At 60.0% G+C, this 57,671-nt stretch carries 47 protein-coding genes and 2 pseudogenes (2 of these 49 cut by a window edge); 20 read left to right on the forward strand and 29 right to left on the reverse strand.

The window, feature by feature from the left end; translation table 11 throughout:
- The 3 genes from JQ597_RS04925 to JQ597_RS04935 form a co-directional block, all read left to right on the forward strand.
- On the forward strand, positions 1-345 hold the 3' portion of the coding sequence (locus JQ597_RS04925; RefSeq protein ID WP_212263248.1) for a formylglycine-generating enzyme family protein. 579 nt of this gene lie to the left of the window's left edge; only the last 345 of its 924 coding nucleotides appear in the window; its start codon lies beyond the left edge, outside the window; it ends in the stop codon at positions 343-345.
- Positions 342-2,057: an arylsulfatase gene (locus JQ597_RS04930; protein WP_249133630.1), complete on the forward strand. Its 1,716-nt coding sequence runs from the start codon at positions 342-344 to the stop codon at positions 2,055-2,057. Before JQ597_RS04925 ends, JQ597_RS04930 begins: the two co-directional genes overlap by 4 nt.
- 93 nt (positions 2,058-2,150) lie before the next feature.
- Positions 2,151-3,194 (forward strand): HAD family hydrolase, encoded by a 1,044-nt coding sequence (locus tag JQ597_RS04935; protein ID WP_212263120.1) that lies wholly within the window; start codon positions 2,151-2,153, stop codon positions 3,192-3,194.
- A 78-nt stretch (positions 3,195-3,272) separates the two neighbouring features.
- Here the strand turns inward: JQ597_RS04935 and JQ597_RS04940 are convergent, their stop codons facing one another.
- Positions 3,273-3,575: a hypothetical protein gene (locus JQ597_RS04940; RefSeq protein WP_212263121.1), complete on the reverse strand. Its 303-nt coding sequence runs from the start codon at positions 3,573-3,575 to the stop codon at positions 3,273-3,275.
- A gap of 278 nt (positions 3,576-3,853) precedes the next feature.
- Between JQ597_RS04940 and JQ597_RS04945 the strand changes: the two genes are divergently transcribed.
- Positions 3,854-4,951: a mandelate racemase/muconate lactonizing enzyme family protein gene (locus JQ597_RS04945; protein WP_212263122.1), complete on the forward strand. Its 1,098-nt coding sequence runs from the start codon at positions 3,854-3,856 to the stop codon at positions 4,949-4,951.
- A gap of 361 nt (positions 4,952-5,312) precedes the next feature.
- On the opposite strand, the gene JQ597_RS04950 is transcribed toward JQ597_RS04945, so the two are convergent.
- Positions 5,313-5,954, reverse strand: coding sequence for a tyrosine-type recombinase/integrase (locus tag JQ597_RS04950; RefSeq protein ID WP_502754249.1), 642 nt, complete (start codon positions 5,952-5,954; stop codon positions 5,313-5,315).
- 392 nt (positions 5,955-6,346) lie between these two features.
- On the opposite strand from JQ597_RS04950, the gene JQ597_RS04955 reads away from it, so the two are divergent.
- The 8 genes from JQ597_RS04955 to JQ597_RS04990 all read left to right on the forward strand — a co-directional run bounded on the left by JQ597_RS04955 (position 6,347) and on the right by JQ597_RS04990 (position 17,761).
- Positions 6,347-8,317, forward strand: a complete 1,971-nt coding sequence (locus JQ597_RS04955) for an AMP-binding protein (protein ID WP_212263124.1) — start codon at positions 6,347-6,349, stop codon at positions 8,315-8,317.
- The gene (locus tag JQ597_RS04960; RefSeq protein ID WP_212263125.1) at positions 8,314-9,099 is read left to right on the forward strand and encodes an ABC transporter ATP-binding protein; all 786 of its coding nucleotides are present in this window, start codon (positions 8,314-8,316) and stop codon (positions 9,097-9,099) included. The genes JQ597_RS04955 and JQ597_RS04960 overlap by 4 nt, the downstream gene beginning before the upstream one ends.
- Before the next feature lie 10 nt (positions 9,100-9,109).
- Complete coding sequence (locus tag JQ597_RS04965; RefSeq protein ID WP_349628784.1) at positions 9,110-10,039, forward strand: branched-chain amino acid ABC transporter permease; 930 nt, start codon at positions 9,110-9,112, stop codon at positions 10,037-10,039.
- Positions 10,040-10,054: 15 nt separating this feature from the next.
- Positions 10,055-11,182: a branched-chain amino acid ABC transporter permease gene (locus tag JQ597_RS04970; RefSeq protein WP_212263127.1), complete on the forward strand. Its 1,128-nt coding sequence runs from the start codon at positions 10,055-10,057 to the stop codon at positions 11,180-11,182.
- Positions 11,183-11,310: 128 nt separating this feature from the next.
- On the forward strand, positions 11,311-12,630 hold the full coding sequence (locus tag JQ597_RS04975; RefSeq protein WP_212263128.1) for an ABC transporter substrate-binding protein: 1,320 nt from the start codon (positions 11,311-11,313) through the stop codon (positions 12,628-12,630).
- A gap of 77 nt (positions 12,631-12,707) precedes the next feature.
- A complete protein-coding gene (locus tag JQ597_RS04980; protein ID WP_212263129.1) occupies positions 12,708-13,547 on the forward strand; it encodes an ABC transporter ATP-binding protein in 840 nt (279 codons plus the stop codon).
- A gap of 370 nt (positions 13,548-13,917) precedes the next feature.
- Positions 13,918-15,705 carry an adenylate/guanylate cyclase domain-containing protein gene (locus JQ597_RS04985; RefSeq protein ID WP_249147382.1) on the forward strand — a complete coding sequence of 596 codons (1,788 nt, stop codon included), beginning with the start codon at positions 13,918-13,920 and terminating at the stop codon, positions 15,703-15,705.
- Positions 15,706-15,949: 244 nt separating this feature from the next.
- On the forward strand, positions 15,950-17,761 hold the full coding sequence (locus tag JQ597_RS04990) for an adenylate/guanylate cyclase domain-containing protein (RefSeq protein ID WP_212263130.1): 1,812 nt from the start codon (positions 15,950-15,952) through the stop codon (positions 17,759-17,761).
- A gap of 106 nt (positions 17,762-17,867) precedes the next feature.
- Here JQ597_RS04990 and JQ597_RS04995 read toward each other — a convergent pair.
- The 8 genes and pseudogenes from JQ597_RS04995 to JQ597_RS05025 form a co-directional block, all read right to left on the reverse strand.
- Positions 17,868-19,021: pseudogene (locus tag JQ597_RS04995) on the reverse strand (IS30 family transposase).
- 165 nt (positions 19,022-19,186) lie between these two features.
- On the reverse strand, positions 19,187-19,492 hold the full coding sequence (locus JQ597_RS38040) for an SDR family oxidoreductase (protein WP_283813392.1): 306 nt from the start codon (positions 19,490-19,492) through the stop codon (positions 19,187-19,189).
- Positions 19,489-19,974: an SDR family NAD(P)-dependent oxidoreductase gene (locus JQ597_RS38045; RefSeq protein ID WP_283813393.1), complete on the reverse strand. Its 486-nt coding sequence runs from the start codon at positions 19,972-19,974 to the stop codon at positions 19,489-19,491. The genes JQ597_RS38040 and JQ597_RS38045 overlap by 4 nt, the downstream gene beginning before the upstream one ends.
- A gap of 60 nt (positions 19,975-20,034) precedes the next feature.
- Positions 20,035-20,826: a crotonase/enoyl-CoA hydratase family protein gene (locus JQ597_RS05005; RefSeq protein ID WP_212263131.1), complete on the reverse strand. Its 792-nt coding sequence runs from the start codon at positions 20,824-20,826 to the stop codon at positions 20,035-20,037.
- Positions 20,827-21,012: 186 nt separating this feature from the next.
- Complete coding sequence (locus tag JQ597_RS05010; RefSeq protein ID WP_212263132.1) at positions 21,013-22,113, reverse strand: NADH:flavin oxidoreductase; 1,101 nt, start codon at positions 22,111-22,113, stop codon at positions 21,013-21,015.
- A 70-nt stretch (positions 22,114-22,183) separates the two neighbouring features.
- Entirely contained in the window at positions 22,184-23,383 is a 1,200-nt protein-coding gene (locus JQ597_RS05015) for an ABC transporter substrate-binding protein (RefSeq protein ID WP_212263250.1), read from the reverse strand.
- Positions 23,384-23,497: 114 nt separating this feature from the next.
- Positions 23,498-25,093: a class I adenylate-forming enzyme family protein gene (locus JQ597_RS05020; protein ID WP_212263133.1), complete on the reverse strand. Its 1,596-nt coding sequence runs from the start codon at positions 25,091-25,093 to the stop codon at positions 23,498-23,500.
- A gap of 520 nt (positions 25,094-25,613) precedes the next feature.
- Positions 25,614-25,958 (reverse strand): winged helix-turn-helix transcriptional regulator, encoded by a 345-nt coding sequence (locus JQ597_RS05025; RefSeq protein WP_349628785.1) that lies wholly within the window; start codon positions 25,956-25,958, stop codon positions 25,614-25,616.
- A 513-nt stretch (positions 25,959-26,471) separates the two neighbouring features.
- Between JQ597_RS05025 and acuI the strand changes: the two genes are divergently transcribed.
- Together acuI and JQ597_RS05035 are read left to right on the forward strand one after the other, a co-directional pair.
- Positions 26,472-27,458, forward strand: a complete 987-nt coding sequence (gene acuI, locus JQ597_RS05030; protein WP_212263251.1) for an acrylyl-CoA reductase (NADPH) — start codon at positions 26,472-26,474, stop codon at positions 27,456-27,458.
- Positions 27,459-27,546: 88 nt separating this feature from the next.
- Entirely contained in the window at positions 27,547-28,005 is a 459-nt protein-coding gene (locus JQ597_RS05035; protein ID WP_212263135.1) for a DUF2147 domain-containing protein, read from the forward strand.
- Between the two features lie 189 nt (positions 28,006-28,194).
- Here the strand turns inward: JQ597_RS05035 and JQ597_RS05040 are convergent, their stop codons facing one another.
- From JQ597_RS05040 to JQ597_RS05050, 3 genes are all read right to left on the reverse strand, one after another.
- Positions 28,195-28,974 (reverse strand): SDR family oxidoreductase, encoded by a 780-nt coding sequence (locus JQ597_RS05040; protein ID WP_212263136.1) that lies wholly within the window; start codon positions 28,972-28,974, stop codon positions 28,195-28,197.
- A 73-nt stretch (positions 28,975-29,047) separates the two neighbouring features.
- On the reverse strand, positions 29,048-30,052 hold the full coding sequence (locus tag JQ597_RS05045; RefSeq protein ID WP_212263137.1) for an NADP-dependent oxidoreductase: 1,005 nt from the start codon (positions 30,050-30,052) through the stop codon (positions 29,048-29,050).
- Positions 30,053-30,086: 34 nt separating this feature from the next.
- Positions 30,087-30,950, reverse strand: coding sequence for an alpha/beta fold hydrolase (locus JQ597_RS05050; RefSeq protein ID WP_212263138.1), 864 nt, complete (start codon positions 30,948-30,950; stop codon positions 30,087-30,089).
- Positions 30,951-31,403: 453 nt separating this feature from the next.
- Here JQ597_RS05050 and JQ597_RS05055 point away from each other — a divergent pair, with 453 nt between their 5' ends.
- Positions 31,404-32,003, forward strand: a complete 600-nt coding sequence (locus JQ597_RS05055) for a TetR/AcrR family transcriptional regulator (protein ID WP_212263139.1) — start codon at positions 31,404-31,406, stop codon at positions 32,001-32,003.
- Positions 32,004-32,018: 15 nt separating this feature from the next.
- Here JQ597_RS05055 and JQ597_RS05060 read toward each other — a convergent pair whose 3' ends face one another.
- The 4 genes from JQ597_RS05060 to JQ597_RS05075 form a co-directional block, all read right to left on the reverse strand.
- Positions 32,019-32,840 (reverse strand): enoyl-CoA hydratase-related protein, encoded by an 822-nt coding sequence (locus tag JQ597_RS05060; RefSeq protein WP_212263140.1) that lies wholly within the window; start codon positions 32,838-32,840, stop codon positions 32,019-32,021.
- Positions 32,841-32,930: 90 nt separating this feature from the next.
- On the reverse strand, positions 32,931-33,635 hold the full coding sequence (locus JQ597_RS05065; RefSeq protein ID WP_212263141.1) for an SDR family NAD(P)-dependent oxidoreductase: 705 nt from the start codon (positions 33,633-33,635) through the stop codon (positions 32,931-32,933).
- A gap of 18 nt (positions 33,636-33,653) precedes the next feature.
- Positions 33,654-35,975: a molybdopterin-dependent oxidoreductase gene (locus tag JQ597_RS05070; RefSeq protein ID WP_212263142.1), complete on the reverse strand. Its 2,322-nt coding sequence runs from the start codon at positions 35,973-35,975 to the stop codon at positions 33,654-33,656.
- Positions 35,976-35,997: 22 nt separating this feature from the next.
- The gene (locus tag JQ597_RS05075) at positions 35,998-36,615 is read right to left on the reverse strand and encodes a TetR/AcrR family transcriptional regulator (RefSeq protein ID WP_212263143.1); all 618 of its coding nucleotides are present in this window, start codon (positions 36,613-36,615) and stop codon (positions 35,998-36,000) included.
- A 170-nt stretch (positions 36,616-36,785) separates the two neighbouring features.
- On the opposite strand from JQ597_RS05075, the gene JQ597_RS05080 reads away from it, so the two are divergent.
- Positions 36,786-37,985 (forward strand): acetyl-CoA C-acyltransferase, encoded by a 1,200-nt coding sequence (locus JQ597_RS05080; protein WP_212263144.1) that lies wholly within the window; start codon positions 36,786-36,788, stop codon positions 37,983-37,985.
- Positions 37,986-38,081: 96 nt separating this feature from the next.
- On the forward strand, positions 38,082-39,305 hold the full coding sequence (locus JQ597_RS05085; protein ID WP_212263145.1) for a multidrug effflux MFS transporter: 1,224 nt from the start codon (positions 38,082-38,084) through the stop codon (positions 39,303-39,305).
- On the opposite strand, the gene JQ597_RS05090 is transcribed toward JQ597_RS05085, so the two are convergent.
- From JQ597_RS05090 to JQ597_RS05120, 7 genes are read right to left on the reverse strand one after another with little or no spacing between them, the layout of a single operon-like run.
- Positions 39,302-39,955, reverse strand: a complete 654-nt coding sequence (locus tag JQ597_RS05090) for a flavin reductase family protein (protein WP_212263146.1) — start codon at positions 39,953-39,955, stop codon at positions 39,302-39,304. The genes JQ597_RS05085 and JQ597_RS05090 overlap by 4 nt on opposite strands.
- A gap of 35 nt (positions 39,956-39,990) precedes the next feature.
- The gene (locus tag JQ597_RS05095) at positions 39,991-41,004 is read right to left on the reverse strand and encodes an NAD(P)H-dependent flavin oxidoreductase (RefSeq protein ID WP_212263147.1); all 1,014 of its coding nucleotides are present in this window, start codon (positions 41,002-41,004) and stop codon (positions 39,991-39,993) included.
- A 32-nt stretch (positions 41,005-41,036) separates the two neighbouring features.
- On the reverse strand, positions 41,037-42,224 hold the full coding sequence (locus JQ597_RS05100) for an acetyl-CoA C-acyltransferase (RefSeq protein ID WP_212263148.1): 1,188 nt from the start codon (positions 42,222-42,224) through the stop codon (positions 41,037-41,039).
- 53 nt (positions 42,225-42,277) lie between these two features.
- A complete protein-coding gene (locus JQ597_RS05105) occupies positions 42,278-43,408 on the reverse strand; it encodes an acyl-CoA dehydrogenase family protein (RefSeq protein ID WP_212263149.1) in 1,131 nt (376 codons plus the stop codon).
- 21 nt (positions 43,409-43,429) lie between these two features.
- Positions 43,430-44,611: an acyl-CoA dehydrogenase family protein gene (locus tag JQ597_RS05110; RefSeq protein WP_212263150.1), complete on the reverse strand. Its 1,182-nt coding sequence runs from the start codon at positions 44,609-44,611 to the stop codon at positions 43,430-43,432.
- A 15-nt stretch (positions 44,612-44,626) separates the two neighbouring features.
- Positions 44,627-45,364 (reverse strand): SDR family oxidoreductase, encoded by a 738-nt coding sequence (locus tag JQ597_RS05115; RefSeq protein WP_212263252.1) that lies wholly within the window; start codon positions 45,362-45,364, stop codon positions 44,627-44,629.
- Positions 45,365-45,383: 19 nt separating this feature from the next.
- The gene (locus tag JQ597_RS05120) at positions 45,384-46,991 is read right to left on the reverse strand and encodes a class I adenylate-forming enzyme family protein (RefSeq protein WP_349628786.1); all 1,608 of its coding nucleotides are present in this window, start codon (positions 46,989-46,991) and stop codon (positions 45,384-45,386) included.
- Positions 46,992-47,227: 236 nt separating this feature from the next.
- On the opposite strand from JQ597_RS05120, the gene JQ597_RS05125 reads away from it, so the two are divergent.
- The gene (locus tag JQ597_RS05125) at positions 47,228-47,971 is read left to right on the forward strand and encodes an SDR family NAD(P)-dependent oxidoreductase (RefSeq protein WP_212263152.1); all 744 of its coding nucleotides are present in this window, start codon (positions 47,228-47,230) and stop codon (positions 47,969-47,971) included.
- 1 nt (position 47,972) lies between these two features.
- Positions 47,973-48,650, forward strand: coding sequence for a glutathione S-transferase family protein (locus tag JQ597_RS05130; protein ID WP_212263153.1), 678 nt, complete (start codon positions 47,973-47,975; stop codon positions 48,648-48,650).
- 33 nt (positions 48,651-48,683) lie between these two features.
- Here JQ597_RS05130 and JQ597_RS05135 read toward each other — a convergent pair whose 3' ends face one another.
- Both JQ597_RS05135 and JQ597_RS05140 read right to left on the reverse strand, forming a co-directional pair.
- Entirely contained in the window at positions 48,684-49,883 is a 1,200-nt protein-coding gene (locus JQ597_RS05135; RefSeq protein ID WP_212263154.1) for a CaiB/BaiF CoA transferase family protein, read from the reverse strand.
- A 99-nt stretch (positions 49,884-49,982) separates the two neighbouring features.
- Complete coding sequence (locus tag JQ597_RS05140) at positions 49,983-50,615, reverse strand: 2-hydroxychromene-2-carboxylate isomerase (protein WP_212209037.1); 633 nt, start codon at positions 50,613-50,615, stop codon at positions 49,983-49,985.
- Between the two features lie 239 nt (positions 50,616-50,854).
- On the opposite strand from JQ597_RS05140, the gene JQ597_RS05145 reads away from it, so the two are divergent.
- Positions 50,855-51,370, forward strand: coding sequence for a winged helix-turn-helix transcriptional regulator (locus JQ597_RS05145; protein WP_212263253.1), 516 nt, complete (start codon positions 50,855-50,857; stop codon positions 51,368-51,370).
- A gap of 22 nt (positions 51,371-51,392) precedes the next feature.
- Here JQ597_RS05145 and JQ597_RS05150 read toward each other — a convergent pair whose 3' ends face one another.
- The 3 genes and pseudogenes from JQ597_RS05150 to JQ597_RS05160 form a co-directional block, all read right to left on the reverse strand.
- Complete coding sequence (locus JQ597_RS05150; protein WP_212263155.1) at positions 51,393-53,267, reverse strand: AMP-binding protein; 1,875 nt, start codon at positions 53,265-53,267, stop codon at positions 51,393-51,395.
- A gap of 118 nt (positions 53,268-53,385) precedes the next feature.
- Positions 53,386-54,585, reverse strand: coding sequence for an ABC transporter substrate-binding protein (locus JQ597_RS05155; protein ID WP_212263156.1), 1,200 nt, complete (start codon positions 54,583-54,585; stop codon positions 53,386-53,388).
- 432 nt (positions 54,586-55,017) lie between these two features.
- A pseudogene (locus JQ597_RS05160) lies at positions 55,018-57,671 on the reverse strand (efflux RND transporter permease subunit) (it continues 456 nt past the right edge of the window).

A 57,671-nucleotide genomic window follows, 5' to 3' on the forward strand; every position in this document is an offset into this window, starting at 1 on the left:
ACATCGCCAGTCACGGCCTTTCCGCCGAACGGCTACGGCATTCACGACATGATCGGGAATGTCTGGGAATGGACGTCCGACTGGTATTCGCAAAAGCACGAAGCAGATGCGCCAAAGGCGTGCTGCATTCCCCATAATCCGCGAGGCGGATCAGAGGCTGCGAGCCACGACTCTCGTCAGCCGAATATCAGAATTCCACGCAAGGTGCTTAAAGGCGGCTCGCACCTGTGCGCCCCGAACTATTGCCGCCGCTATCGTCCTGCCGCGCGTCATGCCGAGCCTATCGACACCTCGACTAGCCACGTCGGCTTCAGGTGCATCATCAGGAAAAGGAGTGCGTCATGAGTAAGGACAAGATTCCGGGAACGTCCGAACCCGGCACAAAGCCGATCGGCGGAGGATTGAAACGCCGCGATCTCTTGTTGAGCGGCAGTTCTCTCATCGCCGCTTCGGCGCTCTCGGCCGTCGGCCTAACAAGCGCTGCGCAAGCGCAGCAACAACCAGCGGCGCCCCCACCTGTTGCGGCCGGGCAGCGGCCCAACATTGTCGTCATCATGGGCGACGACATCGGCATCTGGAATATCGGCGCCTACCACCGCGGCATGATGGCTGGGCGGACGCCGAACCTCGACAAAATAGCCGCCGAAGGCATGCTGTTCACCGATTATTACGCAGAGGCGAGCTGTACGGCGGGTCGTGCCAACTTCATCACCGGCGAGCTGCCGATCCGCACCGGCATGACCACTGTCGGCCAGGCTGGCGCCCCCACCGGCTTGCCGGCGGAGGCCGTGACCATTGCCGCCGCGCTGAAAGGTATGGGCTACGCCACCGGCCAGTTCGGCAAGAATCACCTTGGCGACAAGAACGAGTTTCTGCCGACCGTGCATGGCTTCGACGAATTCTTCGGCTACCTGTACCACCTCGACGCGATGGAAGACCCGGCGCACCCCGCCTACCCGCAGGAGCTGTTGAACACAGTTGGCCCACGCAACATGGTCCACTCGTGGGCGACCAACGTGGACAATGCCACCGTGGATCCGCGCTGGGGCAAGGTCGGCAAGCAGAGGATCGAGGACGCCGGGACGCTTTATCCGAAGCGAATGGAAACCGTGGACGACGAAATCCGCGATCTTGCCTTGAAGTTCATCGAAAAGGCCAAGGCCGACAACAAGCCGTTCTTCCTGTGGCTCAACCCGACCCGCATGCACATCGTCACGCACCTGTCGCCCAAGTACCAGGCGTTACGCAACTCCAAGAACGGCTGGACCATCCATGAGGCCGGCATGGCACAGCTCGACGACGACGTCGGCATCGTGATGCAGAAGCTCAAGGACATGGGTGTCGATGACAACACCATCGTCGTCTTTACCACCGACAACGGCACCGAGGTATTCACCTGGCCCGATGGCGGACAGACGCCATTCGCCCAGAGCAAAGGCACGGTCATGGAAGGTGGCTTTCGCGCGCCGGCGATGATCCGCTGGCCCGGCAAGGTGCCGGCAGGCAAGGTCGAGAACGGCATTATCTCCGGGCTCGATTGGTTTCCAACCTTCGTGGCCGCCGCCGGTAATCCGAACATTGTCGAGGAATTGAAGAAGGGCAAGCACATCGGTGACAGGACCTACAAATGTCATCTGGACGGCTACAACCAGATGGACATGATCACCGGCAAGGGACCGTCAAATCGGAACGAAATATGGTACTTCGGCGAAAGCGAACTGGGTGCCGTACGCATCGGCGACTACAAGTATCGTTTCATCGACCAGCCCGGCGGCTGGCTAGGTGAAAAGACCAAGCCTGACATACCCTATCTGACCAACCTTCGTCTTGATCCGTTCGAGCGCACGGGCTGGCCCGGTAGCGGGTCCAAATACGGAGCGCAACAATACTTCGACTGGTTCAAGTACGAATTCTGGCGCTTCGTGTTTGTCCAGCAGCAGGTCGAGAAGCTGGCCATGACTGCGATCGAGTTTCCGCCGATGCAGAGGGGTGCGAGCTTTAACCTCGATGCCGTGAAAGCGAAGATCGAGGCCGCCAGAACGGCAGTGGGCAAATAAGGATTTGATGATCGTAATGGCGGACGGCCTGCGTATGGGCCGCCCGCCAAACTCTCTTGATCGTTGCGTTCTTTACTGTGAAAGGAACCAACTATGTCAATGCCGCAAGTTTCCTTCGGCGTCAGCCGCCGCATCCTGCTCTTGGCCTTGGCTTTGCTCGCGGCGCTGATCGGACCGCTGCCTCCCATATCCGTGATGGCGCAAACTCCCGCGATCGATCCGCTGCCGTCATGGAATGATACGGCGACCAAAACGTCCATCGTCACGTTCGTCGAGCGCGTGACGAAGCAAGGCTCGCCAGACCTCGTGCCGCCTGCCGAGAGAATTGCCACCTTCGACAATGACGGCACCCTGTGGGCGGAGCAGCCGATCTATTTCCAGTTTGCCTTCGCACTCGACCGCGTCAAGGCGCTCGCCCCGCTGCATCCGGAGTGGAAGGACAAGGAGCCGTTTGCCTCGCTGCTCAAGGGCGACCTTAAAGGCGCGCTCGCCGGCGGCGAGGCTGCTATTTTCGAAATCCTCACCGTCACGCATTCCGGAATGACCACGGATGAATTCGAGAAGATCGTGAGCGACTGGATCACTACGGCGAAGCATCCAGTCACCAAGCGGCTCTACACCGAGATGGTCTATCAGCCGATGCTGGAACTGCTCGCCTATCTGCGCGGCAACGGCTTCAAGACGTTCATCGTCTCCGGCGGCGGCATCGACTTCATGCGCGTCTTTGCCGACAGGGTCTATGGCGTTCCGCCCGAGCAAGTGGTGGGCAGCAGCGGCAAGCTGAGCTTCGAGCTACGCGACGGCAAGCCGGTCCTCGTAAAACTGCCGGAGCTTAATTTCAACGACGACAAGACTGGCAAGCCCATCGGCATCCAGATGCATATCGGCCGGCAACCGATCGCGGCATTCGGCAATTCCGACGGCGACCTGCAAATGCTCGAATGGGCCAAGGGAGGCGGCGGCGTCCGCTTCGCCCTCCTCGTGCACCATACCGACGCCGAGCGGGAATGGGCCTACGACCGCAATTCTTCCATTGGCCGCCTCGACAAGGCGCTCGACGCTGCACAGGCGATGGGCTGGACCGTTGTCGACATGAAGAACGACTGGAAGAAGATATTTCCGTTTGGCAGCAAATGAACATGACGTTCTCGATCTCGCCGATGGCGCCCACCAGCACGGTGACGCCGACGCGCCGAACCATCACGAAGTGACGGATCAACGCGCCCACTGTCCCATCTGGAGGCATGTCTGCAGGCTGACGTAACTTGGCGTGCCGCCAATGCTCTCCTGCGAGACACAACTCGCGCGGCTGGGCGCAGGGAATTTCGACCACTGGCTTCCGAGCTGCTGGCGCGCTTTCTGTTCATCGCTGATGCAAGTCTTGAGCGACTGATCGACGGTGAGTCCGGCGGTAGCGGCGATGTCGAGCTTGCAGTTTCGCGTGATATCGAACTTCGGCACTCCGTCAGCGACGGGCATAACCAATTGCGAACCCAATACGATCATAGAGACGGACATAGGCATTTCCGACCTCCTGCTGCTCTGGCTCGCTTGCATCGTAGCGCAAGCCGGCCGGACCGCTAGTCTTATTTCGCCGCGGCAGACATCCCTTCCCTTCACACGGGGGAGAGGGGAAAGGAGAACGGCCGTCATGCCGCAAAACCACCTCAAGACAATCGAGGCCCCCGCATTGGAGGCATGACGCACGGCGCTGGATCAGCGCCGGCGTTATGTGATTGACTTTGCCCTGTCCGAGATCAGGCCAACATGATCCGGCCAGCACAGGGAAACGTCCGATGACAGCCAACCCAGACATGACCATCCGCGACATCAGGGTGACGATGCTGCGCCTGCCCTGGGCCGACGATCCCTGGCTCAAGGGGCATGCGCTGGGCCCAACGCGCGACGTCCTGATCTGCGAGGTCGAGACCGCAGGCGGCGTCACCGGCATGGGCTATCTGTTCGTGTTCCGCCCGGGCATGAAGTCGATCGCCTCCTGTCTCGACGAGTGCATCATCCCGCGCGTGAAGGGCAAGGATGCCACCGCGATCGAGGCGATCTGGCGCGATCTGTGGACGGCGACGATGACCTATGGCCGCGGCGGCATCGCCGCGATGGCGATGTCGGCGATCGATATCGCGCTGTGGGATGCGGTGGGCAAGCGCGCCGGCCTGCCGCTGCACCGGCTGTGGGGCCATTATCGCTCGGAAATCCCGATCTACGGCTCGGGTTGTTTCCGCGGCGCCGGCGGCGACGGCATGATCGAGAAGGCGCTGCATTTCGTGAAGCAGGGCTACAAGGCGATCAAGATGCAGGTTGCGCATGTGCACACGCCCGCGCAGGACCTCGACAATGTACGCCGCATGCGCGAGGCGCTCGGGCCCGACATCGACATCATGATCGACGTCAATATGGGCTGGAGCGCCGATGTTGCTATCGAGATGGGACGCAAGTTCGAGAGTTACGACATTTACTGGCTCGAGGAGCCGGTGCCGGCCGACGATTTTGCCGGCTACCAGCGCATCGCCGCGGCGCTCGATATGCGTGTGGTCGGCGGCGAGACCCATTTCACGCGCTACGATCTGCGGCCGTTCTTTATCAATCCCTGCCTGCCGATCCTGCAGCCCGACCCGATGCGTGGCGGCATGACGGACCTTCGCAAGATCGCCGCACTGGCGGACACGTTTGGCATCACCATCGCGCCGCATCTGTTTCCCGAACTCAACGTGCACCTCTTGGCCTCGATCCCGAACGGCATCTGGTGCGAGAACATGGGGCTGATCGACGACCTCTGGGTCGATCCGCCTGACATTGCCAACGGCATGATCACGGCGCCGGAGCGGCCCGGACACGGGCTCCGGTTCAAGGACGAGGTGCTGAAGTTCAGGATTTAGTCTCTTCCCCTCTCCCCTTGTGGGAGAAGGTGGCGCGAAGCGCCGGATGAGGGGTCTCTGTCCTCATCTCGAGTCTTACCGTGAGGAGAGAGCCCCTCACCCGTCGCCTCACTACGTGAGGCGCCACCCTCTCCCACAAGGGGAGAAGGGAATTTCTCTTCGAAGCTTTTTCTCCATTAACTTCAATGGTCTGCTGATGTCGACTGCTAGCCTTTTTCCGTAGGCTGCATATAGGTAGCAAAATCATTCATCTCTTTCTGAGGTTAGCAGAGTGCAATCGAATGAGCGACATATCTCATCACGGCGGCAAAAGCCGGCGGTGACGGGTCGGGGCAGAGCGCGTTCGCTCTGCCCCGGTATCTTAGACATCAACCTGTTCAGCTATTGCCAGGGCGTCGTCGACCTCGATGCCGAGATACCTGACCGTGCTTTCGATCTTGGTATGCCCGAGCAAAAGCTGGACGGCCCGCAAGTTGCCAGTTCGCCGATAGATCAGGGTAGCTTTCGTGCGTCGTAGCGAGTGAGTCCCAAAAAGCCGCGCGTCCAACCCGACGCTCCCTATCCACTCCGATACGAGGCGCGCATATTGGCGGGTTGACATGGCGCCGTTCGCACCGCCATGAGCCGTGAACAGGAACTCTCCGGGCCTCTTGTTCGCAGCCTTCAGATAATCATCGACCGCCTGTCGGGTCTGTTCGGTCAATTCAAATCTGACCGGGTGTCCGGTCTTCTTTTGTCGTACCGTTGCGCGATCCGCAGTGTAGCCTCCGGCGGCGACATCCTCGACCCGGATGGCAACGACGTCGCACCCTCGAAGCTTGCTATCGATGGCCAGGTTGAACATGGCAAGGTCGCGAACGCGGCCTTCAATCTGAAGCTTCGTCCGGATTGACCAGACGTGTTTTGGTCGCAGCGGCGGCTTTGCCCCGGTCAGCTTGCCTTTGTTCCAGGGCAACCGTTTGTGAGCCGACGGGGTAGCATTCACTTGATCCAGCATGGCCATACTCCTCGGTTACGGGGAGGAGAGCATGTGCCATTGGCGAGACTTTCTCACCCTTCCGACACGGCGCAACAGTCGCTGCATGTCCGTTATCAGGGGTGAAGCGGAAGTCGTACGTTAACGCCGTCAGGGCAGCTTTTGACCCATCTCGGACACAAGGTGATTGCGTTGCGACACGCGCCCAATAGCCCATCCAACGGCCAATTCGCAACGAACACCCTTTCTCATTAATACTTAATACCTAATCAGCCGCGTCGGGGGCTGCCAAACTGGGCTTGTAGGACTTTCGATCCCTTGTATTGTGAGGAGAAGCATGCGCATGGCTGCTGCCTGAAGGGCGCAGGTCACCATAACCAAAGCGCGAACCAACGCGCCGTTTTTGGATGGAGGCCTATATGGCCGTTGGCGGATCGTTTGACACGTTCCCCAAGTTGCTTCTGCGAAATGCCGCGCAGTTTGGCAACCGTCCGGCGTTTCGGCATAAGGATCTTGGCGTCTGGCAGACGTGGACCTGGAGCCAGGTCGCCGAGATCGTGCATGCTCATGCCGCGGGCTTGCAGCGACTTGGATTGCAGCCAGGGGACACGATCGCCATCGTCGGTTCCAACCGGCCGAAGCTCTACTGGACCGTGATGGCAGCGCAGACGCTGCGCGCGATTCCGGTTCCGGTCTATTCAGATGCAGTGGCTGAGGAGCTTGCCTATGTCCTCGCTCACGCCGATGTCAGGTTTGTCGCGGCGCAAGATCAGGAGCAGGTCGATAAGGTTTTGTCCGTATCCGACCGGGTGCCGCATCTCCAGAAGATTGTTTACGACGAGCCGCGCGGACTCCGTGAGTACGATCACAGCCGATTGATCGCAATCCACGATGTCATCGAAGACGGTCGCGCCGCGCTCGCGGCCAACGCTGCGCTTGGCGGGCAGATCGATGAAATCATTTGGCAGAGTGAAGGTTCTGACATCTCGATCATCCTCTACACCTCGGGAACAACCGGCGCGTCGAAGGGCGTCATGCTGTCGGCGCGAGGCTGCATCGACGCTGTGACGGATACTGTCAGGTTCGATAGATTGACCGATAGCGACGTGGCGCTTGCCTATCTGCCGCTCGCCTGGGTGGGCGATCATTATCTCAACTATGCACAGGGCCTTGCCGCTGGGTTTTGCATGGCGTGCCCTGAGAGCGGTGAGACGGTCGAGCAGGATTTGCGCGAGATCGGACCAACCTTTTATTTCGCTCCGCCGCGCGTTTTCGAAAACATGCTGACGCGGGTGATGATCCGCATGCAGGACGCTGCGCCAATCAAGCGGCGAATGTTCGACTACTTCCTTGGCATTGCGCGACGGCATGGCGAGTCGATTTTGACCGGAAAACCAGTGCCGCTGTCAGGCCGGCTGCTCTACGCGCTCGGGCGCTTGATGCTCTACGAGCCCCTTAAAAACGTTCTTGGGCTGTCTCGCATACGCGTTGCCTATACTGCAGGTGAGGCCATCGGTCCGGATCTTTTCGCGTTTTACCGCTCGATCGGGTTGAACCTGAAGCAACTCTACGGTCAGACTGAAGCTTTCCTCTACGTCACCTGTCAGCCTGACGGGGAGATCTACTCCGATACTGTTGGGCCAGCGGCGCCGAATGTCGACATCCGCATTGCGGAATCAGGTGAGGTGCAGTTCCGTTCACCCGGCATGTTTGTCGGATATTTCAAGGATCAGGCGAAGACTGCGGAGACCCTGACGGCTGACGGTTACGTCAAGACCGGCGATGCCGGTTTCTTCGACGAGAAGACGGGACATCTGAAGATCATCGATCGCGCAAAGGATGTCGGCCGGCTGGTCGACGGCACGATATTTGCGCCGAAGTATCTCGAGAACAAATTGAAGTTCTTTCCCAACATCAAGGAAGCGGTCGCTTTCGGCGACTCCAGGGAGTTCGTTTGCGCCATTCTCAATATCGACCCGGCCGCTGTTGCAAACTGGGCCGAACGTAACAACGTTGCCTACGGTTCCTACCAGGAGCTGGCGGGGCATCCGCTGGTCTACGACATGGTGGCGAAAGATGTTGCCAAGGTGAACCGCTCCCTCGCGGAAGAAAAGGTGATGGCGAGCGCGCAGATTCGTCGCTTTCTCATTTTGCATAAGGAACTCGACGCGGACGATGGCGAATTGACCCGCACGCAGAAAGTTCGCCGCGGGTTCGTCGCCGAGCGCTATGCTCCACTGGTCACCGCGCTCTTCAACGGTTCGCATGAAGCCGACATTTCCACCGAAGTCACTTTTGAGGATGGCCGCAAGGGCGTGATCGCGGCGCGGGTCAAGATCCGCGACTTGCAAACAGCTGGTTCGACGGAATCTCTGGGGGAGGCCGCATGAGAGCGCCGGACACGAACGAAATCTTGCTTCAGGCTGAGGGCGTATCGCTGGCGTTTGGCGGCGTGAAAGCGCTGACGGACGTTTCGTTTGACATCAGGAAGGGCGAAATTCGCGCCATCATCGGACCGAATGGCGCCGGCAAAACCTCGATGCTCAACGTCATCAATGGCTTCTATCACCCGAATCATGGCGCCATCACCTTCAAGGGTCTGACCCGTGCCAGGATGCAGCCTTTCGAGGCGTCCCGTGGCGGTATCGCGCGCACCTTTCAGAACGTCGCACTGTTCAAGGGAATGAGCGCGCTCGACAATATTATGGCTGGCCGCACGCTGAGGATGCGCCGGGGCCTTCTGTGGCAGATGCTGCGTTACGGCCCTGCGCTGGCAGAGGAGATCGAGCATCGGCACCGGGTCGAGGAGATCATCGATTTCCTGGAAATTGAGGCGATCCGGAAGGTGCCGGTTGCGCGTTTGCCATACGGCCTGCAGAAACGCGTCGAACTCGGCCGTGCCCTTGCGATGGAGCCCGATCTTCTTCTCCTCGACGAGCCGATGGCAGGCATGAACCTCGAAGAGAAGGAGGACATGTCGCGGTTCGTCATCGACGTGAACGATCATTACGGCACGACCATCGCGCTGATCGAGCACGACATGGCTGTGGTGATGGATCTCTCCCATCGCGTGGTGGTGCTCGATCATGGCGTGAAGATCGCCGACGGCACGCCGGATGAAGTCAAGAGGAACCAGGCCGTCATCGACGCCTATCTCGGCGTCGCGCACTAAGGAGCATTGCGTGATCGCATTGGGTCAATTTCTCGAAGTGCTGATCGGCGGGTTGCTGTCCGGCGTGCTATATTCGCTGGTCGCGCTCGGCTTCGTGCTTATCTTCAAGGCATCCGGTGTCTTTAATTTTGCCCAGGGCGCAATGGTATTGCTCGCAGGGCTGGCGCTGGTCCGCTCGCTTGACTTCCTGGTGGCCAAGGGCTTCCCGCTTTGGGCTGCGATCATCATCGGCATCGGCTTCGCCGTCGTGATCATGGCGATAACGGCCTGGCTGATCGAGCGGTTCGTGATCGGACCTCTTGTCAACCAGGACGGCCTTACGCTGTTCATGTCCACTATCGGTGCGACATTCATCCTCGAAGGCGCGGCGCAGATGATCTTCGGTTCCGATGCTTACCCTTTGCGGCTGTTTCCGACGGACGCCTGGTTCCTGTTTGAAAACCTCTTTCCGGGTGGAATTCTGGTCAACAAGCTGGATGTCTGGGGCGGCTTTATCGCCGGCATTCTGGTCGCCGGCCTCGCGATCTTCTTCCAGCGTACCAAGACCGGTCGCGCACTCAGGGCGGTTGCCGACGACCACCTGGCCGCGCAGTCGGTCGGGATTCCAATCAGCTGGATCTGGTTCGTGGTTTGGTTTGTTGCCGGTCTCGTTGCGCTGGTTGCGGCGACTGTGTGGGGTACCAAGCTGGGCGTACAGTTCTCCATCACTTTTCTCGCGCTGAAGGCTCTGCCGGTTCTGATCATTGGGGGCTTTACCTCCGTTCCTGGAGCCATCGTCGGCGGGCTCATTGTGGGTGCGGGCGAGAAGATCGCCGAGGGGTTTCTGGGGCCGCATATAGGGGGCGGTATCGAATATTGGTTCGCCTATGTGCTGGCGTTGGCGGTGCTGCTTGTACGGCCGCAGGGTCTGTTCGGCGAGCGGATCATCGAACGTATCTGAGACGAGGAGGTAGTTGTGCTTTATCGCGAGGCTGGCCAATTCAAGGCGACCTACGCGGAGGATATGGCGATCTTCCCGATCCGCCAGGACCGTATAGCGCTCGCCATCTTGCTCGGTATCGCCTTCATTGGCGTGCCCCTGCTGGCCAACTTCCACGTTTGGCCGTTCGGCAGCGACTATCTGCTACGCGCCATTCTGCTGCCCTTCCTTATCCTCGCACTCGCCGCTATCGGCGTAAACATTCTTGTCGGCTATTGCGGCCAGATCTCGCTCGGCAGCGGCGCGTTCATGGCCATCGGCGCCTACTCTGCCTACAAGTTGGGGACCGGCGTTCATATTCCGCTTGCCTGGCTTGGCTTCGCGATTTCGATCCCGCCGTTGCCCGTACTGCTATCCATTTTGCTCGGCGGGCTCACGGCGGCGGTTGTCGGCATCCTCTTCGGTGTTCCCAGTCTGCGGATCAAGGGCCTCTATCTGGCGGTTGCAACACTTGCAGCGCAGTTCTTCTTCGACTGGGTGTTCCTGCGGGTGTCGTGGTTCACCAATTATGCGCCGTCAGGGTCGGTCAATGCACCGACACTAGATTTCTTCGGTCTGAACGTTGGCACGCCGATCGAGCGCTATATGCTGTGCCTGATCTTCGTAACGGTGTTCGCGGTTCTGGCGAAGAACCTCGTTCGCGGCAATCTCGGCAGACAATGGATGGCGATCCGCGACATGGACATCGCCGCCGAGTTGATCGGTATCCGGCCGCTCTATGCAAAGCTCACGGCTTTCGCGGTTTCTTCATTTATCATCGGCGTGGCGGGCGCACTCTGGGCGTTCGTCTATCTGGGCTCGTGGGAGCCGCTCGCGTTCTCCATCGACCGTTCGTTGCAGCTTCTGTTTATGGTGATCATTGGCGGGTTGGGATCGATCATGGGGGCGTTCGTAGGTGCGGCCTTTATCCTCATTCTGCCGATCCTGCTGAACCTGATTCCATCCGAACTCGGCGTGCCGCTGTCGACAGAAACGATCACGCACCTGGAATTCATCATCTTTGGATCGTTGATCTGCTATCTTCTCATCAAGGAGCCACACGGGTTTGCCCGGCTCATATCGCTTGGCAAGGAGAAGCTCAGACTTTGGCCGTTTCCCTACTGAAGGGGCGGCCAGCGCGAAGGAAACCGGAGAACGCAACGCGGAGCGGCGGTCGTTGGCAGAAGGAGCAAGGAAGCTCGCAAAACAGGACCCGGTACCGCAAAGCCGGGCTGAAAGAGGAGGACGTCGATATGGTACGCAACAAACTGATACTGGCGGCAGCCGTATTATCGGGCGTGGCGCTTGCCACTCCGGCTGCAGCGCAGAACGAGCAGTTCATCCCGATACTGTCCTACCGGACCGGCGCGTACGCCGTGAATGGCGTACCGTTCGCAAACGGCATGGCCGACTACTACAACCTGGTCAATGAGCGCGACGGGGGCATAAATGGCGTCAAGCTCCTGGTCGAGGAATGCGAGACCGGCTACGCCACCGACAAGGGTGTTGAGTGTTATGAGCGTCTCAAAGGCAAGGGCCCGACCGGCGCGGCCTTCGTCAATCCGCTGTCGACCGGCATTACATTCGCCCTCACTGAAAAGACCACGACTGACAAGATCCCAATCATCACGATGGGCTATGGCCGCGCCGACTCCAAGAACGGAGCTGTGTTCTCGTACAACTTCCCGTTGCTCGGCACGTACTGGTCGGCCGCCGATATTGCGATCCAGCACATCGCCAAAGAGGTCGGCGGTTTCGACAAGCTGAAAGGCAAGAAGATTTCGCTGGTCTTTCACGACAGCCCTTACGGCAAGGAGCCGATCCCGATGCTGCAGGTGCTGGCAAAGAAGCACGGCTTTGAGTTTACGCCGATCCCGGTTACGCACCCCGGTGTCGAACAGAAGTCGCAATGGCTGGCGATCCGCCAGAACCGGCCGGACTATGTTTTGCTCTGGGGCTGGGGCGTCATGAACGGCACGGCAGTCAAGGAAGCGGCGGCTGTTGCCTATCCGCGCGATAAGATGCTCGGTGTTTGGTGGTCAGGCGCCGAGCCGGATGTGACGCCCGCAGGCGATCAAGCCGCTGGTTATAAGGCGCTGATGCTTCAGCATGGCGCGGGCAAGTTCTCCGTGCATGCCGACATCGAAAAGCACGTCTATGCCAAGGGCAAGGGGTTGTCGGAGCCTGGCAAGGTCGGCGAAGTTCTCTATAACCGCGGCATGGTGAACGCCATGCTCGGCGTGGAGGCGATCCGCAAGGCGCAGGAAAAGTTCGCCAAGAAGCCGCTGACGGGCGAGCAAGTCCGTTGGGGTCTGGAGAACCTCAACCTCTCGGATGCACGTCTCAAGGAACTCGGCTTTGAGGGCATGTTGAAGCCGATCAAGATTTCCTGCTCCGACCACGAGGGCGCGCGCGAGGGGCGCGTACAGCAGTGGGACGGCAAGGGCTGGAAAGTCATCTCCGACTGGTACACGGCCAACCAGTCCGACACCGAACCGCTCGTGGACGAAGTTTCTGCGAAGTATGCCGCGGAAAAGAAGATCCAGCCGCGCGACTGCTCGAAAGAAAGCTGAACGCTTCTCAGCGATCCGGGAGGGCGTTCGCCTCCTCCCGGGTCTCCCGAGAGCTGCAACCGTTTGGAGAGGGCTGCGTGTCAGTCACTAAGGCCACCACGGCGACAGAAGCGGCAACGCTGTTTCTGTCGGTCAACAATATCGAGGTTGTCTACAGTCACGTCATCCTCGTGTTGAAGGGTGTATCGCTGGATGTGCCGCGGGGCGGAATTGTCGCGCTTCTCGGCGCCAATGGTGCGGGCAAGACAACGACGCTGAAGGCGATCTCCAATCTGCTGCATGCGGAGCGCGGCGAGGTCACCAAGGGCTCGATCCTGTTCGACGGTGTCGAAGTGCAGTCCCTGTCGCCAAGCGAGTTGGTGCGGCGTGGCTGCATTCAGGTGATGGAGGGGCGGCGTTGCTTCGCCCACCTCACTGTCGAAGAGAATCTCTTGGCCGGCGCCTTCACGCGCAGGGACGGCAAGTCCGCGATTGCGCAGGACCTGGAGCGAGTCTATGCCTATTTCCCCCGTCTCGGGCAGCGGCGTGGTTCGACCGCCGGCTATACGTCGGGCGGCGAACAGCAGATGTGCGCGCTCGGCCGCGCGCTGATGTCGCGCCCGAAGATGATCCTGCTCGACGAGCCTTCGATGGGCCTCGCGCCGCAAATCGTCGAAGAGATCTTCGAGATCGTTAAGTATCTCAACGTCAAGGAAGGTGTCTCGTTTCTCCTTGCCGAGCAGAACACCAACATGGCGCTCAAATATGCCAGCCACGGATACATCCTCGAAAATGGCCGCGTGGTGATGGACGGCAAGGCGCGGGCGCTCGCTGCAAATGAGGACGTCAAGGAATTCTATCTCGGCGTCGCCGGGGACAAGCGCAAATCATTCCGCGATGGGAAGCACTACAAGCGGCGCAAACGCTGGCTCGCTTAGGCGTGACGCTAAGTGATCGGCTCCCGTGAGTGGTTCGGAGCAGATGTAATGGAGTGGTCCGCCCCCTTCCAGCCACTGAGTTCGAGTTCAATCCGGTTTGGTGATGCTCGGGCTAAGATCGAGTTGGCCGATGTCTGTATTTGGCATTTCGGTTTTCGGAAGTGCTGTAGGCCGGGTTTGACGGCCGCTTATGGCACCTTTGAGACATGCCCGCCTATCCTGAGAATGTCCGTTCACCGGAGTAGACTGGAAGTCGCCGTGGTCCGGTCAAACCGACGCGAATGACCCCTTTCGGACATGAGCATAGCCGGACATCGGCCCACAATCCTGCTATATAACCATTCAATTTCCCCGAGCCCGGGGGTCGATCTTGAGCAGCGAGCACGTAGAGCGGCGACTGGCGGCTATTCTGGCGGCGGATGTCGCGGGCTCTTGCCGCTTAATAGGGATCGACGAAGAAGGCACGCTGGCGCAACTGAAAGCTCTCAGAAAGACGCTTTTCGATCCCAAAATAGCCGAGCATCACGGACGCATCGTCAAGAATACCGGGGACGGCGCTCTCGTTGAGTTCGCCAGCGTGGTCGACGCCGTGCGATGTGCCGACGAAATCCAACGCGGCGTGGCCGAACAAAATATCGATGTGCCGCAGATCAAGCGGATCGAATTTCGCATCGGCATTCACGTCGGTGATATAATCATCGAAGAGAACGATATCTTCGGTGACGGGGTCAATATTGCGGTGCGTCTCGAAGGGATCGCAGAACCAGGCGGCGTCAGCATTTCAGACGATGCTCATCGGCAAATTCGGGGCAAGATCGGTATCGATTATGACGATATGGGTCCGCAGGTATTGAAGAATATCGCCGAGCCAATGCGCGTCTGGCGCGCGCGCATCGGCGCAAGCTTTTCGCCGGCAATGCTGACAAACCCGCCGACCGCGACTGCGCAGTTCCTCGCGCTCCCCGACAAACCCTCCATCGCAGTGCTGCCATTTGAGAACATGAGCGGTGACCCGGAGCAGGAATATTTCGCCGACGGCATGGTGGAAGACATCATCACGGGACTGTCGCGCTCAAAATCCCTGTTTGTCATCGCTCGTACTTCAAGCTTTACCTACAAAGGCAAAGCTGTCGACGTCAAACGGGTTGGCCGCGAGCTTGGCGTTCGCTACGTGCTGGAGGGCAGCGTCCGCAAGGCAGGCAACCGCATTCGTATTACCGGACAGTTGATCGACGCTGCGACGGGGGCACATCTCTGGGCGGACCAGTTCGACAGCTTGCTTGAAGATATTTTCGATCTGCAGGATCGGGTGACGAGCAGCGTGATCGGCGCAATCGCTCCTCAACTGCAGCGCGCCGAAATCGAGCGAGCACAACGCAAGCCGACTGGAAGCCTTCAGGCCTACGACTACTATCTTCGTGCGCTCGCCAGCCTTTATCGGCGCACCCGCGACGAGACTATTGAAGCCCTCAAGTTCGCGGAAATTGCCAGCGGTATCGATCCCGAATTCGCCGCAGCGTACGCGCTCAGCGCTCGTTGCTATGCTCAAAGGAAATCTTTTGGCTGGAGCTCCGATGCCTCTCAGGAACGAGTTGAAGCCCGACGTCTCGCGAGACGGGCGATCGAACTCGATAAGGACGATCCATCGGTGCTTGCACGGGCCGGATATGCGCTCGCTTTCGTAGTGGGCGAGGTCGAGGAAGGCGCGGCCCTCCTCTCGCGGGCGATAAATCTGGATCCAAATCAGGCTACCGCGCGATCTTTGAGGGGGTGGGTTCACCTCTTTTCTGGAGAAATCGACGCCGCGATCGAGCAATTCCAAGTCGCGCTGCGTTTGAGCCCGCTAGATCCATCGATCTTCACTCCGCAGACCGGGATGGCTTTCGCTCATTTTCTCGCTGGCCGCAATGAGGAGGCCTCATCGTGGGCGGCAACTGCTGTCCGGCAGCAACCCATTTTTTTGCCCGGACAACGTATCATGATGGCGTGCCATGCGATGTCTGGACGAGTTGAAGAAGCACGACAGGCGTGCATGCTCGCACTGCAACTGGACCCTACCCAACGCATTTCCGGTATCAAGGACAGGACCCCATTTCGCAGGGCGGAAGATATCGAAAGATTGGCCCAAGCTTTTCGGATCGCTGGCATGCCGGAATGAGCTCGCCGCGCCAGGCTCGCTGCTATTCTTGCTGCAAAGGTAGTGGGCTAGTCGCGCCGGTCAGTGCCGATGTGGCGGATGAGCAACCGCAGCACGGCCGTGACGGTGTCCGCCCTCGGGGAAGACCAGAAATCGTTGGCGTCCGAACAAACCGACGTAAATGACCCAATGGGGACTTCAGGCCGATGCTATCGAGCCAGGCTCGGTAATCACCTCTGACTCCCCAAGAGGCAACAGATTCTGTATGCTGCGCTGGGGAGAACGTGACTTAATGGGGCAGTCTTCGCATCCGCCGCCAGTCGCCCGCCGTCTCGCTGCCATTGTGGCTGCTGACGTGGCTGGCTACAGTCGGCTGATGGGCCTGGACGAGGTCGGGACCGCGCAGGCGATGCGCGGACACCTCGCCGCTGTCGACCCGATTGTCGGCCGCTACGGCGGCAGGATCGTCAAGAACACCGGCGACGGCGTTTTGCTGGAATTCCCGTCGATTGTAGCGGCGGTCGAATGCGCGGCGTCTGTGCAGGCGACCATGGCCGAGCGAAACACGCACGTGGCGGAAGACCGCCGCATGCTGTTCCGTATCGGGATCAATCTCGGGGACGTGTTGATCCAGGATGACGATATTCTGGGCGACGGCGTAAACGTTGCTGCCCGTCTGGAAGGGATAGCCGAGCCCGGCGGCATTTGCATTTCAGACTACGTTTACCAGCAGGTCTTGGGGAAGCTAGACGTTTCTTTTGAAGACATCGGACAACAGAACCTGAAGAACATCGCACAACCGGTCCACGCCTATCGCGCCCGGTTTGACGGCACCGTCTCGATCATGGCGGCGCCGCAGCTGGCCTTCCCCGATCGCCCCTCAATCGCCGTCCTTCCCTTCGTCAACATGAGCGGAGACGCTGAACAGGAGTATTTCGCCGACGGAATGGTGGAAGACATCATCACCGCGTTGTCACGTTTCAAGTCGATATTTGTGATCGCACGAAATTCGAGTTTTACGTACAAGGCGAAAGCGGTCGACCTGAAGCAGGTCGGCCGTGAGCTAGGCGTGCGATACGTGCTCGAAGGCAGCGTTCGCAAGTCGGGCGATCGCCTGCGCATCACCGGGCAGCTCATAGAGACGACCACAGGCGCGCATCTCTGGGCCGATCACTTCGACGGCGCGCTGTCGAGCGTTTTCGACTTTCAGGATGAAGTGACAGAGCGCGTCATCTCGGCCATCGCGCCGACGTTGGAGCGCGAGGAGATCGCGCGAGCGCGCAGAAGGCCGACGAACAGCGTGGATGCCATCACGGCGTGCTACGTTGGCCTTCCCGCGATGTACAGACCATCGACCAGCGAGAACAATGACGAGGCATTGCGGTATTTCCACCGTGCAATGGTGATCGACCCCAGCTTCGCCACTCCCTACGGGTATGCCGCGATGTGCCTCGTAGTGCGGCGACACTACCAGTGGCCCGGCAATGAAGCCGATGATGACGCGGAAGTCAGGCGCCTCGCGAAGTGCGTCAGAGACCTGGGTACCGACGACGCAACCGCGCTCACCGCAGTAGGCTATGCGATGGCCGCCAACCTTGGCGATCTGGATGCCGGCGACGAGTTGATCCAGAAAGCGAGACTCGCAAATCCAAACCTTGCGCACGGCCACTTCACGAGTGGAATCATAAAAGCGTGGCGCGGTGAAACAGATACTGCCATCAGTGATCTCATGCTGGGGATGCGGCTCAGCCCGCGCGACCTCTACGGCTACGCCGCTATGAGTTCGATAGGCCTGGCGCACTTCAATGCAAGTCGTTACGCCGAAGCCATTCTCTGGTATGAAAGGGGGCTTCGCGAACTGGTCTGGCCTTCGGGGCTAAAGGGAGTGATCGCCAGTTATTTCTGCGCGGGACGGGTCGAAGACGCCTGCAGGTCGATGGCTGACTTACGTCGTATGGTCCCCGGATTGCGCGTGTCGAATTATTTGGGTCCGGAGAGCAGCAGCGTTCTCTATCGGCGCGCGGTTACTGTCCAGAAATTCCTTGAAGCTGCGCGGTTTGCAGGTCTGCCGGAATAACGACGTGCGGGTCTTGCAAGAGCGGCTGGTCGTCCGCAACGAATATTCGCCCGGTCGTCATTCGGCCGGATTTTCAACTGAAGACGAATATCATTGGGCAGTACAGTCAATCAGACGATCGCCACTTCCGCAACTTCTCAGCCGGCGTCTGATAGAGCAAGGTCTTTCTCGGCCTTTCATTGAGCTGCCTTGCGATGGCACTGAGCTTGGCCTGGCTGTGCAAGAACAGATCGGTGCCACGCGGAAGACACTGGCGCAGCAATCTGTTGGTGTTTTCGTTTGAGCCGCGCTGCCAGGGAGATCGAGGATCACAAAAGTAGACCTCGACCTCGGTGGCCAATGTCAGGCGTTGATGGTCCGCGAGCTCCTTGCCTCTGTCCCAGGTCAGCGGTAAAGTTCGCTCAGCAATCGCTGCGATTGTTGGATCAGTGCCGAGACAACGCTTTCGGTATCCTTGTTCGCAACCTTGACCAGCATCACGTAGCGCGAATGGCGCTCGACAAGCGTTGCGACATAGCTATTCCTGGACCCGCCGATCAGGTCGCCCTCCCAGTGGCCCGGCACGGCGCGATCTTCAACAGATGCCGGCCTCTCGCTGATGGACACGGCATTCTTGATCTGCCCGAGCCCGTTTCGTTTCATGCTGGCATGCCTGGATCGGCGGACCGTGCGCCTCGCCCTCAGGTGCTCAAGAAGCTCCTTTTTCAGCACGCCGCGCGCCTGAATGAACAGGCTGCGATAGATCGTCTCGTGTGACACCTGCTTTTGAGGTTCCCCCGGAAATGTGCGCTTGAGCCAGCCGGCAATTTGCTCCGGTGACCATTGCCGCTGCAGCAAGGTTGATACTGTCCGCCTCAGGAACGGACGGCAAGCCAGCTTGCAAAGCTTTGGGCGCCGCGCCCGATCCCACCCGGCCCGATCGGACCCCGCAGCCCGATAGCGATCCGCCCCGCCATTGCGCTGGACTTCACGGCTGATGGTTGACGCAGATCGTCCCAAGTGGCGCGCGATCGACCGCAACGAGCAGCGCATGCTGAGCCATCGAGATATCTCCTCTCGTTCAGAAAGGCTGAGCGCCTGCTTGGCACGGCGCCGATCCGGAGGACGGATGCCGCCGGTCGGCGAGATCACTGAGAAGACCGACGAGGATTCCCGGTCAAATCGGCGTCCGATCGAACTCATCGGCTCGCCGGCCTGTCACCGATCCCAGATTTCTGATCGCTGGGCCGCCGAGTAATAAATGCGACGTCGCTGTTTCATGTCCACACTCCATCTTTGCTAAAAGATTAGAGTGTTGCGCTGACCAATTGAGCCCGCCACCACGAGCGGCCGTTCGCTTACCACGCATCAGGCGAAGACTTCTCGTCACATGGCACGCAGCCAAACGCCGGCCCTGGCTGCCGAGACGCTGCCGCTGGTGGTTCTCTAGCCCGATATCACCGAAGTCAGACCGCCATCGACGGCAAGGGTCTGACCGGTGATGTGCTTGCCCGCGTCGCTGGCGAAGAGAACCGCGGCGCCTTTCAGATCGTCCTCGTCACCGATGCGGCGCAGCGGCGCGCCGGCGGCGAGCTTTTCGACCCCGACAGCTTCGATCGTGCCCCTCGTCATCCTCGACGGAAAGAAGCCGGGCGCCAGAGCATTGGCCGTAATTCCGTAGCGTCCCCAACTACCCGCCAGGGCTCGCGTGAAGTTAACCACCGCGCCCTTGCTCGTGTTGTAGGCGATCATCTGCATACTCCGGAACTTCCGAACAGGCCCGCGATCGACGCAAGGTTGATAATGCGGCCATACTTGTTGGGAATCATCGAGTGCTTCGCAATCTGTTGGCTGAGCAGGAACAGCGAGCGGATATTCAGATTCATCACCTTGTCCCAGGCTTCGATCGGGTGATCTTCCGTCGGCGCGCCCCAGGTTGCGCCCGCATTGTTCACCAGAATGTCTACCCGGCCGAGCTTCTTGATCGCTTCGTCGGTGAGCCGCTTGACGTCTTCGTCCCTGGCATTATCCGCTGCGATCCACTCTGCCTTGATACCGAGACCGGCAAGATGCGCCTGGGCCTTTTCCAGATCCGGCGCCTTGCGAGAGGAAATCACGACCCGCGCCCCTTGCTCACCTAGCGCCTCGGCGATTTGCAGCCCAAGGCCGCGGGAGCCGCCTGTAACAAGGGCATTCTTGCCGGTGAGATCGAATGCCTTCTTGATGCTTCCCATAGTCAAATCCCCTTGTGGGCGAAGTTCCGCTGCACGGTAATGTGGGGTTCCGCGGGATCTCTATTTCCCGCGGAACACTGCCGAGCGACGTTCCACGAAAGACTGGATGCCTTCCTTCATGTCTTCGCTGCTGACGACGCGATCCTTGATCTTCGGGATGTACTCGATCGCAGCTTTTTCACCGGCCTCGATGTATTTCAACGCGGCCTCCTTGGTTACCTGAATTCCGATCGGAGCGTTCCGGGCGATCAGATCCGCAATCTCCATTGCGCGGGCAATCTGTTGGCCAGGAGCAACGACCTCCTGGACAAATCCGATCTTGTAAGCCCGCGCTGCGTTGAACTCGTCGCACAAGAACAGGTGATACATCGCATCTCCCCATCCTGCCCGCGTCAAATACCGGAAATGGGCACCACCAAGAGGGGCGATCCCGCGCTTTGACTCCATCTGGCAGAACCGGGCGTCATCGGCCGCAACGACGATATCGCCAGCCAGCATCATTTCGATGCCGATCGTGAAACAGATCCCCTGCACTGCCGTCACAATCGGCTTTCGGCACCGGCTTTTCAGCGCGAACGCATCGATATTTCCGGCCTTGATCTCGGTATTCTCGGCCTTTGGTCCGAAGAATTTCGGCATATCCAGCCCGGCCGTGAAATCAGGGCCTTCGGCGCAGAGTACCCCTACCCAGTAATCGTCCGTTCGGTCGAGAAGCGTCATCGCGTCCGACATCTGCGCCATCATCTGCGGGCTAAAGGAGTTCTTCTTCGCCACATTGTCGATGATGATCTTGAACACATGCCCGTGCACCTCGGTCCGGATCTGGCCAACCTGGGTTTTCGTCTCATTCATTTGCAAGTCTCCGAATGGCTTCCAGGCGACTGCGCAACGACACGCAGGCTTTCCCCGTCGGCTGGCTGCAGCCGACTATTGCTTGCCAGCAGCTTTGAACAGTCGCCTAAACACTAGCTACAAAAGATTTGGATAACCGTTATTCAGTGGCGATGTGCCCCGCCGTGAAACCTTTCATCGCTCAACTCAGCTCAGCGCCGCGAACGCGGTCCGTTCGAAAGGCATCAGTTCATCCGTCCGGCCGTCACGTACCTTGAGCAGCCACTGCGGATCCTGAAGCAGCGCCCGGCCCACCGCGACGAGATCAAACTCCTCGCGATCGAGGCGGCGGATCAACTCGTCGAGGGACGCCGGACGGGAACTCTCGCCGCCATATGCGGCGATGAATTCGCCGGTCAGACCGACCGACCCGACCGAAATCGTCGGTACTCCCGTCACCTTCTTGGCCCATCCGGCAAAATTCAAATCGGAGCCATCGAACTCCGGCTCCCAGAAGCGCCGCTGCGAGCAATGCAACATGTCGACGCCCGCGTCGACCAGAGGTTTGAGCCAGGCTTCCAGTGCGCGAGGCGTATCGGCCAGCTTCACTTCAAAGTCCTGCTGCTTCCACTGGCTGATCCGTAGCACGATCGGAAAGTCCGATCCGACCGCCTTGCGCACGGCGTGAACGATATCAGCGGCGAACCGGGCCCGGGCGGGCAGGTCCTTGCCTCCGTAAGCATCCTCGCGGCGATTGGTACCCTCCCAAAAGAACTGATCAATCAGATAGCCGTGCGCGCCATGCAATTCGACGGCATCGAACCCCAGGCGCTTTGCCGCAAGCGCCGCATCGGCGAAAGCGCGAATGGCGTCTGCGATGTTCTCTTCGCTCATTGGCTCGCCGAACTTCTTCTCCGGTCGTGAAAGGCCGGACGGACTGTCGTAGGCGCCGGGAGGAGACCAATTCTCGGCGCGCGTGCGAACGGCGCCGACATGCCATAGCTGCGGCGCCATCAGGCCACCCGCGGCGTGTACCTCGTCAACCACGCGCCGCCACCCCGCCAGTTCCTTATCGCCATGAAAGCGGGGAACATTCGGATCGTTCAGGGATGCCGGACGATCCACCCCCGTCCCCTCCGAGATGATGAACCCGACCGCTCCTACGGCACGGCGGCGGTAGTACCGCGCGACGTCTTCGGTCGGAATACCGCCCGGAGAGAATGAGCGCGTCATCGGCGCCATCACCACCCGGTTCGGCAAGTTCAGCCCCTTCAGCTTGAAAGGCCGGAAAAGTGCGTCACTGGACATTCGCGCTCCCTGGTTCAGTTAGTAGCTTTGCGGGCTCCGATTACCCACATTGCTCGTTCAAGAGGCAAGCTCATTTTTCCTCGGCGCTGAGAACCTTGCCGAATTGATCCCACGTGCTGCCGTTCCAGCGCTGCAGCTGCAGCTGCGTGTACGCCATACTGCTTTCCGGGCCCGTGTTGATCGTAACACCGGGTATGAGAGTGGGGAGTGACAGCCCGCGGATGCTCCGCGATTGCTTGACAATGTTCTCACGCGAAAGATCGTCTCCGCACTGCTTGAGCACTTGCTCCAGGATCTGTCCCTGCTGCGTACCGAACAGATAATTGGCATCACCGATGTCCGCGCCCGGCAGGTATTTCGCGAAATGTTCACGGTACCATTTGATGCCGGGGTCGTCGGCCCACTTCTTGTCGTTCGGATCCTTGGTGATCGTTGCCGCCACGATGCCCACAGCCTTTTCCGGTCCCGCGGGAACGATGGTTGAAGAAACCGAGCTTGAAACGAAGTTGATCAGGAACAGAGGCTTCCAATTGACCTCATCGGCCTTCTTGATGGCCTGCGCGGCGAACTTCGGCGTGCCGGCGACCAGGAACACCTCTGCGCCAGACGATTTCAACTTCACCACGTGGGAATCGATCGTCGGCTCGGTCACTTCATAGGAAGACGACACAACTTTCTTGTCGAAGTCGTCTTTCAGATAGCCTTTGAATGCATTGAGGAAGTCCTTACCCAAATCGTCGTTCTGATACAGGATCGCTATCTTTGCGTCCGGCCGGGCCTGGGTGACGTATTTCGCGTAGATTCGCCCTTCCGTGTCATAGCTGGGCAACCCCGTGGTGGTCATCGGAAATTCAGCGAAGTTCGTGAATTTGGTGACTCCGCTCACCACGAACAGATGCGGCACTTTTTTCGCGTTGACGTACTTGATGGTGGCGCCGATGCCGGGTGTACCGAGCGGGCCGAACAGGAAGGCCACTTCATCGCTTTCGACGAGCTTCCTGGTCTGCTCCACCGTCTTGGGAGGACTGTAAGCATCGTCGTAGGTGATGAGATTGATCTTGCGGCCGTTGATGCCACCGCGCTCGTTGATCGAATTGCTGTAAGCGATCAGACCCTTCCCGGTATTGCTGAGCGGCGACGCGGGACCGCTAAACGGGAACGTAGCCCCCACCTTCACTTCGGCGCTCGTAACGCCGGGTGTTTCTGCACGCGCGGGCGCGCCAACAATCGTCGCGCCGATCGCGGCTGCCAGTATAGACTTCCTGAACATCGACTTCTCCCTTGCGCGGCGACGGGTTACGTCGCTCATCAATCGTTGAATTTCCGTGCGGCCTCGGCGACCGACCCCTGGTGCGGCTTCGTCTCAATCCATGCAGTGCATCACTCAGCCCGCTGCTGCGGCATCGGACGCCTTCCCGACCGCCCGTTCGATCGCCATCTCTCGTAACTTGTGTTTGAGTATCTTGCCGGTGGAGGCTGAGGGCAGAGCGTCGAGCACGATCAATTCAGTCGGACGCTTGTACGAAGTGAGCTGTTGGGCTGTGTACGCCTTCAGGTCTTCGGCGCTGACACTGGCGCCGGAGAGAAGCTGCACGAACGCGACAACCTCCTCGTTGCCATCAACCGGTCGTCCCACCACAGCCGATTGCACGACCTGATCGTGCGCATTCAGCACCGCCTCCACCTCGGCAGGATAAACGTTGAAGCCGGAGCGGATGATGAGTTCTTTGGTTCGGCCAGCGATGTAGAGATGGCCCTCGCCGTTCACCCGGGCCAGATCCCCTGTGTTGAACCATCCCTGGTTATCGATCGCCGCGGCGGTCTGCTCGGGAGAGCGATAGTAACCAAGCATCACGTTGGGGCCTCGGACGTGCAATTCGCCCACGTCGCCGGTCGCCACCTTCTTGCTCTGCCTGTCCACGATCCGGTGCTCAATACCGGGAAGAAAGGGGCCGACTGACTCGTCCGAGACAGGGTGTTCTGAACGGACACCCGACAGGCCGGGCGAACATTCGGTTATGCCGTAATTGTTCAATAGCGGGATCCCGAATTCGTCCTCGATCCGCTTCTTCAGGTCGAGGTCGAGCGGCGCGCCGGCGACGGCTATGATCCGTAGCTTGCCTCGTTCGAGTCGTTGGATGCCCTTGACCGCCTTGTGTTCGAGCAGACGCTGATATGTGGCGGGAACACCGAACAGGCTCGTGATTCCCTCCTCGGCGATGGCATGGGCCAGCGCAGCGGGATCGGCCTTCGCCACAACATACAATGTGCCGCCGTGCATCAGCGTGGCGATCAGCAGGATCGAATACCCGACGATGTGGGACATCGGCAGCACGCCGTAGATGCGGTCCGCCGGACCGCTTTGGCGAAGAATTCCCGAAGTCTTTGCGGTAAAGAGCAGGTTGCGGTGGCTCAGCATGACTCCCTTCGGAGCACCGGTCGTGCCCGAGGTGTACAGGAGGCCAGCGACCTGGCGGGCGCCATCTTTCTCGACGGGCTCCGCTTGCGCATCCGCATTGAGTGGACCAATACCGATTCCACCGAACGGTCCCACAGCGTCTATTTTGGCGCCGACGCGGCTTGCGTGATCGGCTGCTTCCTTCGAAAGCGCCGAGTTGAACAGTACGCGTCGTGCGCCGCTGTGAGTCCCGATCAGGTCGATTTCCCTGGCCGAGAGGCGAGGATTAACCGCAATGCCCCAGGCATCGAGCTTGCTCGCCGCGAATAGCATCGCCCCCAGGGCCACGCTGTTCTCGCTCGCAATCATCACGCGATCGCCAGGCCTGATCCCCAAATTGGAAAGATCCTTCGCCGCGGCGTCGACAGCTTCCGAGAACTGCCGGTAGCTCCACGAACGCCCCCCTTCCACGAACGCCGGATGATCCGGGATGTCCCGCACGAACGGCGCGTAGACCTCGTGCACCCTGGACGGCAGGCCGTCCAGCAGCTCGGCCGCAGTGAGTTCGTCCACGCTCCTCATGCCATCCTCCTCGCGCCTTGTTTTCGGGGTGCTGCGTGGCCTCCCCTTCAAACGGGCAAGTCCGCTCCTTCACTTCCATCGGCCGCTTGAGTAAATAGTTCTAAAATAGAACTGTCAAGCCGGATGGACGCATGCCATTTAGGAAGCGAGTCTGGCTACCATCTCACGCGATCAATTCCTATTTGGAATTGAATATTTGAGACGCAGATTATTCGGAGAAATCCGGGGGATAAGACTAACTTAGGGAAGTGCGTTGCTCGTTGGCACGCGCTGTCGCGATATTCAGCGCTCGTTAGAGTCAGCTGATCCCACGCGAATGCTCGCTTCGCGTGCGCAGGTTGGAGAAGTTTGGCACAGGCATCGTTCGTTAGCGGCTCGCAATAATCGCGTCGCTAAGTGAACACGGGCTGAAGCTGGCAACTCGCCGTACGACGCCAGCTCATTGGGCGCCGTACGGTGAAACATCTCGACTGCTCAGGCGTCCGCAGCACAAAGTCAGCACGCATCACTCAATCTCACGCTACAGGGAGCATGCGTTTAGCTGGCGATCTTCAAGCGCCTGGTGCAACTGCGGGACGCCTTGAATTGAACCTCCATGCTGCTTGCCCCAACTCCGAAGCGAAAGCAGTACAGGCCCCAGGCTCTGCCCGAAGGGGGAGATTTCATATTCCACCTTCGGAGGAATCTGCGGATAGGCATGGCGCACGATCACGCCGTCGGCCTCCAGCTCGCGCAGTTGAAGGGTCAGTATCCTCTGCGTGGCGTTAGGGATGGCTCGGGACAGTTCCATGAACCGCTTCTTGCCAGCAAAGAGATGAAACAGGATCAGTGGCTTCCACATGCCGCCAATCACGGACAGCGTCACTCCGACAGCACATCCGCTCTTCGCGTCAAACCGTCTTGGACGCATAGACACCTCCAAAAATGGTCGCATCTGCCATAATTATCCGTTCTGCGGGGACACGAATTCGGGTCGGCGGAGCCTAAGCTCCGGTCACACTCGCTCGGTTGACGTCTTTGGATGTTGCCGTCGATGCCATTTGAACCGACGTCAGGATTTATATCACATGACGATCCTAATACAATAGATGCTCGCAGCCTCCTGCAAGACAGCGGCGTGATTTCGGCAAGGAACTCACTGACAGCGCGCGCCGGAGCGGCTGCACGGATCAGCCTCGGCATGGCCGGTAGCCTGCCCGCGCTTCCGGGCGCTACGTCGCCATGTCAGGCCCGCTGTCATATCCGCCAAGGCCCGGCTCCCCGCTTTGACCGTCGGTACGTCCATAAATGATAGTACCCGCTTTAATTGTGCCTTCTTGCAGAAAGGAGGCGCGACCCTAGGTCCGTGGACAACGCAACACCGACCTAGGATATGGCGATGACGTTCAAGGCACTGCTGGCAGCAAAGACAGACGGAAAGATTACGACCAGCGTGGTCGAAATGAACGAGCAAGATCTCATGCCTGGCGACGTTACGGTCGCCGTCGACTATTCGACCGTGAACTACAAGGATGCACTGGCCATTAGCGGGCGCACGGAGGTCGTTCGCCAGTTTCCCCTCATTCCCGGCATCGATCTTGCTGGAACAGTGGAGGCATCCTCCTATCCCGGCATCGCAGTCGGAGACCGCGTCGTCGCCAACAGCTGGGGGTTAAGTCAGACCCATCATGGTGGATATGCCCAGAGGGCACGGCTGAAAGGCGAATGGTTGGTGAAGATTCCGGCGCCATTTTCGACAAAGGACGCCATGGCGATCGGCACGGCCGGTTACACCGCGATGCTGTCGGTGCTCGCCCTCGAACATGGCGGCATCACACTGCAGCGTGGAGACATCCTCGTAACCGGCGCCAATGGCGGCGTCGGCTCGATCGCGATCGCCCTCCTCGCCGATCTCGGGTATCGCGTCGTTGCATCGACGGGACGTCTTGAGGAAGCCGATTATCTGCGAAGTCTCGGCGCGGCTGATGTCATCGATCGACGAACGCTTTCGGAGCCCGGAGCGCCTATCGCGCGCGAGCGTTGGGCTGGCGCTGTCGACTCCGTCGGCAGTCATACGCTGGTGAACGTGCTGGCGCAGACGCAATACCGCGGCGTGGTGACGGCCTGCGGACTGGCCCAGGGTGTCGATCTTCCCGGAACGGTCCTGCCGTTCATCCTGCGCAATGTCACCCTGGCGGGCATCGACTCGGTGAATACCCCTCAGGCGGCGCGACTCGAGGCATGGTCGCGTTTGGCGCGCGATCTGGACGTGAACAAGCTCGCCCGAACGATGCAGGTGGTCGGCCTCGCAGAGGTCCCCGATGTGGTGCGTCAAATGTTCGCCGGGAAGGTGCAGGGCCGCACCGTCGTCGACGTCAATGCCTAGCTATCTTACGATCGGACTTGCCTGGCGACGCCTCGATGAAAATCGGACCGCGCAGCAACAAGCCCGCAAAATCCTCTTGGAGACCATTATGCGTTTTTTGAAACGATCAGGCGCCCTCGCGCTCACCTTGGCTGCTGTACTCATGTCCTCCGGGACCTGGGCGGATAATGCCTCACCTGTCGGCTTGTGGAAAAATGTCGATGACGTCAGCGGCAAACCGAGAGCGCTCATCCGCGTCACGGAATCGAATGGCACCCTGCAGGGCAAGATTGAAAAGGTATTCCCCGCTCTGTCCGAAGACCGGAACCCGAAATGTGAAAAATGCGAGGGCGCGCCCAAGAATGTACCGGTAATCGGCTTGGTAATCCTGAGTGGCCTGAAGAAGGACGGCACCGAATATACCGCCGGCAAAATCCTCGATCCGGACAATGGCAAGGTCTACAGCAGCAAAATCCAACTGACCGATGGTGGCAGGAAGCTCAACGTGCGCGGCTACATTGGCGTGTCAATGCTGGGTCGTTCGCAGATTTGGGAACGACAGGAATAAGAAGCCAGGCTCCAGCATCGATTGAGACGGCCCGGACGCGAATGATAGCTTCCGGTTCCGCCGAAGCCTCGTCAAGCGGCGACCTCCAACTTCTTGTTGACGAACACTCGGTCGATGTCGGCGAGAGGCAGGTCAACTCGAAAGGCAATGGTCAGTCGCTTCGCAGGTCCGCACCAAAGCAAGCGCGAGTCACCATTTTTCGGCCCACGGCCGGAGCACGACTTCGAACGCCCAGGTCGACCGATGCTGCCGATGAAGCTGAAGATAGGTTTTCGCGATATGGACGGGGTCGGCCATGTTGTCGTCGACAGTCGTGCCCGCCAGCCGATGCGCGCGGGTCCCGTCTTCCTGGGTCCAGCCGATCGCGGCGTCGATCGGCACATTCGCGACGTGGATACCCTGCGGCATCAGTTCTCTTGCCATGCTTTGCGCGAGTCCGGACTTGGCATGACACGCCATTGCAAAGGCGCCACTTAACGGGAAGCCTTTGAGCGCCGCGCTGGCATTCGTAAAGATGATCGTTCCTCTCGCGCCGTTGGCATCGGGTTCGTTTCCGAGCATGAGCCGAGCTGCCTGTTGACCAACCAGAAACGCAGAGAACGCCGAGTTTCGAAGTGTTTCGAGCGCCATGACCGGGTCAGCTTCGATCACGCTCTTGCGAAAAATGCCGGGAACCCGGCCATCGATGTTGTGCACGACAAGCCTCGGCGTCCCGACGTCTTGGACGACGCTCCCGAACAGCCGTGCCACAGCCGCCGGGTCGCTGGCATCGCAGGCGTATCGACGCACGCCATGCGTCGTCTCGAGGGTCTCAAGGACCGCCTTTTCGGGATTCCTGGCAGCGACGCAGACACGCATGCCGTTCTCCGCGAACAGCCTGGCGCAACTCGAGCTGATGCCGGGACCGCCGCCGACAATGAGTGCAACGTCTTGCACGGAAGGTTGGGTGTCGCCTTTGGATTGTGTCATGTTGCTTCCTCCGATGCGTTTGGTGGCCGGCCAGCGTCGTGGCGCCGCAACTCAGGCGGCGTGATTGCGAGACCTATTGTTTCACTGCAATGACGACCTTGCCTCTTGCGCGTCCTGCCTCGACGTAGGCCAAAGCATCTCCGGTCTTCTCAAACGGAAAGACCTTATCCACGACCGGACGGATCACGCCAGACTCGATGAGGGACGTGATTTCGCTCAGCTGTTGCCCCTGCGCACGCATGAACAGGAATGAGAAGCGCACACCCAGGCTTTTGGCTTGCTTCCGCGCACCACGGCTCAGGAGGCGTATCACCAGCTTCAGGAACAGGTTCAATCCTAATTCCCTGGCGAAATCGGGGTCGGGCGGCCCCGAGATCGAAATGAGGAGGCCACCGGGCTTGAGCACGCGCAGGGATTTTTCGAGCGCCTTGGCGTCCAGGCTGTGCAGGACCAGATCGTAGCCCGACAAGACCTTCTCGAAATCCTGCGTCTTGTAGTCGATGACAACGTCCGCGCCGAGTCCCTTGACCAGCTCGACATTTTTCGTGCTCGTCGTCGTCGCAACTGTCGCGCCGAGGTGCTTGGCGAGCTGGATGGCAAAAGTCCCCACGCCACCGGAGCCGGCCTGAATGAAGACCTTCTGCCCGGGCTTCACCTTGGCCACCTCTACCAGCGCCTGCCAGGCGGTCAGCCCGACCAGCGGAATGGAGGCGGCTTCTTCCATGCTGATGTTTTTGGGCTTTAGCGCCACGTCGGCTTCATTGATGGCAATGAATTCCGCGAATGTTCCGACCCGATGATCGCGCGGCCGTGCATAGACCACGTCGCCCGCCTTGAACCGCCTGACCTTCGGGCCAACCCTGGCGACGATCCCGGCAACATCGTGCCCCAGAACGAAAGGCGGACGATACGGCAGGAAGATTTTGAATTCTCCGTCCCTGATCTTGGAGTCCAGAAGGTTCACACCGGTTGCGTGAACTCGAACCATGACATCATCGTCTCGCACCTTCGGCTCCGCTACTTTGGCCAAGCGCAGAGCGCCCTTCTTTTTGTATTTGTCGACAACGAAGGCCTTCATGGCGTCTTCTCCAATTTGAAATATTGTCGCGGTGTCAGGCGCCGAGGAAGGACAGGGCCTTCGGCACAAAATCGGCGTGGTTCTGAAAAATCCCGCCATGCCCGGCATCTTCGTAGATGACCAGTTCTGCGCCCGGGATACGGCGCGCCATATCGATGCTGTTTGCGGTCGGCATCATGATATCGATGTCGCCATTCGCGATCAGTACCGGGATCCGAATGCTCCCGAGATCTTGCGGCGCCTGTCGGCCCCAAGCAGTGATCGCCTTGACCTGCCGCAAGAAAGCGCCGGGCGTAGGTCCTTTGTCCCGGCCCGCCTTGCGCTCTTTCAGCCGTTTCAGGAAGGCTGCCGCCGCTTGGCGGCCGTTGGCCGTGGACGTGAAAAACAGGTAGAATTTCGGATCCCGCAGCGTCAGAAAGCCTTTGATCATCAAAGGCCAGGATACCGGCCACACCTTGTCGATACCTTCGCCGCCCGCCGGCCCCGTGCCGGTCAAAATGAGCTTTCGCACCAGCTCTGGTGCCTTCAGCGTGATATCCTGCGCCACAAATCCGCCGAGGGAAGAGCCGAGCAGATCGACTTTCTCGAAGCCCAGCGCGCGGATCAGGGCAATCGCATCCCGCGCCATTTCATCGATGGTCACAGGCGCTGTTCCGCCCGACGCACCGATACCTCGGTAATTGGTCGCGATCACGCGATGCTTATTGGCGAGGCCGTCGACAATCCGCGGATCGAAATTGTCCAGAACCGCGCCCCAGTGATTCAGAAGAATGAGCGGCACGCCGCTCCGGGGGCCGATGTCGCGGTAGACGAAAGGGGTCCCCCCGACATTTATTGAGAGCGTGGGTGCATCTATGTAGCGCACCGCTCGCCCGAGGCTAGTAACAAAATTTGCCATGGGTTTCTCCATTGTCCAGCTCGGACCGAAAATCCCAAGATGGAAGGGATAGTCGGCCGGATGGTACGGTTCTCTCTTCGCGCGCCAATACATGTGCTGATTACGCCAGACCGAATTGCGACCGCAGAATCGTGTCGAACAGGGCCCGACGACACCGGGCGCAGGCGACCTGCCGCGCGGCCTTGCCACACGACGAGCCGGCGAGGAACGCTGTCTTCTTGCCCTCCGGTGCGCTCAAACCCGGCATTATTTTACCTCTCAGTTATGAAACAGCCCACTTCCAGGGGTTGGCAGCGGTCGTTCGCTTCACTTTTTTGATGACGATCGTCATCTTATATGTTAGATGATGATCGTCATGAAAAAAGTCAAGCGGAGTTTTTACGAATCTGAGATCGCTCGGCCGTGGTCAGGACCAGCAGACGCAGGTCCTGCGACCAACGGAGTGAGAAAACGATGAGGGTGTCGCGCGAAAAGGCGCTGGAGCACCGCGAGCAGATCATCGAGACTGCGGCGCGCCTGCTGCGCGAGCATGGTTTCGATGGGATCGGCGTTGCCGACATCATGAAAGCCGCCGGCCTGACCCATGGCGGCTTCTATCGCAACTTCGCTTCAAAGGATGATCTGGCGGTCAAGGCCAGCGAACGTGCGATCGCGGACACGACAGCGTTGCTGAAGGATGGACTGGCCCAACAGCCCAAAGATCCGTTTCGCGAACTCATCGAACGCTATGTGTCGTCGGCCCATCGCGACGATCCAGGGTCCGGGTGCATTCTGCCGGCATTGGCCGTGGACGCCGCGCGGAGCGACGACCCCGCTCTCCGAGCTGTCTTCATCACGGCGATTCAAGGCTATCTCGACCTGATAACAAGACTGTCATCCGCGACCCCGAGAGCCGCGGGCAGCAGACATCCCGCTGCTATCCTCTCGGAAATGATCGGCGCTGTCATATTGTCTCGGGTGATTGCGGATGCCCCTCTGGCGGAATCGCTGATGGCTGCCGTGGTGACGGATATTGCCGGACCATCCCCGGAAAACAAATCGGCCGAGGGGTGACTTCAGCGCTTTGTATCACCTGAAATTAGGAGCGCGCTTCTCGATGAAGGCCCGCACGGCTTCGGCGTGCTGCGCGGTGCTCGCTGCGAGGACCATCTTCTCGGCCTCGTGATCCAATGACGTCAGGAAGTCAGCCGACAGCGCAAGGTCGAGATTATCCTTGATGGAGGCAAACGCACTCCCCGGACCGTTCGCCAACGTCCTCGCAATGCCAAATGCTTCGCTCTGCAGGTTAACATCAGGCACCACGCGATTTACCAGCCCCAGCGCTTCGCAGCGACGTGCATCGATTCGTTCGGACAGGAACATCAGTTCGCGGGCACGCGCCGTCCCGGCCAGCCGGGTCAACAGCCACGAAATGCCGTAATCGCCCGTTAGCGCAATCCTGGCATAACCAGTCGTCATGATGGTGGATTCGGCAGCGACACGAATGTCGCAGGCGAGCGCGATCGCAAGCCCAGCGCCAGCCGCCGGTCCCGGCAGGGCCGCGATGGTGGGTTTACGCACCGAGACAAGCACGCCGGTCAGGGTTCGTTGACGCTCCTTCAGTCGCGCAACCTTGTCGCTGAATGACATGGCCGGTGCAGCCGAACTGCCGCCCATCCCCTTGACGTCGCCGCCCGAACAGAAAGCGCTGCCTGCACCGGTAATCAGCAATGCGCCGACGTTAGGATCGTCACCGTTGCGCTTGATCATCCGGCGTAACGCCGGCGTGAGATCGTCGGACAGCGAATTTCGCGCCTCGGGCCGATTCAAGGTGATCACGGCAACGCGATCCCGGATCGCGCACAGCAACTCGTCCGTTCCCGTATCAATCGAGATTGACTCATCAGTCATGGTTTCGACCTTTCCAGTCCTGCGTCTGCGGCGATCCTAAATGAGCAAGCGCGTTCCCCAGCTGTGACCGCGCTTCTCACCGGTCAGGCGTCACCAGTTTTCGCGGAATGGCCGCAGTTCCGCGAGGAATGACCAGGCCGATCGGTCCTGACCGTAGAGATGGTACAGTTCGTCGGCGATGGCGGCAGGCTTGATGAAGAATTCATCCGGTTTGTCGCTCATCCGCGCGCGCATCCGGGGCGTATCGATCACGGCGTCGATGAGAACATAAGAGACGTGGACGCCGAGGGGCCCCATGTCACGCGCGATCGACTCGGCCAATATACGCTGCGCCGCCTTTGTCGGAGCGAAGCCGGCGAAATTGGCCTTGCCCCGGATCGAAGACGTGTTTCCGGTCACCAGGATCGCACCCTTGCCTCGATCGATCATGTCAGGGGCCACTTCGCGCGCCAGGTACAATAAGCCCATCACGTTCACCTCGAAATTGCCCTTCAGCATCTTCGGATCGATCTCGCGAAAGCTTCCCCAGCCTCCTCCGACCGCGTTGTGGATGAGAACCTCGGCCGCTCCAAAACGGCGCTTTACGTCATTGACGACGGTACGCACCTGGCTCTCGTCGGCCACGTCGCAGGTCACCGCGTGTACGTCGGGAAGCTCTTGCGCAAGGCGATTGGTGAGCTCCGCTGAGCGGGCGAGCGCAATGATACGGAACCCGCCAGCAGAGAACCGCTTGACGATGGCAGCTCCCGTGCCCGGCCCTACCCCGGTCACGATCGCGATTGGCTTCTCGGTCATTTTAACGCTCCCTTCGAGCTATTGTCCGGCCGCTCTCATGTGAATTCGCTCGGACTGCGACTGATAGGTGGCAGCCTCGTGCGCGGACACCAGCGCCAGACGAACCGCTACGTTCTTGTGGTAGGGCGTGCCCGCAATGGGATCGCGGTTGCCGCTCTCAGTGAGCAGATTGATACGCGGCCCGTTGATCAGGCGCTCTCCGTCCGACGTCGGGTATGCCTGACCGTAGCCGTGCGGAAGCGCCAGCTGGCCATTCCGCATGGCGTCGTCGACCTTACAGCGGACGACGAGCCGTCCGACCACCGACTCGACGGCGATCCAGTCACCATCTTCCGCGCCCAACTCGCTCAGGTCGCTCGAATTGATCAACATGGCGCCGTCCGGATCCTCGCGCCGCCACGCCGGATCGCGAAAGATCTGGTTGGCATTGAACATGCGGCGGCCACCTGCCGCCAACATGAACGGGAACTCCTTTGGCGCCCCCGCTGCTTGCGGATCGAGCCGCGCCAGCCATTCCAGCATCTGCGGGATCACCAACCGAACCTTGCGGTCCGAATGGCTGATCAATGACCAGACCTCGTCATAGTCGTGCCGGGTAACGGCCGTGCCTTGCCGGGTGGCTACGATAGTGTCGAACAGGAGATCGCCGAGCTGGTGATCCGCCACCTCGTCCGACGCACCGATCGCCCGCCGCACCGCTTGCGGCGATCGCTTCGCGCAAGCCAGCGCCGCCCCCCACAAGGGTGCCGCAGCAGCCGTGCCGTCCGGAAGCGTCTGCCCTAGCGTGTGATAGAGCACCAGCGCAGCGACCGCGCCGGGGTTTTCAGCGATGACAGCACGAAAGGCGATGGCGAACTCGGCTCGCGAACGCCGCGCCGCCTCCCGCAGGGGCGCGAGCACATTGTCACCTGGCAGAAGCCCCAGGGCGATGGCAAGCCGCGTGTAGATCTCGGGCTCCGGCAATGTGCCAGCAAGCGGCGGCAATACGCCGGCGCGTACGTGAAAATAGTTCGTCGGAAATTCGAAGTTGAACAGGGTGAATTCAGTTTTCTCGAACTGTGAGGACGCCGGGAGAACGTAATGCGCGAGCTGTGCGGTTTCGGTCATCGCAACGTCGACCACAACGCATAGATCGAGCGAGCGCAGCGCGCGTTCCACAGCCTCGGTGTTTGCTGCCGTGTTGGCGGGATTGGAACTGTCGATCCAGGCGCAGCGCAACCGGTCAGGATGGTCCTTGAGCACCGCTTCGGGGAAAATGTTGGGCGGCAACAGGCCCCCAATAATCGCGTCGCCGGTCGGCGCGAATGTCTGGTTCGGAGAATTACCCCATAGCGGTTGAAGCCAGCTATGCAATTGGTTGGTGCCTTTACGGCCGAAATTGCCGGAAAGCATGATCAGAAGCTTTTCGAGATAGGAGTTGAGCGTCGAGTTGATGCCTTGCTGGATGCCAAGCTCGACCCGCACCACCATGGCCCTCGCCGCGACGATCATCGCGGCGCAACGCTCCAGGTCCGCGATCGAGATATCGGCGGCGGCAGCCCATTCTTCAACGGAGATGTTTAATAGCGCTTGTCTCACTTCCGTGAAGCCGATCGCGTGCTCCTCAATGAAGGCATGATCGATCCGGTCGGACCGGACAAGCATGGCCAGCAGCGCGCCTAGGAGAAACGTGTCGGCACCGGGACGAACCGCGAGATGCAGATCCGCCATTTCGGCAGTTTCGGTTCGCCTGGGATCAATGACGATCAGCTTGCGTGCGGGATCCTTGCGGATCTGATTGAGATGATCGCGCGCATTGGGGAAGCCGTGCGCGATCCAGGGATTGGCACCGATGACAAGCAAGAGATCGCAATGATGGACGTCCTCGGCGGTGTGGCACGTCTGGCTACCGAACATGTGGCCATTGACCCAGAAGTCGCCGGTTTTTTCCTGCGAAAGGGCATTGAAGACGCTGCGCGAACCCAGCGCGCGTAACAATCCGCTGGCGTAGGCACCGCCGGCGTGGTTGCCCTGCCCGCCACCGCCGTAAAGGGCGATAGTCTTGCCGCCATATCTATCGACGATGTCTCGCAGCCGCTCCGCGATTTCTGCGATCGCCACGTCCCACTCGATTGCATCAAAGCCGCCGTCGGCGCGACGACGCAGCGGAGTCGTAAGCCGATCCTTGTCATTCGCATAATATGGAATCCGGGTCGCCTTGTTGCACAGATAGCCTTGTGATTTCGGGCTCGAACGGTCGCCCCGTACTTTCTCGAGGCGCTCGTCGTTCACCAGGACTTCGATCCCGCAATTGATGTAACAAAGGTTGCAGGCTGTCTTGAGCCATTTGCCGGCCGTCATGGTGACCTCCCTTACGTTATGATTATTTGCAGCGCATCGCCTTTATGGTTCTTCGCTGCGGCTTCCGAATCCGACCGCCTGCGGTCTTGCGTCCGGCATCGAGGATGCGGTCGGAAAGTTTCCCTGAGCCGACGGCACGCGACAGCACGATCGATCCCACCATGGTTGCGATAGCGCCCGTCGCGATTTGGCGGGCCTGTTGAGGTGGCTCGCCGGGAAGCAGCTCGACAAAGACATCGATCATCTTCTCCAGTTTGGAAGCCAGGGCCTGCTGCTCGCCGGGGCTCGACCGAGCGACATCGGCGGCCAGGGTTGGGAGCGCGCAACCGTGTTTAGGATTGTCGCGATGCCGGGGACTAAGGTAATCGGCGATCAACGCCTCGAAGCGTTCCCCGTTGGCCTTCCCGTCCGCCAGTTTTTTCCATCGCTCAGTCGTTTGGTCCATTGCAAAAGCGATCGCCTCGCCAACAAGCGCGGCGCGTGAATCGAAATGATTATAGAAGCCGCCGTGCGTCAGACCCGCGAGCTTCATCAAGTCGACAACACTGAGCCCTTTGGTACCCTTTAGGCGCAAGCCGTAGGAGGCATTTTCAACGATTCGATTGTGGGTTTGACGCCGGTGGTCTTCTACGTATCGCATCGCCACTCCGTGCAAGGTCCTAAGGTGGTCGGCTGTCCGAACCGTCCCATCCCCTCCGAGCAATTCTGGAACCGCGCTTCCTTGATGGTCACGGCAACATTTCATTGCAATGCCGGCTATCTTATATGACTATCGTCATATAACAACACCTATCAACAGGAGAGTTCGCCATGGCCACCACTTCCGACCCCGTCGTCATCCTTTCCGCCGCCCGCACGCCGCTGGGCCGCTTCATGGGCGAGTTGTCGCCTCTCAGCGCCCACAAGCTCGGCTCCCACGTGATCGGCGCGGCGCTGGAGCGGGCCACGCTTGCGCCCGAGCGCATCGATGAGGTTTTCATGGGCAATGTATTGCCGGCCGGCCAGGGTCAGGCACCGGCGCGCCAGGCCGCCCGCGGCGCCAAACTGCCGGATGCCACCGGCGCCACCACCATTAACAAGGTCTGCGGCTCCGGCATGAAGGCCACCATGCTGGCCCACGACATCATCAATGCAGGCTCGGCCTCGATCGTGCTGTCCGGCGGCATGGAGAGCATGAGCAATGCACCCTATCTGCTGGCCAAGGCGCGCGGCGGCTACCGCGCCGGCCATGACCGGATCATCGACCACATGATGATGGACGGGCTGGAGGACGCCTATGAGACCGGCCGCTCAATGGGCGATTTCGGCGAGGCTACCGCGGAAGCCTATCAATTCACCCGCAAGGATCAGGACGCTTACGCGATCGAAACGCTGACCCGCGCGCGCAAGGCGGTCGAAGGCGGCGCGTTCAAGGCCGAGATCGTGCCGATCACGCTAACCGAAAAAGCCGGGCCGCGGATCGTCGCCAACGACGAACATCCGTTGAAAGTGGACCCCGCCAAGATCCCCGGGCTGAAAGCCGCGTTCCGCGCCAACGGTACCATCACGCCGGCCGCCTCCTCCGCCAATGCCGATGGCGCCGCGGCACTCATTCTCGCAAAGCGCTCACTCGCGGATCGCGACGGCCTCCCCGTACTGGCCGAGATCAAGGGCCACGCGACCCACAGCCAGGAACCGCAGTGGTTCACCACGGCGCCGATCCCGGCCATTCGCAAGCTATTGGATAAGATCGGCTGGAGCGTCGGCGACGTCGATCTGTTCGAGATCAACGAGGCCTTTGCCGTGGTGGCGATGGCGGCGCAGAAGGATCTCGGCATCCTCAGGGAGAAGCTGAACGTCAATGGCGGCGCCTGCGCACTCGGTCATCCCATTGGTGCCACCGGCGCGCGCCTGATCGTGACGCTGTTGCACGCGCTGGAGGCGCAGAACCTCAAACGCGGCGTTGCAGCCCTTTGCATCGGTGGCGGTGAAGCCACCGCCATCGCGATCGAGCGCGTCGTCCGCAGATAGCACGGCCGATCCGACAGATAGGGGCTCGGCGAGCGGCGCGAACCGCGTCACTCGCCGCCTTGTAACCTGCCTATCCCGATCAGCGCGAAAGTTCCCATGGCTGACCATTGCCAAACGACCAAGAGCGTGCCGCGGGATGTTCCCGTCTCCAGCGGCCTGGCGATTGCGGTCCTTTCCGTCCTCGCCGCCACGGGAACGCTCGCGACCAATATCTTGCTGCCGTCGCTGCCGCAGATTGCGATCTCTTTGAATGTCACCAGTGCGGCGGTCACGTCCGCCATCACCGTCTTTCTTGCGGTGTTCGGGATAGGCCAGCTCCTGGTCGGACCGCTTTCGGATCGCTACGGGAGACGCTGGCCAGTCCTGATCGGATTTGTTGTGTTCATCGGCGGCAGCGTCTGGTGCGGTTTGGCAACAGATCTACCTAATCTTCTGGCCGGCCGCATCGTGCAGGCTGCTGGCGCTTGCGCGACGTCAGTGTTGTCTCGCGCCATCGCCCGCGACATGTTCAGTGGGCCGGCGCTGGCGCGCGCGATGGCGCTAATCATGATCGTAATGTCCGCAGCCCCCGGATTCTCACCTCTGCTTGGCGGCGCACTCGATCACAGTTTTGGCTGGCGCTCCGAATTCGCACTCGTCGCGGCCTTTGCCGCAGCTGGCGCCATTGCCTACAGCATCATCCTCGGCGAAACCCACAATTCGATCCGCACGCCGCTCAATCTGGTCGCCATCGCCAGGACCTATGTTGGCCTGATTGGTGATCGTCGTTTCGCTATCCCGGCTGCAACCGCGAGCCTGATCATAGGCGGCTTGTTCTCGATGTTTTCGGCTGCACCGCGCCTGTTCATTGAAGCAATGCACTTCACGCCGATCCAGCTCGGCCTCTTCTTCGCCGGCACCGTTTTTATCGTATTCGCCGCGGGCATGCTGGCGACGAAACTGGCACCACGCTACGGGCTCGATCGCCCGATCCGGGCAGGGCTGTGGGCGACGGCCGCCAGCAGCGTTGCGATCCTACTCATCTCGATGATCAGCCCGACGTTCCTGCCGTTCCTGGGCGCGATGTGCGTTTTTCTCCTCGGCATGGGCGTTGTCAGTCCACTGGCTACCGCGCGGGCGCTCTCTCCATTCGGGGAGAAGGCCGGCGCCGCCTCGGCGCTACTGGGTTTCTGGCAGATGATGAACGCAGCAATCGGTGTATGGCTCGCTGCAACGGTGTCGCATGAAGCAATGTTCGCGCTCGGTGTCGTGTTGAGCGCGTTTTCACTGCTGGCTCTTGGTTTGTACGCCTGGGGCCTGAGGTCACCTGCTCCCCATTAGGTGCCATGGAACTCCGGTTTGCTGCTGCCAGCCGGACGCTTCATCTCGAACATGTTCTCCGTCCTGACCTCAAGGTAATCGCCACCCCGGCCCGTGCGGAGTATGGGACGCGCGAGTGCGGTGTTGTAGACACCGTCCTCGATCAAGGACTTGTCGATGTATACTGCGACCACTTCGCCGAGCACGAACCATCCTTCGACCTTCTCACCGCGCGCATTCGACAGCTGAGAGACGTCGACAACCTTGCATTCCATAGCGGCCCTGCTCTCGCCTACCCGCGGCACAGCGACGTGGCGCCCGGGTATTGCCGTCAGCCCTGCTGCTTCGAACTCGCTCACGCCGTGATCGAGCGGCGTCGCCGTCACGTTCATGCGCTCGCCAAGATCCATCGTAACCAGATTCCAGACGAATTCGCGGGTCTCGCTGACGTTCTTGACCGTGTCCTTCCACGAAATTGAGGAGAACCCGATTATCGGGGGGTCGTAGAGGAACGCGTTGAAGAAGCTGTAAGGAGCGAGGTTCAGTTGACCAGCCGCATTGCGCGACGAAATCCAGCCAATCGGACGCGGCGCGACAATCGCGTTGAATGGATTATGCCGGAGTCCGTGGCCCTTCGAAGGCTCGTAATAGTGGAAGTCGGTCAGATCCATGAATTCCCCCGACAGCTATATTTCGCTCGGAAAGCTCAGGCGATCGCCAGAGCCGCAGCCGGCCTCTTCCCGGCATCATCAAGGAAGCCAGTCAGACGCTGACGGATGATCTGTTCGGCATCCGCCATGATGCGGTCGATCAGTTCTTTGACCGTGGGAATGTCGTGAATGAGGCCCGCGACCATGCCGCAACTCCAGGCGCCGGCGTCCATGTCGCCGTCGATCATCACCTTGGGATAGACGCCTGCCACCTGATCGAGGATATCCTCGATCTTGAGCTGCTTCCCCTTCTTCTGTTCGATTTCGAGAAGCTGTTCGACGCCCTTGTTGTTCAATACCCGCTCGGTATTTCGCAGCGCGCGCATGACCAGACGGGTGTCGAGTTCCGTTGCCTTCACCAGCGCATCCTTGACGTTCTGGTGTACCGGCGCTTCCTTGGTTGCGATAAAGCGCGTTCCCATGTTCATGCCGGCAGCACCCATCGCCAGCGCAGCGACCAGGCTGCGCGCGTCCGCCATACCACCGGAGGCAACGAACGGTATCTTCAGTTCCTCGGCTGCACGCGGCAACAGGATCATGTTGGGCATGTCGTCTTCGCCGGGATGGCCGCCGCATTCGAAGCCGTCGACGCTGACGGCGTCGCAGCCGATCTGCTCGGCTTTCAGCGAGTGCCGAACCGAGGTGCATTTGTGGATGACCTTGATGCCTGCCGCCTTCAAGGCCGGCATGTACTGCTCGGGGCTACGCCCTGCGGTTTCGACGATCCTGATGCCGCCTTCCCTGATGGCAGCAATGTATTCCGGATAGGGAGGTGCGCTGAAGGTCGGCAGAAAGGTCAGATTCACCCCGAATGGCTTATCGGTAATTTCGTGACAGCGCGCGATTTCCTTTGCGAGCAGTTCAGGCGTTCTTTGCGTCAATCCAGTGATGAGACCCAGGCCGCCAGCATTGGACACGGCCGCTGCCATTTCGGCAAAGCCCACATAATGCATGCCGCCCTGAATGATGGGATGTTCGATGCCGAACAATTCAGTAATTGCTGTTTTCACGAGGAGCTCCTGCTTTTCTGTCGCGCTTTTTCTCAATGAACGATTTCCAGAAGCCCCGCGGCCCCCATGCCGCCACCGACACACATGGTGACGACGGCATACTTCGCCTTGCGCCGACGACCCTCAATCAGAGCATGGCCGGTCAGCCGGGCTCCGGTCATGCCGTAGGGATGGCCAACCGCGATCGAGCCGCCATTGACGTTGAGCTTTTCCGGATCGATCCCGAGCTTGTCGCGGCAATAGATTACCTGCACCGCGAAGGCCTCGTTCAACTCCCAGAGATCGATATCCTCGATCTTCAGTCCGTGACGCTTGAGCAGGCGCGGCACGGCGTAGACCGGCCCCACTCCCATCTCGTCCGGCTCGCAACCTGCCGAGACGAAGCCCCGGAAAATGCCAAGCGGCTTTAGTCCCTTCTGCGCCGCCAGCTTGTCGCTCATGATGACAGCCGCACTTGCGCCGTCGGAGAGCTGACTCGCATTACCACCGGTAATGGTGAAGCCCGGCCCCTTGGCCGGCTTGACGCCTGCGAGAGCCTCAGCAGTGGTATCGGGACGCGGCCCCTCGTCAACCGACAGCGTCACTTCCCGATATGACACGGCACTGGTCGCCTTGTCGGTGACTGCCATGGTTGTCTTGATTGGTGCGAGTTCGTCGTTGAAGCGACCGCCCTGTTGCGCCGCGGCCGTCCGGCGCTGGCTTTCAAGGCTGTACTCATCCTGGCGTTCGCGCGAGATACTGTAGCGTTTCGATACAATTTCGGCAGTATCCAGCATCGCGATGTAGGCGTCCCCTTTCATCGCCAGCAGTTCGGGATCGACGGCATGAAAACTGTTGAACTGGTTGTTCTGGACCAGGCTGATAGATTCGCCACCGCCGCCGATGGCAACCTCCACGCCATCGAAGATCACCGAGCGCGCAGCCAAGGCAATCGCCTGTAGGCCAGACGCGCATTGCCGGTCGATGGTCGTCCCCGCCACGCTCACCGGAAGCCCGGCGCGTAGCAGCGCCTTTCGAGCGATGTTGGTGCCGGTAGTGCCCTGCTGCATGGCGCAACCCATCACGACATCCTCAACTTCGGCGCCTTCGATCTTGGCGCGTGACAGCGCCGAAGAGATCGCATGCCCCAACAGGGTGGTGCCCTCGGTATGGTTGAGCGCGCCTTTGTATGCCTTGCCGATCGGAGTGCGTGCGGTCGAGACGATCACAGCTTCAGTCATGGTTATACCTTTGGTTGGATACGGCAGTCGGATTGCCGCCTCGGAGGGGATATTCAATTTTGCTGCGCGTACCGCATCAGATGATAGGCGGGATCGCCAAACTGGATGTTGATGGAGTTTATCCGCTTGAAGTAATGGCCGACGTTCAATTCGTCGCTCATCCCCATCCCGCCATGTAGCTGCACGGCTTGCTCTGCGACGAAGCGGGCGGCGTTGCCAACCTTCGACTTCGCACCCGACGCCAGCTTCGATCCGTTTGGCTCCCGGGCCGCGAGGCTGAGGTTCAAATGTTGCGTGAGCGAGATCGACTCTTCGAGCGCGATGAACATGTCGACCATGCGGTGCTGCAACACCTGAAACGTCCCAATTGCCGCCCCGAATTGCTTGCGCGCTTTGCTGTACTCAAGCGACGCCGAATTCAGCACCGACATCGCGCCGACGGCTTCCGCGCAGAGTGCAGCGATAGCACGGTCGCGGCACGCTTCGAGCGCCACGACGCCTTCGCCTTCGGCACCGAGCAATTGGTCGACTGGAACGTGGACGTCCATCAACGTGAGTTCGGCGGCGCGGCGGCCATCGACGGTTTTGAAGCTTTGCAAGTGGAGATTCGCCGAATGGCGATCAACGACGAACAGGCTTACGCCGACGCGATCGCGGGGTCCACCGGACGTCCGCGCCGAGACGATCAGCTTGTCGGCCCACGGCGCACCAATCACCGCCGCCTTCGTTCCGCTCAGGACAAAGTTGTCCCCCTGGCGCCGCGCTGTCGTCGTGACGTTGTCAAAATCGTAGCGCGATCGCCCTTCCGCCCAGGCCAGAGCCCATATGGCGCTGCCATCCATGATTTTCGGCAGGAACGCTTCGCGCTGCTCCGATGAGCCGGTGTCTTCGATCAGGCCGCCTGCGAGAACAACGGTCTCAAGGTACGGTTCGACGACCAGGCTGCGACCGAACTCCTGCATCACGATCATGGTCGCAAGCGATCCGCCGCCAAGACCGCCGGAGCTTTCCTGAAACGGTGCAGCGCACAACCCAAGTTCGGCAAAGGCGCTCCAGTGCTTGCGGCTCCAGCCCTCATCCGTCGCAACAATTTTTCGACGCTCGTCGAAATCGTATTGATCGCGCAGGAACCGCTGAATGCTGGAACGGAGCAATTCCTGTTCTTCCGTCAACTGGATATCCATCCGATGCCTCGTGCGATGTGGTCAGAGACCAAGAACTGCTTTCGCGATGATGTTGCGCTGAATTTCATTCGATCCCCCGTAAATGCTGAGTTTTCGGGAGTTCAGATATTTCTCCGTGGCGGTGTGCCCGTAATCCGGTCCCGGCATGAAACGGTTGGCGCTCACCGGGTGCTCGCGGATCGCCAGACCGTAGTTGCCGATCGCCTGATGCGTCAGATCCGTGATGCGCTGGAATATTTCGGTGCCCCTGATCTTGAACAGCGATGCGGCCGGTCCCGGATCGATGCCACGCGCCATCTGCGCGACGATCCGCAGCTCGGTTGCCTCCAGCGCGAGCACATCCAGCTCGACGCGCGCAATTTCCTTGATGAATTCCCCGAAGGTCGGGTCGTCCTCGCCGATCTCGGTCTTCACAATATGTTTGAGGCGCGCAAGATACCGTGTCGACCGGCCGATCCCGGCCATGCTGGTACGCTCGTTGCCGAGCAGAAACTTCGCGTAGGTCCAGCCCTTGTTTTCCTCGCCGATCAAATTCTCGACGGCGACGCGCACGTCCTCGAGGAAAACGTCGTTCACCTCGTGCGATCCGTCGATGGTGATGATGGGCCGCACGGTGACGCCGGGCGACTTCATGTCGATCAGCAGGAAGGAGATGCCGGCCTGAGGTTTTGCCGAAGGATCGGTCCGCACCAGGCAGAATATCCAGTCGGCATGCTGGGCCAGTGTCGTCCAGGTCTTGTGTCCGTTGACAACGTAGTGATCGCCGTCGCGTACGGCCTTGGTGCGGACCGACGCGAGGTCGGAGCCGGATCCCGGCTCCGAATAACCCTGGCACCACCAATCCTCACCGGAGAGGATTCGCGGCAGAAACTTCTGTTTCTGCGCGTCGTTGCCGAATGTGTAGATAACCGGGCCGACCATGGTTACGCTGAACGCGAGTGGCGGCAGCGTCCCGGCACGTGACGTTTCCTGCTCGAAGATAAAGCGCTGCGTGATCGACCAGCCCGGCCCGCCATGCTCCTTGGGCCAGAGCGGCGCGATCCATCCCTTCTGGTGGAGAATACGGTGCCAGAGCAGCATCTGCTCCTTGGAAAGGTCGGTTTCCGGATTGGGAACGCGCATTTCCGCGGGATAGTTCTCCGCGATGAAGGCGCGAACCTCGTCACGAAACGCAGCCTCCTCACTGGAAAGATTGAGTTCCATTGTGAGAGGCTCCCGCTACCACTTCTCGCCAAACGGACGAATCTCCAGTTCAAACGTCCAGGCGCTTTTGGGCTGCTGATAAAGCAGCCAGTAGGACTCCGCGACCGAGGATGGCGGCATTAGCAGATCAGGATCATCCAGTGCGTTCGGGCCCAGCGCTTCGACTCGTCGCTGCCGCACCCATTCGGTGTCGACACCGGAGTCGATAATGAGATGCGCGACATGGATATTCTTGGGGCCCAACTCGCGTGCGGTCGCCTGTGCAACGGCCCGCAGGCCGAACTTCGCGCTGGCGAAGGCCGCATATCCCGTCCCGCCACGGAGGCTCGCTGTTGCGCCAGTAAAGAAGATATTGCCTTTGCCACGGGGAAGCATCAGGCGGGCTGCCTCGCGGCCGGCGAGAAAGCCGGAATAGCAGGCCATTTCCCAGACCTTGCGGAATACGCGTTCGGTCGTATCCAGAATCGGATAGTTGACGTTGGCACCAATGTTGAAGATGCACACCTCCAGCGGCGCGTGCTTGTCGGCGTCGCCGAGGAAGGAAATGATTTCCTCCTCCTTGCGTGCATCGAGCGAGCGCGTGTGAATTTCGCCGCCGGCCTTCTCGATCTCCTTCACGAGCGGTTCGAGCTTGGCGCCGTTGCGCCGCCCGGCGAACACCGTGAAGCCCTCGGAGGCGAACTTCTTTGCAATCTCGCTGCCGATATAGTCGCCAGCACCGATCACGGCCACGGTCGCGTTTCTCTTTTGCAAGGGTATTCTCCCGGTCAGGTTAGATCTGTTGTCTGCGAGGTTCGGCGGTCTGCGCCGGAGCGGTCTCGCCACCTTGGCCACGCAAGGACTCCCCGAGCTTGTGCTTGAGTATCTTGCCGGTTGTGGTGGCCGGCAAAGCATCGAGGATGATGATCTTGGACGGCCGCTTGTATGAGGTGAGCTGAAATCGGATAAAGCCCATCAGATCCTCCGGCGTCGCCCGCGACCCTGGCAGCAGTTGCACGAACCCGACAATCTCTTCATTGCCGTCGACAGCACGGCCGACCACGGCGCATTGCACGACGTCCTTGTGTGAACTGAGGACCGCTTCGACTTCGGCGGGATAGACGTTGAAGCCCGAACGGATGATCATTTCCTTGGTGCGGCCGACAATGTACAGGCAATCGCCGTCATAGCGCGCCAGATCGCCGGTGTTGAACCACCCCTCGCTGTCGATTGCCTTGGCGGTAAGGTCGGGGGCACGATAGTAGCCGAGCATCACGTTGCGGCCGCGGACATGCAGCTCTCCGACTTCACCTCTTGCCGTCGGAATTCCGTCGAGCGTTCTGACCCGCGCCTCTACGCCCGGCAGCACTGTGCCTACTGACTGGTCGGCACGTGGCGCATCGAAGCGTACGCCCGATATACCCGGCGAACATTCGGTGATCCCGTAGCCGTTAAGCAGCGGAAGGCCGAACTCTTTTTCCACACGCAACTTCAGATTCAAATCGAGCGGCGCGCCGGCAACAGTAACCAACCGTAATGAGCCTCGGGCGAATTGCTCCACACCCGACACGCTCTTGTACTCCAGCAACCGTTGATAGGTAGCCGGCACCCCATTGAGGATGGTAACGCCCTCTTCCGCGATCGCCCTGGCGGTCGCGGCAGGATCGTATTTGCTTACCAGCTGCACCGTGCCGCCGGTCATCAATGTCATGATCAGGAGCGAGATGCCGACGATATGGGAGATCGGCAAGACGAGATAGATCTGGTCGTCTTCGTTCATTTTTCGGATATGCGCCGTGGTCTTTGCGCTCATCAGCAGGTTGTCATGCGAGAGCATCACGCCCTTCGGGGTCCCCGTCGTTCCCGAGGTGTAGATCAGCACCGCGACTTGTTTCTGGGGATCTGCCTCCACCGGCTCGGCGGCTGCGCTTTCGTTGAGCGGGCCGACACCAACATCCAGCAGTGGGCCTATTCGCTGGTTCTCGTTGGCATAGCGCGACGCATGAGCCGCGGCCTCCTTCGAGATACCTGATGTGAAGAACATCCGACGCGCGCCACTATGGTCGCGGATCTGATCCAGCTCCCGTGCGGACAGTCGCGGGTTGGCGACGATCGCCCAGGCGTCGAGCCGGCTCACCGCCAGCAGCAATGCGGCGAGCGCAATACAGTTTTCGCTGACAATGATCATCCGGTCGCCCGCTCTGATTCCCAGCGACGACAGGACGGTGGCGATCTCGCTGACACGCTGATCCAGATCGCGGTAGCTCCAGGATGCCCCGTCTTCGACCAGCGCGATCCGGTCGGGGGCTTTGGCAACCTGTCTTGCCGTTACTTCATGGATACGACGCGGCAAGCCGACAGCAATCTCGTCGAGATCGATCGTCTCTGAAAGCTCCGCCACGACTGACCTCCCCATCAACGATTGCCCGCTCTCGCAACGCGCGGATGCTTGGCCGAACCTAACGTTCTTTTTTAGAACTCGTCAATGATTAAATCATCGTCCGGGCTTTACGAGGTCCGAAGGGGCAACTAGGCTGCCCTATCATGATTGGATCATTGTTGAACGCCGTCGTTTACAGAGCGCCATCTGATCGTTACGATAAAAGTATCAAATAGGAACTTTATGGGAGGAACGCAATGACGGCGAACCGCGGCGTAGCGATACTTGTGGGCGCAGGCGATGCCATTGGGGCGGCAGTCGCGCGGCGTTTTGCCAAGGGCGGCTATACGGTTTGCATCTGCAGGCGTGATGCGTCCAAATCGCAGCGACTTGTGGCCGAGCTGAGGGATGCTGGACATAAGATTCACGCGTTCAGCGTCGACGCCCGTCAGGAAGCAGAGGTCCAGGGGATATTCGCGCGGATCGAAAAAGAGCTCGGACCGATCGAGGTCTGTCTCTACAATGCCGGTTCGAACGTCAACAAGCCTCTGCTGGACACCACAGAGAAGCTGTTCTTCAAGGCCTGGGAACTGGCCTGCTATGGCGGCTTCCTGGTCGGGCGTGAGGCTGCGCGCGTCATGCTTCCGCGTGGACACGGCACCATCTTCTTTACGGGTGCGACGGCCAGCGTGCGCGGCGGCCAGGGGTTTGCGGCATTTTCATCAGCGAAGTTCGGACTTCGAGCCGTGGCCCAGGCGATGGCGCGCGAGTTGGGGCCGAAGAACATTCATGTCGTGCATCTCCTGATCGACGCTGGCGTCGACAGCGAGGCGATTCATCAGCGCATGAAAGCGGCGAAGGGGATCGAGGCAAGCGAAATTCCCCCAGATAGCCTGACAAAGACATCTTCCATTGCTGAGGCCTATTGGTTCACCCACCAGCAAAGCAGGGATGGCTGGACCCACGAACTCGACCTCCGTCCGTCCGTGGAGAAGTGGTAACATGAGCGCTACACCAAACCTGACCCTGTGGGGCGTTGGGACAAGCCGCACCATCCGTCCGCATTGGGCCATGCACGAGTTGGGCTTGGCTTACGAGACTAAGCCGATCGGGCCGCGAACGGGCGAGACCAAGACCGCGGAATATACCAAGCTCAATCCGCGCCAGAAGATTCCGCTGCTTCAGGACGGCGACTTCTCTATCGGCGAGAGCGCCGCGATCGTTGCCTACCTGTCGCGAATGTACTCCACGACGGAGCGCTCGCTGATTCCTGAAACCACCCGTGAGTATGCCGCGTGGCTGGAATGGTGTTTCTTTATCGTCGCGGAGCTGGATTCAACCAGCCTTTACGTGATGCGCCGCCATCGGGCCGACGCGCTCGGTCCAATCTACGGTATTGCGCCCGAGGTCGTTGCCCAGGCCGGCGAGTATTTCCGCCAGCAGTTGCGCCATGTCGAAGTAGCACTTGCAGACGGCCGGCAATTCCTGATGGGCGACCGGTTTACCAGCGCTGACATCCTGCTCACGACCTGCCTTGAGTGGGCCGTCGCCTATGGCGTTGGCATTTGCGACAATGCGCAGCCCTATCTCGAACGCATCAAGAAACGGGAGGCCTTCCAGCGAGCCGTCGCGGCGAATGTCCCGATGGCACCAATCACGCCGGTGCCGGCGAAGGTTTAAAGACCGACCACCACCTCGCGCAGGGGTTCGAGGTTAGATCGCCACACGCACGCTACGCTCGGCGACCATCTTGTCGATGGCGCCGTCGTCGTAACCCAGCTCGCGCAACACGTCGCGGGAGTGCTCGCCGACGCGGGGAGCTGGCCCGCCAATCGCGGCCTCATTGATCTCAAAGCGGGCCGCCGGCTTCGGCTGCCGCACCCGTCCGACCTTCGGTTGATCGAACTCCGCGATGATACCGCGCGCGATTACCTGTTCATTGTGAATGATTTCGCCTCGCCGCAGGATCGGCGCACAAGGCACGTCGGCAGCGTCCAGGCGCTCCAGCCATTCGGCAGTGGTGTGCTGGCCGATATACTCCGCCATCTTGTTGATGCGGGCCGTGGCATTGACCGAGCGCGCGCCCGGAGTCGCAAAGCGGGGATCGTTGGCAAGCTCGGGATCGCCGGAGGCCCGGCAAAAGCCCTGCCATTCGGAATCCGAAATGGTACCGGCCGTAATGTAGCCATCGCTGGTCTTGAACACGAGATCCGGCCGGTCGTTGGGATCTGCGGCGGTGGCCTCGGCTCCTACCACCGTGTATTGCATCATGCCCTCAGGCCACAGGTATGAAATCATCGCATCCAGCATTGCGACCTGAATATGATCGCCCTGCCCAGTCTTCTCGCGGGCGTAGAGCGCCGCTGCCACCGCCTGCGCGGTGAACACAGCGGTAGTCTTGTCGCATACGATCGTGCGGATCATCTGCGGACGGTTGGTTACCGGCTGCGACTGGATATCGGCAAACCCCGACAGCGCTTGAATGATCGGATCATAGACGCGCTTCTTCACATACGGGCCGGTCTCGCCGACGCCGCTGATCGAGACATAGATCAAGCGCGGATGGCGTTGGCGCAACTCATCGACGCCGAGACCGAGGCGCTCCATGGTGCCGGGGCGGAAATTCTGCACCAAGACATCCGCCTGCGCGACCAGCTTGGCGAGAACCTCTCGGCCGGCCGCGCTCTTGACGTCGATCGACAGTGAGCGCTTGCCGCGGTTCGAAGAGATAAAAAGTGCGGAGAACTCGCCATCCTTATCGATGGTGGCGCGGCTGCGCCGCGTGATATCGCCGCCAATCGGCTCGATCTTCAGGACGTCAGCGCCTTGATCCGCCAGAAACATGGTCGCGTAGGGACCGGACACCACGCCTGCCAAATCGAGGACTCGAACACCGCTAAGTGGGCCAGGCATGGGCATTCTCCCTGAGTTTACTTCGTTGTGGGGCCGACTGAATTTTCCCCATGCAAGCCCGGAACATCGGCCTGGCTCTGCAGGCCTCAATTCGCAACCTTAGGCCGTTTTCGAAACCAGCTGACTGGTTTGTTCGACGATCGACTCCTCGACGTCACGGAGCTGGTCCTTGCCGAAGAACATTTCCTTTCCGACGAAGAAAGTCGGTGAGCCGAATGCTCCACGGCCAACCGCGTCGGTCGTCCGATCGATCAACCCCTTCTTGACGTCATCCTGCTGCGCACGCGCAATCAATCGGTCGATATCGATGCCTGAGGAGATGAAGGCGTTCCGGAAGGTTTCGAGGTCATCCATCTTCTTGGGCTCTTCCCACATATGATGATAGGCCGCACGAAAATAGGGCTCAAACACGCCTTCAAACTGAGCCGCGACGGCGCCGCGCATCAGCATCAGCGTGTTGACCGGAAAGAAGGGATTCTGGCGAAATTTCGTGATGTTATGGCGGCGGATAAAGCGCTGGGTCTCAAGCGCCTGGTATTCCGGCTTGTTCTTGATTCCGCGAAGCGAGTCGAACGGCGACATGTTGCCGGTCCCCTTGAAGATGCCGCCGAGCAGAACCGGGACATATTCGAATTTCACGCCGGTGCGCCATTCAATTCCCGGCAGGACCAGTTCCGCGAGGTAAGCGTTCGGGCTGCCGAAATCGAACAGGAATTCAACTTTCAGGGGCATGTCGGTTCCTCCCGCAGAGCGCAGTGATGGTCAGGTTTGGTGATCGTCCAGCCGAACTGCGGCTACCATTCGGTCATACAGTTCTAAAATCGAACTGTCAAATCTGCGCTGAATTCTGCTGATTTTAACTAGTCGCGGGGTATTGTTTGGCATTTAGTACCTATCTAGAATGGAAGAGGCGGCTGCGGTTCCCGGGATTGATTCGAGGGGAACAGGCGCCTGCCGACCGGAGAGCAGGAATGAAATGGGATGAACTTGAGCAAGAGCCATGTTCGATGGCTCGAACCATCGGTGTGATCGGTGACCGTTGGACGCTTCTGATCCTCCGCGAATGCTTTCTGCGTACGCGCCGCTTCGAGGGTTTTCAGTCAGCGCTTGGAATCACGCGCCATTTGCTCGCAGAGCGGCTGAAAAAGCTGGTTCGGCAGGGCGTGCTGCGCCGCATTCCATACCAGGAGTCACCTAAGCGCCATGAGTATATCCTGACGCAGAAGGGTCTCGACCTCTATCCGATCATGATGGCGCTCGTCCATTGGGGCGACACCCACATGGTCGACGAACGCGGGCGGCCGTTGCTGCATCAGCACCGCAAATGCGGCAAGAACTTCGATCCGGTCATGGTGTGCTCCGAATGCGGAGAGCCGCTTTTGGCCAAGGAGGTACACACCCACCCCGGCCCCGGGGCCCGCGCCCCTTCAGAACGGATTTCTCGCGACAAGCCCGCAAAGCCAAAGACCCGCAAACAAGCGGCGTGATTGCCCGTCAGGGCGCTCACGCTCAAATCACTATCACGTCTTCGCTTGGCGGCTCTGCATACAGCCTTTCGACGCACCACGATCGGTGGCTCAACACGGCCCGCTGATTGACGTAGGCCTTGTCGGTGATCTCGCCTGCCGCCATCGACGGCGGATCCTTGAGCAGGGAGAACGAACAAATTCTTTCGCTGCTTCCGACGGTTTCATTGTATTCCCGAAAACGGTCTTTCAGGAACTGAACTACGAGAGGGTCGCAGGTCAAATCCAGCGCTGGAGTCTTCGATATCCGTGCTGCCTCGGCCGGATTCAACCAGCAGAGCAGCGCGCACGATTCACGATTTTCTCCCGCAACGACGAGGTCCAGCAATACGCCCCGGGTTGCAGCCAGAATTGCCGCTCGCATATTCCCGATCGAGACCCACGTGCCGTTCGCGAGTTTGAAGTTCTCGGAAATTCTGCATGTAAAGCGCAACCCAAGCTCCGGCTTCTGAGGATCCAGAAACGAGACGGTATCGCCGATGCGATAGAATCCTTCCTCATCGAAGGCCTGTTCCGTCAAATCCGGCCTTCCGAGATAACCTGACGTAACGTTGGGTCCCTTGACCCTCGCCTCGTACGTATCGGAAACAGGGATCAGTTTTAGCTGCAGACCCGGCGCAGGAAGACCGATCTCTCCCGTCTGGTCGGTCGCCCAATGGGTCGTACTGATTGTCGGGGCCGTTTCGGTAGTGCCGTAGCCCGACATGACGGGAATTCGCCGGCCAGTGATCGACGATGTCAGCCGATAGAGTTTCTCAAGCGTGGCCTGCGAGATTGCAGCCCCGGCATAGCTCAATCGATCCACCCGCTTGAATACGCTGGCGCCAAGATCGAGGTCGTTCTCGATTGCACCACATAGGAGATTGTAGCCGGCAGGTACGTTGAACATGGCGGTGGGCGAAATCTCTTTGAGATTCGCGACCGTCTTGTGGAAGAGCTGAGGCAGCGGCCGGCCATCGTCGATGTAGAGCGTACCGCCATTCTTAAGAATGCCGTGAAGGATGACGTTGCTGCCCATCGTATGGTGCCATGGCAGCCACTCGACCTGCACCGGCGCGTCCGGAGGAGACACCAGCCGACTCCCCATTTGCAAGGAGCTCGCCATCATGCGGTGAGTGTTGAGCACGCCTTTGGGAAACCCTGTCGAACCGGATGTGAAGAGAATCTTTGCGACAGCGTCGCAAGAAACCGCCAGTGAAGCGTCTGCAAATCCTTCGCTCCCCGTTCGGGATTTCAGCGCACCGAAAGGCACGGTATCCGGCGCCCCATCGACACTGATCCAGGTCGATGCTGCCAGTTCGGGAATAGAACGTCCCGCGGAAAAGTCGCGCGCGCTCTGAACAAAAACAAATTTCGGGCGCAGCGCTTCCGCTATATCCTTGAGCCGAGCCAGGCCGCCGGGCATCAGCGTGTAGTTTGGGGATATCGGCGCCAGAACTACCCCTATCGACATCGCGGCAAACGAGATCACCGCGTTCTCGATCGAGTTTCCTGAAAGTATCGCCAGCTTGTCGGCCGGCTTTGCGCCCATGTCGATCAAGCTTTGGCCAACCGCCTGAACCTGCGACCATGCCTCGCGATAGGTGATCTCGTCCCATCCCCCTTCCGCATTGCGTTGCGCAAGAAAAATTCTATCGGGAACAGAATTTGCCCAGTTCGGAAGAAAATCCGTGATACGCCAGTCGCACTTTCCTAACTCAAGTGGCGAGCTCAATATGAGCGTGCCGTCGGTTCGACGCTCTATGGAAAGCTCCCTCGGCGCGAACGTCAGTGGCTTCGTCGACATCGAAACAATCTCCTGAACCGCTGTGATGGTCGACAAGCGCGCGGGGGCACGATTCGTCGCTTCTGATGCCATGTCCGCTGGACCTACCTGCCTGGATCGCGCGAACGATCAATCGAGCTTTCGGGCCAGACCAGCCGGTAGTTGGCAACCAGCCCGCCAACTGCCGCCCCCGTCGCCTCGCCCAGTGAATTCACTCGGACTTGGCATCCAGCACTTCCCCGAAGCCTTCCCAACTTGTACCGGTCCATCGCTGCAGTCGCATCTGTGTCCAGATCATGTTCACCGTGTCGGTGGTGTTGACCTTGACGCCAGGCAGCACAGTCGGCACCACGAAATCCCTGAGGTTCTTGGCCTGCGCGAGAATATTCTTGCGGGACAGATCATTGCCGCATTGCTTTAGAATCTGCTCAAGCAGGACGCCTTGCTGGTAGCCGGTCAGGTAGCTGCCATTGGTGATATCGACGCCCGGCAAATACTTGTCCAGAAATGCCCGGTAGGTCTGCATGCCCGGGTCATCTTTCCATGTCGGATCCAGGATATCCTTGTTGGTCGTGCCGACGATCACGCCGACCGATTTGTCGAGACCGGCGGGAGCGAGCGTGCCTCCGACAGAGCCGGATGGGAAATTGATGATGACGGTCGCCTTCCAGCCGATCACCGACGCCTGCCGGATGGCCTGAGCGGCGAACTTCGGTGTGCCGGCGATCACGAGGGCATCCGCACCGGAGCTCTTCAGATTGACCACCTGTGAATCAACCGTCGGTTCGGTGACCTCATAGGAAGCGGTCACGACCTTTCGGTCGAAATCCTTTCCGAGAAACGCCTTGAAGGCGCTGACATAGTCTTTGCCGAGATCGTCATTCTGATAGAGGATGGCATACTTGGCGTTCGGCAATGTCTTCGTCAGATATTTGGCGTAGATCTTTCCTTCGGTGTCGTAGCTGACAAGACCTGTCGTGGTCATCGGGTAACTGGCGACATCCGTAAACTTGGAGGACCCGCTGATAATTGCGACGCTGGGCACTCCTTTCGACCGCAGGTATTTTGCCGTAGCCGAGATACCGGGGGTGCCGAGTTGGCCGAACATGAACGACACTTCGTCGCTCTCAACGAGTTTGCGGACATGCTCCACGGCTTTGGGAGGGCTGTAGGCATCGTCATACGCGATGTAATTGATCTTGCGTCCGTTGATGCCGCCGCGATCGTTGACCGACTGGATGTAGGCGATAACTCCCTTGCCCACGAGGCCGATCGATGACGCCGGTCCGCTGAAGGGAAAGACGCCACCGATCTTGATCTCGGTAGCAGAGATTCCCGGCTCGTCCGCCGCGAATGCCGGGCCGCTCAAAAGCAGAGCCACAGCCGCAACGGCCTTCCAGTTCACCAACATCGCTCGTCCTCCCAAACGCGCACCTTTCCGCGGCACGTCGCCTCAGGAGATAATACAGTTCTTTTTTAGAACTCGTCAAGCACTTAGATCATAATCCCGCGGAAAGGACAACGCGTGCCCGTAGGGCAAGGTAGGGCAGAAGTGACGAGGCGCTGCTCGCCGAAGAGGTATCACTAGCATTCCATTTTAAAACTCATCCGCCGCCTTTGGAGAAAACAAAACCCGTAGGCGAGCCGCCTTTGGCCTCATGCAGTATTTCGGTGGCGTTTGCTGTCGATGATGAAGGCGTCAGCCAGTCTACCGGGGGACTACACGCGAAACGCGGTGCGGTTGCAGAGGCAGTTCTCAAGATTCTCCATCGAGGTTCTGGTAGTTTGAAGATTCGGTGATCACGCCGTCGCGGATTGAAGTATCTCCTCCGACAAGAGCGCCCTACTCGGCGGCCATTGCTGTTCGCAATCCGGTTCCTCCGTCGAACCCTCATGGATCTCATCTGCAGTCGGCTTGATCCGAAACCACGCGGCATAAAGCGCAGGAAGAAACAGCAGGATCAGCACCGTGCCGACCGCCGTGCCGCCAATCAGCGTATAGGCCATCGATCCCCAGAAGACGGAGTGCGTGAGAGGGATGAAAGCCAGCACGGCGGCAAGTGCGGTCAGGATCACGGGCCTCGTACGTTGCACCGTGGCCTCGATGACCGCGTGATAGTCATCAAGGCCGGCAGCCCGGTTCTCCTTGATTTGTTCGGTCAGGATGAGGGTATTGCGCATCAGGATGCCCGCCAGTCCTATCAGGCCCAGAATGGCATTGAATCCGAAGGGCTGGTTAAAGGCGAGCAATATCGGTACGACGCCGACGAGGCCAAGCGGTGCCGTCAGCGTGACCATCGCCATCGTCGAGAAGGATCGCACCTGAAGCATGGTGACGATCAGCATGGCGGCGATCATGGCGGGAAAGACCGTCGCCAACGCGTCATTGGCCTTGGTTGCCTCTTCGATCGATCCGCCCAATTCGATGCGATATCCGGCCGGAAGGGATGCGATCAGCGGCTCAAGGGCCGTCTTGATCTCCTTAGAGACCTCTGGAGGCTGGGTCGCCTCGTTGATGTCCGAGCGAATCGTGACGACGGGTGTGCGATCGCGGCGCTTCATAATCGGCTCTTCGAGACCGACCAGAGCATGGCCGATCTGGTCGAGCGGAATCGGGCGGCCGTCCCGGCTCATCAGTGAGAAATCCGCCAGACGCGTTGGATCCATCCGCTCGCCGCCTGCGCTGCGTGCCACGATGGGGACATTGCGGATGTCCTCACGGACCTGCGTAACGACGATGCCAGTGAGGAGGAACTGTAGCTGCCGGCCCACCTCCGCCGACGAGAGGCCGATGAGGTTCAGTCGATCCTGATCGGGGATGAAGCGGAGCACGGGTGTGCGATTACCCCAATCGCGGTTCGCTTGCCGCACATCGGGAACGCCACGCATGACACCAAGAGCTTTTTCAGAGATGGCGTACAATTGCGCGGGGTCAGGCCCCATGACGCGAAACTCGACCGGGAACGGCGTGTAGGGTCCGAACACAAGCTGAGTGACGCGCACGCGAGCCTCAGGCGCAAGCCCATCTGACACCGCCTGTCGGAGGCGATGCTTCAAAGCCTCGCGCGCGTCCGCGTCCGGTGTAAGCACGACGATCTTGGCGAAGGCCGGATCAGGCAGCTCAGGCGCCATCGCGAAGAAGAATCGGGGAGCGCCCTGACCGACATAGCTCGTGACGATCTTAGCCTCCGACTGGTGGTCCAGCCAGTGCTCGAGCTTTTCGACTGCGGCGGTCGTCGTCTCAATGCTGGTGCCTTCCGGTAAACGAATTTCCACCAGCACCTCGGGGCGGTCGGACGTCGGGAAGAATTGCTGTTTGATGGCGCCCATGCCGACGCCGGAAAGCGCGAAAGCGATAGCGACGATGCTGCAGGTAACGAACTTGTGGCGCACGGCGAAGGTGATGATCCCTCGCAGGCGTCGATAGTTCGGTGTGCCGTAGATCGCGTGGTGACCGCCTTCGATCGGTTTGATCGCCGGAAGCATCTTGACGCCAAGATAGGGCGTGAAGACCACCGCGACGATCCAGGAGACAATGAGGGCGAACCCCACGACCCAAAAGATGTTGCCGGCGTATTCGCCGGCTGTCGAGCGCGCGAAGCCGACCGGCAGGAATCCGGCGACCGTCACGAGTGTACCGGACAGCATCGGCGCCGCAGTATGGCTCCACGCATAGGCCGCCGCCTTGATGCGGTCCATGCCCTCTTCCATTTTCACCACCATCACCTCGATGGCGATGATGGCGTCGTCCACGAGAAGACCAAGCGCCAGGATCAGGGCGCCGAGCGTGATGCGGTCGAAGAACCGGCCGGTTTCCAGCATGATCAGGAACACGACGGCAAGCGTCAGAGGGACGGCAGCCGCCACGACGATGCCGACGCGCCAGCCGAGGCTGAGCAGGCAAACCAGCAGCACCACGCCGAGCGCCATCGCGAATTTCATCATGAATTCGTCAACCGCCGAGGTGATGTTGACGGCCTGGTCGCTGACTTTGGCCAGAGTCATCCCGAGTGGCAGCGTCCGCGCGATAGCTGCGGACCTCTCCTCCAGCGCCTTGCCGAGCGCGAGGCCATCCCAGCCTTCCTGCATAACCGCCGCGAGCATGATGGAGGGCTCACCCTGGTGTCGGATGAGGTAGGTGGGAGGGTCCTCGTAGCCTCGGCGGACATCGGCGATGTCGGCGAGCTTCAGCGTCCGTCCCGCAGCGACGATGGGCGTGTCGGCGATCGCCTGGACGCTGTCATAAGCGCCGTCGACCCGGATGAAAACCTGCGGCCCCTTGGTGTCGATCGAGCCTGCCGGTGTGACGGTGTTCTGCCGCTGCACGGCGGCAACGATATCCTGTGCCGATACGCCGAGGGTTGCCAATTTGGCGTAGGAAAACTCGATGAATATCTGTTGGGGACGTTCGCCGAGGATGTTGATCTTCTTGACGCCGGACACATGCAGGAGGTCCTGGCGAATGGTTTCGGCTTGCCTGGCGAGTTCCCGCATCGG

This window comes from Bradyrhizobium sp. AUGA SZCCT0177, from assembly GCF_018130125.1.
Classification (GTDB): domain Bacteria; phylum Pseudomonadota; class Alphaproteobacteria; order Rhizobiales; family Xanthobacteraceae; genus Bradyrhizobium.

Coding starts and splice junctions, on each gene's coding strand:
- JQ597_RS04930 (WP_249133630.1), top strand. CDS start 342: ATGAGTAAGGACAAGATTCCGGGAACGTCCGAACCCGGCACAAAGCCG.
- JQ597_RS04935 (WP_212263120.1), top strand. CDS start 2,151: ATGTCAATGCCGCAAGTTTCCTTCGGCGTCAGCCGCCGCATCCTGCTC.
- JQ597_RS04940 (WP_212263121.1), bottom strand. CDS start 3,575: ATGTCCGTCTCTATGATCGTATTGGGTTCGCAATTGGTTATGCCCGTC.
- JQ597_RS04945 (WP_212263122.1), top strand. CDS start 3,854: ATGACAGCCAACCCAGACATGACCATCCGCGACATCAGGGTGACGATG.
- JQ597_RS04950 (WP_502754249.1), bottom strand. CDS start 5,954: ATGGCCATGCTGGATCAAGTGAATGCTACCCCGTCGGCTCACAAACGG.
- JQ597_RS04955 (WP_212263124.1), top strand. CDS start 6,347: ATGGCCGTTGGCGGATCGTTTGACACGTTCCCCAAGTTGCTTCTGCGA.
- JQ597_RS04960 (WP_212263125.1), top strand. CDS start 8,314: ATGAGAGCGCCGGACACGAACGAAATCTTGCTTCAGGCTGAGGGCGTA.
- JQ597_RS04975 (WP_212263128.1), top strand. CDS start 11,311: ATGGTACGCAACAAACTGATACTGGCGGCAGCCGTATTATCGGGCGTG.
- JQ597_RS04990 (WP_212263130.1), top strand. CDS start 15,950: ATGCTGCGCTGGGGAGAACGTGACTTAATGGGGCAGTCTTCGCATCCG.
- JQ597_RS38040 (WP_283813392.1), bottom strand. CDS start 19,492: ATGATCGCCTACAACACGAGCAAGGGCGCGGTGGTTAACTTCACGCGA.
- JQ597_RS38045 (WP_283813393.1), bottom strand. CDS start 19,974: ATGGGAAGCATCAAGAAGGCATTCGATCTCACCGGCAAGAATGCCCTT.
- JQ597_RS05005 (WP_212263131.1), bottom strand. CDS start 20,826: ATGAATGAGACGAAAACCCAGGTTGGCCAGATCCGGACCGAGGTGCAC.
- JQ597_RS05010 (WP_212263132.1), bottom strand. CDS start 22,113: ATGTCCAGTGACGCACTTTTCCGGCCTTTCAAGCTGAAGGGGCTGAAC.
- JQ597_RS05015 (WP_212263250.1), bottom strand. CDS start 23,383: ATGTTCAGGAAGTCTATACTGGCAGCCGCGATCGGCGCGACGATTGTT.
- JQ597_RS05020 (WP_212263133.1), bottom strand. CDS start 25,093: ATGAGGAGCGTGGACGAACTCACTGCGGCCGAGCTGCTGGACGGCCTG.
- acuI (WP_212263251.1), top strand. CDS start 26,472: ATGACGTTCAAGGCACTGCTGGCAGCAAAGACAGACGGAAAGATTACG.
- JQ597_RS05035 (WP_212263135.1), top strand. CDS start 27,547: ATGCGTTTTTTGAAACGATCAGGCGCCCTCGCGCTCACCTTGGCTGCT.
- JQ597_RS05040 (WP_212263136.1), bottom strand. CDS start 28,974: ATGACACAATCCAAAGGCGACACCCAACCTTCCGTGCAAGACGTTGCA.
- JQ597_RS05045 (WP_212263137.1), bottom strand. CDS start 30,052: ATGAAGGCCTTCGTTGTCGACAAATACAAAAAGAAGGGCGCTCTGCGC.
- JQ597_RS05050 (WP_212263138.1), bottom strand. CDS start 30,950: ATGGCAAATTTTGTTACTAGCCTCGGGCGAGCGGTGCGCTACATAGAT.
- JQ597_RS05055 (WP_212263139.1), top strand. CDS start 31,404: ATGAGGGTGTCGCGCGAAAAGGCGCTGGAGCACCGCGAGCAGATCATC.
- JQ597_RS05060 (WP_212263140.1), bottom strand. CDS start 32,840: ATGACTGATGAGTCAATCTCGATTGATACGGGAACGGACGAGTTGCTG.
- JQ597_RS05065 (WP_212263141.1), bottom strand. CDS start 33,635: ATGACCGAGAAGCCAATCGCGATCGTGACCGGGGTAGGGCCGGGCACG.
- JQ597_RS05070 (WP_212263142.1), bottom strand. CDS start 35,975: ATGACGGCCGGCAAATGGCTCAAGACAGCCTGCAACCTTTGTTACATC.
- JQ597_RS05075 (WP_212263143.1), bottom strand. CDS start 36,615: ATGCGATACGTAGAAGACCACCGGCGTCAAACCCACAATCGAATCGTT.
- JQ597_RS05080 (WP_212263144.1), top strand. CDS start 36,786: ATGGCCACCACTTCCGACCCCGTCGTCATCCTTTCCGCCGCCCGCACG.
- JQ597_RS05085 (WP_212263145.1), top strand. CDS start 38,082: ATGGCTGACCATTGCCAAACGACCAAGAGCGTGCCGCGGGATGTTCCC.
- JQ597_RS05090 (WP_212263146.1), bottom strand. CDS start 39,955: ATGGATCTGACCGACTTCCACTATTACGAGCCTTCGAAGGGCCACGGA.
- JQ597_RS05100 (WP_212263148.1), bottom strand. CDS start 42,224: ATGACTGAAGCTGTGATCGTCTCGACCGCACGCACTCCGATCGGCAAG.
- JQ597_RS05105 (WP_212263149.1), bottom strand. CDS start 43,408: ATGGATATCCAGTTGACGGAAGAACAGGAATTGCTCCGTTCCAGCATT.
- JQ597_RS05110 (WP_212263150.1), bottom strand. CDS start 44,611: ATGGAACTCAATCTTTCCAGTGAGGAGGCTGCGTTTCGTGACGAGGTT.
- JQ597_RS05125 (WP_212263152.1), top strand. CDS start 47,228: ATGACGGCGAACCGCGGCGTAGCGATACTTGTGGGCGCAGGCGATGCC.
- JQ597_RS05130 (WP_212263153.1), top strand. CDS start 47,973: ATGAGCGCTACACCAAACCTGACCCTGTGGGGCGTTGGGACAAGCCGC.
- JQ597_RS05135 (WP_212263154.1), bottom strand. CDS start 49,883: ATGCCTGGCCCACTTAGCGGTGTTCGAGTCCTCGATTTGGCAGGCGTG.
- JQ597_RS05140 (WP_212209037.1), bottom strand. CDS start 50,615: ATGCCCCTGAAAGTTGAATTCCTGTTCGATTTCGGCAGCCCGAACGCT.
- JQ597_RS05145 (WP_212263253.1), top strand. CDS start 50,855: ATGAAATGGGATGAACTTGAGCAAGAGCCATGTTCGATGGCTCGAACC.
- JQ597_RS05150 (WP_212263155.1), bottom strand. CDS start 53,267: ATGGCATCAGAAGCGACGAATCGTGCCCCCGCGCGCTTGTCGACCATC.
- JQ597_RS05155 (WP_212263156.1), bottom strand. CDS start 54,585: ATGTTGGTGAACTGGAAGGCCGTTGCGGCTGTGGCTCTGCTTTTGAGC.